General features: G+C 41.3%; 49 protein-coding genes (1 of these 49 cut by a window edge). 29 read left to right on the forward strand and 20 right to left on the reverse strand.

Annotated features, from left to right (window positions below; translation table 11 throughout):
* Positions 1-1,672, forward strand: partial view of a carbamoyl-phosphate synthase large subunit gene (gene carB / locus G6Q48_RS11935; RefSeq protein ID WP_166266659.1) — the 3' portion only. The gene continues 1,550 nt to the left of window position 1, outside the view; the window shows 1,672 of its 3,222 coding nt (coding positions 1,551-3,222); its start codon lies beyond the left edge, outside the window; the stop codon is at positions 1,670-1,672.
* Between the two features lie 166 nt (positions 1,673-1,838).
* On the opposite strand, the gene G6Q48_RS11940 is transcribed toward carB, so the two are convergent.
* The gene (locus tag G6Q48_RS11940; protein WP_102138991.1) at positions 1,839-2,516 is read right to left on the reverse strand and encodes a DedA family protein; all 678 of its coding nucleotides are present in this window, start codon (positions 2,514-2,516) and stop codon (positions 1,839-1,841) included.
* A 158-nt stretch (positions 2,517-2,674) separates the two neighbouring features.
* On the reverse strand, positions 2,675-3,859 hold the full coding sequence (gene metC / locus G6Q48_RS11945) for a cystathionine beta-lyase (RefSeq protein ID WP_166266661.1): 1,185 nt from the start codon (positions 3,857-3,859) through the stop codon (positions 2,675-2,677).
* A 412-nt stretch (positions 3,860-4,271) separates the two neighbouring features.
* Between metC and exbB the strand changes: the two genes are divergently transcribed.
* The 4 genes from exbB (at position 4,272) to yedF (ending at position 8,617) form a co-directional block, all read left to right on the forward strand.
* Positions 4,272-5,213, forward strand: coding sequence for a tonB-system energizer ExbB (gene exbB, locus G6Q48_RS11950; protein ID WP_102138993.1), 942 nt, complete (start codon positions 4,272-4,274; stop codon positions 5,211-5,213).
* Between the two features lie 5 nt (positions 5,214-5,218).
* Positions 5,219-5,644, forward strand: a complete 426-nt coding sequence (gene exbD, locus G6Q48_RS11955) for a TonB system transport protein ExbD (protein WP_102138994.1) — start codon at positions 5,219-5,221, stop codon at positions 5,642-5,644.
* Positions 5,645-7,166: 1,522 nt separating this feature from the next.
* Entirely contained in the window at positions 7,167-8,381 is a 1,215-nt protein-coding gene (yedE, locus tag G6Q48_RS11960; RefSeq protein WP_166266663.1) for a selenium metabolism membrane protein YedE/FdhT, read from the forward strand.
* Complete coding sequence (yedF, locus tag G6Q48_RS11965; protein ID WP_004914660.1) at positions 8,378-8,617, forward strand: sulfurtransferase-like selenium metabolism protein YedF; 240 nt, start codon at positions 8,378-8,380, stop codon at positions 8,615-8,617. Before yedE ends, yedF begins: the two co-directional genes overlap by 4 nt.
* Positions 8,618-8,883: 266 nt before the next feature.
* On the opposite strand, the gene G6Q48_RS11970 is transcribed toward yedF, so the two are convergent.
* Both G6Q48_RS11970 and rdgC read right to left on the reverse strand, forming a co-directional pair.
* Complete coding sequence (locus G6Q48_RS11970) at positions 8,884-9,399, reverse strand: GNAT family N-acetyltransferase (RefSeq protein ID WP_102138998.1); 516 nt, start codon at positions 9,397-9,399, stop codon at positions 8,884-8,886.
* Between the two features lie 237 nt (positions 9,400-9,636).
* Positions 9,637-10,542: a recombination-associated protein RdgC gene (rdgC, locus tag G6Q48_RS11975; RefSeq protein ID WP_166266665.1), complete on the reverse strand. Its 906-nt coding sequence runs from the start codon at positions 10,540-10,542 to the stop codon at positions 9,637-9,639.
* Between the two features lie 203 nt (positions 10,543-10,745).
* Here rdgC and mak point away from each other — a divergent pair, with 203 nt between their 5' ends.
* Together mak and G6Q48_RS11985 are read left to right on the forward strand one after the other, a co-directional pair.
* On the forward strand, positions 10,746-11,651 hold the full coding sequence (mak, locus tag G6Q48_RS11980; RefSeq protein WP_166266667.1) for a fructokinase: 906 nt from the start codon (positions 10,746-10,748) through the stop codon (positions 11,649-11,651).
* A gap of 798 nt (positions 11,652-12,449) precedes the next feature.
* Positions 12,450-14,399, forward strand: a complete 1,950-nt coding sequence (locus G6Q48_RS11985; RefSeq protein ID WP_166266669.1) for a bifunctional 2',3'-cyclic-nucleotide 2'-phosphodiesterase/3'-nucleotidase — start codon at positions 12,450-12,452, stop codon at positions 14,397-14,399.
* A 192-nt stretch (positions 14,400-14,591) separates the two neighbouring features.
* Here G6Q48_RS11985 and G6Q48_RS11990 read toward each other — a convergent pair whose 3' ends face one another.
* From G6Q48_RS11990 to sbcD, 4 genes are all read right to left on the reverse strand, one after another.
* A complete protein-coding gene (locus G6Q48_RS11990) occupies positions 14,592-14,891 on the reverse strand; it encodes a hypothetical protein (protein ID WP_102139002.1) in 300 nt (99 codons plus the stop codon).
* Positions 14,892-15,321: 430 nt separating this feature from the next.
* Positions 15,322-15,921, reverse strand: coding sequence for a nitroreductase family protein (locus tag G6Q48_RS11995; protein WP_102139003.1), 600 nt, complete (start codon positions 15,919-15,921; stop codon positions 15,322-15,324).
* A gap of 487 nt (positions 15,922-16,408) precedes the next feature.
* Positions 16,409-20,092: an AAA family ATPase gene (locus G6Q48_RS12000; protein ID WP_166266671.1), complete on the reverse strand. Its 3,684-nt coding sequence runs from the start codon at positions 20,090-20,092 to the stop codon at positions 16,409-16,411.
* Between the two features lies 1 nt (position 20,093).
* Positions 20,094-21,308, reverse strand: coding sequence for an exonuclease subunit SbcD (gene sbcD, locus G6Q48_RS12005; protein WP_166266673.1), 1,215 nt, complete (start codon positions 21,306-21,308; stop codon positions 20,094-20,096).
* Between the two features lie 286 nt (positions 21,309-21,594).
* On the opposite strand from sbcD, the gene phoB reads away from it, so the two are divergent.
* From phoB to nadS, 5 genes are all read left to right on the forward strand, one after another.
* Positions 21,595-22,284, forward strand: coding sequence for a phosphate regulon transcriptional regulator PhoB (gene phoB / locus G6Q48_RS12010; RefSeq protein WP_102139006.1), 690 nt, complete (start codon positions 21,595-21,597; stop codon positions 22,282-22,284).
* Positions 22,285-22,307: 23 nt separating this feature from the next.
* A complete protein-coding gene (gene phoR, locus G6Q48_RS12015) occupies positions 22,308-23,618 on the forward strand; it encodes a phosphate regulon sensor histidine kinase PhoR (RefSeq protein ID WP_102139007.1) in 1,311 nt (436 codons plus the stop codon).
* Positions 23,619-24,108: 490 nt separating this feature from the next.
* A complete protein-coding gene (brnQ, locus tag G6Q48_RS12020) occupies positions 24,109-25,434 on the forward strand; it encodes a branched-chain amino acid transport system II carrier protein (RefSeq protein WP_166266675.1) in 1,326 nt (441 codons plus the stop codon).
* Positions 25,435-25,596: 162 nt separating this feature from the next.
* A complete protein-coding gene (locus tag G6Q48_RS12025) occupies positions 25,597-25,920 on the forward strand; it encodes a type II toxin-antitoxin system RelE/ParE family toxin (protein ID WP_164454990.1) in 324 nt (107 codons plus the stop codon).
* Between the two features lie 168 nt (positions 25,921-26,088).
* Positions 26,089-26,391 carry a NadS family protein gene (gene nadS, locus G6Q48_RS12030; protein WP_004905562.1) on the forward strand — a complete coding sequence of 101 codons (303 nt, stop codon included), beginning with the start codon at positions 26,089-26,091 and terminating at the stop codon, positions 26,389-26,391.
* Between the two features lie 41 nt (positions 26,392-26,432).
* On the opposite strand, the gene ggt is transcribed toward nadS, so the two are convergent.
* From ggt to G6Q48_RS12045, 3 genes are all read right to left on the reverse strand, one after another.
* Positions 26,433-28,199, reverse strand: a complete 1,767-nt coding sequence (ggt, locus tag G6Q48_RS12035) for a gamma-glutamyltransferase (RefSeq protein WP_166266677.1) — start codon at positions 28,197-28,199, stop codon at positions 26,433-26,435.
* Positions 28,200-28,438: 239 nt separating this feature from the next.
* The gene (locus G6Q48_RS12040) at positions 28,439-29,041 is read right to left on the reverse strand and encodes a peroxiredoxin C (RefSeq protein WP_004905550.1); all 603 of its coding nucleotides are present in this window, start codon (positions 29,039-29,041) and stop codon (positions 28,439-28,441) included.
* A gap of 231 nt (positions 29,042-29,272) precedes the next feature.
* Positions 29,273-29,884, reverse strand: a complete 612-nt coding sequence (locus G6Q48_RS12045) for an acyl carrier protein phosphodiesterase (protein WP_166266679.1) — start codon at positions 29,882-29,884, stop codon at positions 29,273-29,275.
* Positions 29,885-30,253: 369 nt separating this feature from the next.
* Here G6Q48_RS12045 and queA point away from each other — a divergent pair, with 369 nt between their 5' ends.
* The 11 genes from queA (at position 30,254) to pgpA (ending at position 40,468) form a co-directional block, all read left to right on the forward strand.
* Positions 30,254-31,324 (forward strand): tRNA preQ1(34) S-adenosylmethionine ribosyltransferase-isomerase QueA, encoded by a 1,071-nt coding sequence (queA, locus tag G6Q48_RS12050; RefSeq protein WP_102139011.1) that lies wholly within the window; start codon positions 30,254-30,256, stop codon positions 31,322-31,324.
* Between the two features lie 89 nt (positions 31,325-31,413).
* Positions 31,414-32,541 (forward strand): tRNA guanosine(34) transglycosylase Tgt, encoded by a 1,128-nt coding sequence (gene tgt, locus G6Q48_RS12055; RefSeq protein WP_102139012.1) that lies wholly within the window; start codon positions 31,414-31,416, stop codon positions 32,539-32,541.
* A 94-nt stretch (positions 32,542-32,635) separates the two neighbouring features.
* Complete coding sequence (gene yajC / locus G6Q48_RS12060; RefSeq protein WP_004905542.1) at positions 32,636-32,968, forward strand: preprotein translocase subunit YajC; 333 nt, start codon at positions 32,636-32,638, stop codon at positions 32,966-32,968.
* A 26-nt stretch (positions 32,969-32,994) separates the two neighbouring features.
* Positions 32,995-34,842, forward strand: a complete 1,848-nt coding sequence (gene secD, locus G6Q48_RS12065) for a protein translocase subunit SecD (RefSeq protein ID WP_166266681.1) — start codon at positions 32,995-32,997, stop codon at positions 34,840-34,842.
* A 10-nt stretch (positions 34,843-34,852) separates the two neighbouring features.
* Positions 34,853-35,821 (forward strand): protein translocase subunit SecF, encoded by a 969-nt coding sequence (secF, locus tag G6Q48_RS12070; RefSeq protein ID WP_004905538.1) that lies wholly within the window; start codon positions 34,853-34,855, stop codon positions 35,819-35,821.
* Between the two features lie 245 nt (positions 35,822-36,066).
* Complete coding sequence (gene nrdR / locus G6Q48_RS12075) at positions 36,067-36,516, forward strand: transcriptional regulator NrdR (protein WP_102139014.1); 450 nt, start codon at positions 36,067-36,069, stop codon at positions 36,514-36,516.
* A gap of 5 nt (positions 36,517-36,521) precedes the next feature.
* Positions 36,522-37,637: a bifunctional diaminohydroxyphosphoribosylaminopyrimidine deaminase/5-amino-6-(5-phosphoribosylamino)uracil reductase RibD gene (gene ribD, locus G6Q48_RS12080; protein WP_102139015.1), complete on the forward strand. Its 1,116-nt coding sequence runs from the start codon at positions 36,522-36,524 to the stop codon at positions 37,635-37,637.
* A 90-nt stretch (positions 37,638-37,727) separates the two neighbouring features.
* Positions 37,728-38,201, forward strand: coding sequence for a 6,7-dimethyl-8-ribityllumazine synthase (ribH, locus tag G6Q48_RS12085; RefSeq protein WP_004905531.1), 474 nt, complete (start codon positions 37,728-37,730; stop codon positions 38,199-38,201).
* 103 nt (positions 38,202-38,304) lie between these two features.
* A complete protein-coding gene (gene nusB, locus G6Q48_RS12090; RefSeq protein WP_036958557.1) occupies positions 38,305-38,721 on the forward strand; it encodes a transcription antitermination factor NusB in 417 nt (138 codons plus the stop codon).
* A 243-nt stretch (positions 38,722-38,964) separates the two neighbouring features.
* Positions 38,965-39,948 (forward strand): thiamine-phosphate kinase, encoded by a 984-nt coding sequence (gene thiL / locus G6Q48_RS12095; RefSeq protein ID WP_166266683.1) that lies wholly within the window; start codon positions 38,965-38,967, stop codon positions 39,946-39,948.
* Between the two features lies 1 nt (position 39,949).
* On the forward strand, positions 39,950-40,468 hold the full coding sequence (gene pgpA / locus G6Q48_RS12100; RefSeq protein WP_166266685.1) for a phosphatidylglycerophosphatase A: 519 nt from the start codon (positions 39,950-39,952) through the stop codon (positions 40,466-40,468).
* Between the two features lie 314 nt (positions 40,469-40,782).
* Here pgpA and G6Q48_RS12105 read toward each other — a convergent pair whose 3' ends face one another.
* From G6Q48_RS12105 to fixA, 5 genes are all read right to left on the reverse strand, one after another.
* Positions 40,783-42,108: an MFS transporter gene (locus G6Q48_RS12105; protein WP_241098700.1), complete on the reverse strand. Its 1,326-nt coding sequence runs from the start codon at positions 42,106-42,108 to the stop codon at positions 40,783-40,785.
* A gap of 76 nt (positions 42,109-42,184) precedes the next feature.
* Positions 42,185-42,472: a ferredoxin-like protein FixX gene (gene fixX / locus G6Q48_RS12110; RefSeq protein WP_102139020.1), complete on the reverse strand. Its 288-nt coding sequence runs from the start codon at positions 42,470-42,472 to the stop codon at positions 42,185-42,187.
* Positions 42,469-43,755, reverse strand: coding sequence for an FAD-dependent oxidoreductase FixC (gene fixC / locus G6Q48_RS12115; protein ID WP_166266687.1), 1,287 nt, complete (start codon positions 43,753-43,755; stop codon positions 42,469-42,471). The genes fixX and fixC overlap by 4 nt, the downstream gene beginning before the upstream one ends.
* A 53-nt stretch (positions 43,756-43,808) precedes the next feature.
* The gene (locus G6Q48_RS12120; protein ID WP_166266689.1) at positions 43,809-44,750 is read right to left on the reverse strand and encodes an FAD-binding protein; all 942 of its coding nucleotides are present in this window, start codon (positions 44,748-44,750) and stop codon (positions 43,809-43,811) included.
* Positions 44,751-44,761: 11 nt separating this feature from the next.
* Positions 44,762-45,532 (reverse strand): putative electron transfer flavoprotein FixA, encoded by a 771-nt coding sequence (gene fixA, locus G6Q48_RS12125; RefSeq protein ID WP_166266691.1) that lies wholly within the window; start codon positions 45,530-45,532, stop codon positions 44,762-44,764.
* 511 nt (positions 45,533-46,043) lie between these two features.
* Here fixA and caiT point away from each other — a divergent pair.
* The 6 genes from caiT (at position 46,044) to caiE (ending at position 53,142) form a co-directional block, all read left to right on the forward strand.
* A complete protein-coding gene (caiT, locus tag G6Q48_RS12130; RefSeq protein ID WP_102139024.1) occupies positions 46,044-47,561 on the forward strand; it encodes an L-carnitine/gamma-butyrobetaine antiporter in 1,518 nt (505 codons plus the stop codon).
* A 34-nt stretch (positions 47,562-47,595) separates the two neighbouring features.
* On the forward strand, positions 47,596-48,738 hold the full coding sequence (gene caiA, locus G6Q48_RS12135; RefSeq protein ID WP_166266693.1) for a crotonobetainyl-CoA dehydrogenase: 1,143 nt from the start codon (positions 47,596-47,598) through the stop codon (positions 48,736-48,738).
* Between the two features lie 63 nt (positions 48,739-48,801).
* Complete coding sequence (gene caiB, locus G6Q48_RS12140; RefSeq protein ID WP_166266695.1) at positions 48,802-50,022, forward strand: L-carnitine CoA-transferase; 1,221 nt, start codon at positions 48,802-48,804, stop codon at positions 50,020-50,022.
* A 70-nt stretch (positions 50,023-50,092) separates the two neighbouring features.
* Positions 50,093-51,652 (forward strand): crotonobetaine/carnitine-CoA ligase, encoded by a 1,560-nt coding sequence (gene caiC, locus G6Q48_RS12145; RefSeq protein WP_166266697.1) that lies wholly within the window; start codon positions 50,093-50,095, stop codon positions 51,650-51,652.
* An 87-nt stretch (positions 51,653-51,739) separates the two neighbouring features.
* The gene (gene caiD / locus G6Q48_RS12150; RefSeq protein WP_166266699.1) at positions 51,740-52,525 is read left to right on the forward strand and encodes a crotonobetainyl-CoA hydratase; all 786 of its coding nucleotides are present in this window, start codon (positions 51,740-51,742) and stop codon (positions 52,523-52,525) included.
* Positions 52,526-52,548: 23 nt separating this feature from the next.
* Positions 52,549-53,142: a carnitine operon protein CaiE gene (gene caiE / locus G6Q48_RS12155; RefSeq protein ID WP_166266701.1), complete on the forward strand. Its 594-nt coding sequence runs from the start codon at positions 52,549-52,551 to the stop codon at positions 53,140-53,142.
* 79 nt (positions 53,143-53,221) lie between these two features.
* Here caiE and caiF read toward each other — a convergent pair whose 3' ends face one another.
* From caiF to xseB, 4 genes are all read right to left on the reverse strand, one after another.
* On the reverse strand, positions 53,222-53,614 hold the full coding sequence (caiF, locus tag G6Q48_RS12160; protein WP_166266703.1) for a carnitine metabolism transcriptional regulator CaiF: 393 nt from the start codon (positions 53,612-53,614) through the stop codon (positions 53,222-53,224).
* A 565-nt stretch (positions 53,615-54,179) separates the two neighbouring features.
* Positions 54,180-56,045 carry a 1-deoxy-D-xylulose-5-phosphate synthase gene (gene dxs, locus G6Q48_RS12165; RefSeq protein WP_166266705.1) on the reverse strand — a complete coding sequence of 622 codons (1,866 nt, stop codon included), beginning with the start codon at positions 56,043-56,045 and terminating at the stop codon, positions 54,180-54,182.
* Positions 56,046-56,294: 249 nt separating this feature from the next.
* Positions 56,295-57,212: a (2E,6E)-farnesyl diphosphate synthase gene (gene ispA / locus G6Q48_RS12170; protein WP_102139032.1), complete on the reverse strand. Its 918-nt coding sequence runs from the start codon at positions 57,210-57,212 to the stop codon at positions 56,295-56,297.
* A gap of 3 nt (positions 57,213-57,215) precedes the next feature.
* Positions 57,216-57,467, reverse strand: coding sequence for an exodeoxyribonuclease VII small subunit (gene xseB, locus G6Q48_RS12175; protein WP_004914571.1), 252 nt, complete (start codon positions 57,465-57,467; stop codon positions 57,216-57,218).
* Positions 57,468-57,671: the final 204 nt, after the last annotated feature.

Genomic DNA, 57,671 nt, shown 5'->3' on the forward strand with positions numbered 1-57,671 from the left:
TCAAGGTTATGATTTACATCCTGTATATAAACGTGTTGATACCTGTGCGGCAGAATTTGCAACAGATACGGCTTATATGTATTCCACTTATGAAGATGAGTGCGAGTCAAACCCAAATAATGCTAAACCGAAGGTGATGGTATTAGGTGGTGGGCCAAACCGGATTGGGCAAGGGATTGAATTTGACTATTGCTGCGTGCATGCATCTTTAGCGTTACGCGAAGACGGCTATGAAACCATCATGGTCAACTGTAATCCTGAAACCGTTTCAACTGACTATGACACCTCAGACCGTCTCTATTTCGAACCTGTCACCCTTGAAGATGTGCTGGAAATTGTGCGTATTGAGCAGCCAAAAGGTGTGATTGTGCAATATGGTGGCCAAACACCATTAAAATTAGCTAGAGCGTTGGAAGCAGCAGGTGTTCCTGTTATTGGTACGAGCCCAGATGCCATTGACCGCGCAGAAGATCGTGAACGTTTCCAGCAAGCCGTTAATCGCTTGAACTTGAAGCAACCAGAGAACGCAACTGTCACAGCGATTGAGCAAGCTGTTGAAAAAGCGGCAGGAATCGGTTACCCACTGGTGGTTCGCCCATCCTATGTGTTAGGTGGTCGTGCGATGGAAATTGTATATGACGAAATCGATTTACGTCGCTATTTCCAAACTGCGGTAAGTGTCTCTAACGATGCGCCAGTGCTACTTGACCGCTTTTTAGACGATGCCATTGAAGTTGACGTAGATGCGATTTGTGACGGTGAGATGGTGCTGATTGGCGGTATCATGGAGCACATTGAGCAAGCTGGCGTACACTCTGGTGACTCTGCATGTTCACTCCCTGCATATACACTTAGCCAAGAAATCCAAGATGTGATGCGCGAACAAGTTCGCAACCTTGCCTTCGAGTTACGTGTGCGTGGCTTGATGAACGTGCAGTTTGCCGTCAAAAATAACGAAGTTTATTTAATCGAAGTCAATCCACGTGCCGCAAGGACAGTACCTTTCGTGTCTAAAGCAACAGGTGTGCCACTAGCGAAGGTTGCCGCGCGTGTGATGGTGGGGCAAACCTTGACACAGCAAGGGGTGACGGAAGAAGTTATTCCACCATACTACTCTGTGAAAGAGGTGGTACTGCCATTCAATAAATTCCCTGGTGTTGACCCAATTCTTGGGCCTGAAATGCGTTCAACAGGCGAAGTCATGGGTGTCGGCCGGACATTTGCAGAAGCATTCGCTAAAGCGATGTTAGGTAGCAGCTCGACCATGAAAAAATCTGGTCGCGCGCTGTTGTCTGTTCGTGAAGGTGATAAAACAAAAGTTGTCGATTTAGCCGCTAAGTTGTTAAAACATGGCTTTGAGCTAGATGCCACTCACGGTACTGCGATTGTGCTAGGAGAGGCTGGTATTAACCCGCGCCTCGTCAATAAGGTTCATGAAGGTCGTCCACACATTCAAGATAGAATTAAGAATGGTGAATATGATTACATTGTGAATACTACTGCTGGTCGTCAAGCCATTGAGGACTCAAAACTAATTCGCCGCAGTGCATTGCGTTATAAAGTTCATTATGACACGACGTTAAATGGCGGGTTTGCCACTACGATGTCGCTCAGCGCAGACCCAACCGATACGGTGATCTCTGTACAAGAAATGCATGCATTAATTAAGTAATTATTTAAAGTCATCTACATAAGCCTCAGTATTCAATCTACTGGGGCTTTTTTATTGCTATTCTATAAAGCCATCTCCTGACGAGAGGGAAATTGTCTGCTGATATAATGGATAAGATGGAATTTTAGCCAAATGGCCGCTAACTAGCGGCCATTACTCGGTTATATTATGATTTCTCTTTGCTACTCGAGAGCGCCTTGCGGTGTTTCCAATACATTACAATTGAACCAATTAGGCCACTAATCAGTAGGATAACTGGGATTATCATCAGCGCACTAATCACGATTTGCTCGTGTTCTTTCACAAAAGGAATTTGGTTTAGGGCATAGCCTAAGGTGACAATCAAACCAACCCATAGCAAACCACTTAGCCAGTTAAAAAACTGGAAACGGCGATGACTCAACTCAGATAACCCAGCGAGTAAAGGCAATATTGTTCTTACAAATGCGAGGAAGCGTCCTATAAGTAAGGCGTATAAGCCTTGCTTGTTAAACATATTGTTTGCTTTGGTGTGATATTCCTCTGGAATTTGGGCAAGCCAGCGCTTCACAACCTGAGTTTCACTTAGCCATCGGCCTTGTAGAAAACCTATCCAACACCCTAAGCTTGCAGCGACTGTTAGTAACAATATAGTCGGAATAAAGTGTAAGACTCCCTTAGCAATCAATGCACCTGAAAGGATCAGCAAGGTATCACCAGGTAGGAAAGCAGCGGGCAAAACGCCATTTTCTAAGACAATGACGACAAAAAGTACGGTATAAATAACCCAAAGTACTTCAGGGTTGGAGAGTTTAAGGAAATCGTGGTGCCAAAGCGCCAGTACGATTTCGCGTAGGACTTCCATAATTATTCCTGTATCTGCATAAAAGCGAATTTCTTTATCATCTATATTACAGGAAAAAAAGAGCTCAAGTTTGATTTGTTTGAAGAATTAATCATTTAGTGGAAAAATTGCAGGAAACATTTAACGCTGCTCCTGCAATTAATATATTGATTTTTAATTTAAATTCTTTCAAAAGCTAATTGTAAGTCGTGAATTAAATCATCGGTGTGCTCTAAGCCTATATGCACTCGGAAGAAGGTACCTTCTTTTGGTGAAAAATCATATTGCCGCATATTGAGTAAATCTTCTTTTTGGTACCCTAAAATCAGCGACTCAAAACCTCCCCATGAATAACCCATTTTAAAATGGCTAAAATTATCAAGGAAAGCGGTAAATTGTTCCGTGGTTAAGCGTGATTTTAGCTGGAAAGAGAAAAGGCCATTAGACCCGGTAAAATCACGAATAAAGAATTCATGACCTGGAGAATTTTCAAGTGCCGGGTGAAAAACCTGTTCAACTTCAGGGCGCTGCTGTAGCCAATTCGCAACTTGTAAGCTATTAATTTGATGCTGTTTTAATCGAGTCGGCAATGTGTGCAGCCCTCGATTAGCCATATAAACAGTGTCTGGGTCAGCCGTTTGGCCTAAGAGATATGAATTTTCACGTAATGTTTCAATACAGCGTTGGTTTGCCACCGCAAGGCCAAGCATTCCGTCGGAATGGCCATTGATATATTTAGTTGCTGATTGGATTGACACATCCACATCAAATAATAAAGGTTTAAGTAAAACACCTGCTGCCCAAGTGTTATCAATCATAATCACAATTTCAGGTGATTTAGCGCGTATAGCTTTCACCATTGCAGGTAAATCATGGACTTCCATGGTGATAGACCCGGGAGACTCTAAAAATACAATACGCGTATTGGGCTGAATTAAATCAGCAATATTCATTCCGATGAGTGGGTCAAAATACGTGGTTTGGATATTTAGCTTAGTAAGGATATTGTCGCAAAAATTTTGGGTTGGATCATAAGCTGACCCTGTCACAAGGATATGTTCGCCAGCAGAAATAAAGGACAAAATGGCATTGGTAATTGCGGCAGCACCTGATGGGTAAAGGACACACCCTGCACCCGCTTCTAATTCAGTCATTGCTTCTTGAAAAGCGAAATGTGTTTGTGTCCCGCGACGCCCATAAAATAGTACGTTATTTGCGCGATGACGAGTTGCATGACGCTTTTCTTCAAGCGAATCAAAAATAATCGAAGAGGCTCGCTGAATAACAGGGTTTACCCCTTTTTGTGTGTATTTCGGGTTCCGCCCAATATGGACTAATTGTGTTTCAGGTTTTATGTCTGCCATGATTTTTCCCTACACAGAATATGAACTGGTTAAACTTAGAGGTGATTTATACTAAGACGTTAAATGATCCTGATAGAAATGTAACTTGAGTATTCTTCAACTTTCAAACTGTAGGTAAATTTTATTTGTAAGATTGGGAATGAACATTTAATTGAACCGCGAATTATTAAGGAAAATAACCGCATAGTAGAGAAGGTCATGTTTGTCTAAACGCAAAAAAATATAAAAAAATCGCGAATACTAATGATAATTACTATCAATTCGCGCTGTGTTTGATATCATCAGCACCGTCTTTTTGAAAAGAGACGGACAGCGCGAGTCAAATTTCGCTTTTAAAGGTTAGTCGATGAATGGCACAATCATCGATATGAATTTTTTTATACAACACTAAAAAGAGAGTAAAGGCCAACTGATGCGTAAACTAACAGCTTCTATTCTATTGGCGTTCGGCTTGATGGGTACGGCAGTCGCTGAAACCACACCTGCAACAACACCAGCTGCGTCTCAAAATACACCATCAACACAACCAGCAGCAAATCCGGCTGCACCAACAACAACACCAAGTGCTGAAGTTTCATCAGTACCCGCTGAACCTGCACAAGGCGAAGCCGTGAACACAACTGTTGTTAATGAAAATATTGAAATTGCAACAGAAGCACCAACGGGTGGCTTTGACCAAGACTTATCTGTTTGGGGAATGTACCAAGGCGCAGATAACATTGTTAAAACAGTCATGATAGGGCTTGTTATTGCTTCTGTTATTACTTGGGCAATATTTTTCTCAAAAGGTTTAGAGATTTTAGTGGCTCGCCGCCGCTTAAAAGCAGAAGCGAAAGCAATTGCTGAGGTGAAGTCACTTGATGAAGCTGTCAGTATCGCAGAAGGTTTCAAAGCAAATAGCATTACTCGTATGTTATTAAACGAAGCCGTTACTGAGCGAGCGTTATCAGCAAATAGCTCTGATTTATCAGGCACAAAAGAGCGCACATCATTCCGTCTAGAAAGGGCAGTTGCTGCTATTAGTCGTTATATGGGGCGTGGAAATGGTTATTTAGCTACTATTGGTGCGATTTCTCCATTCGTCGGTTTATTTGGAACTGTCTGGGGGATCATGAACAGCTTTATCGGGATTGCTCACTCACAAACGACTAACCTTGCGGTTGTTGCGCCAGGTATTGCAGAAGCGTTATTGGCGACAGCAATTGGTCTTATTGCCGCTATCCCTGCGGTTGTGATTTATAATATTTTTGCTCGAATGATTAACAACTATCGTGGTCAAGTAGGGGATGTCGCTGCTCAGTCTGCGTTGTTGCTGGGGCGTGATCTTGATCTGGCAAATAGCAAAGCAAGGTAATTATTATGGCAATGCGTTTAGGTGACGAACAAGACGATAGCGGTGAAATGCATGAAATTAACGTAACACCTTTTATTGATGTTATGTTGGTTTTATTGATTATCTTTATGGTTGCAGCACCATTGGCAACAGTTGATATTAAAGTCGACTTACCCGCCTCGACAGCGAAGCCGCAACCACGTCCAGAAAAACCTGTATTTTTAACGGTGAAATCGGACAGCCAGCTTTTTATTGGTGACCAAGCTGTGACAAAAGAACAGCTTGCTTCTACACTTGACCAAGCAACAAGTTCTAATAAGGAAACAACAATCTTTTTCCAAGCGGACAAGAGTGTTGATTATGAAACGATGATGGATGTAATGAATGCATTGCGTCAATCAGGGTACTTGAAGATTGGTTTAGTCGGAATGGAAGCAACATCCTCAAAATAAGCTAATTAAATCCTATAAGCGCGTTTTATCATTAAGGGTAAAACGCGTTTTTTATTTATCTAATGGTACCCAAAGTTATATCTGTCGTTTTTTAAACTCTCTTTCGGCACTCTTTTTGGATATTCCATCGCATTTATTTACCTAATTAAATTTTTTTTAAAGAATTTTATTCTTATTTGACGCTCTTTATTCGTTATTTGATAAGATGAGTTGGCTATTGTATTCATTTTTTCACACTATTTTGGATACTTTTGTTTGTATTTCCTATAAATAATGATGAATCATATTAATTTTTATAATCAATAGCTGTGTGTTCTTCATTTTTCACCATGGTTTCTTCTATGGATATTACCTTTTTATTTATGTATATATTAGTTAGATTAATTTATTTCTCTGGTTTTTTCGTTCTAAAATACGAGTTAAATAGCATATAAATACTGATTATTTTATCAATAACGATGCAATGAGATGGGAAACTTAATGAAAAATAAACCATGTTTCTAATAAGGATTTATAAAAAATATCATTTTTAATCGATTTAGTGTATTCCATTATTTATTTTGTGGTTATTTTGTGTGGGAATATTAATCAAAAAGTGATTGTTTATCATAGAGCTGGTTATTTTTGCTTTGATTTTTTAGAATAATAAAATTAAATTAAGTAAATACCACTAATAATTATAATTAAATAATATGTAAGCATTATTAATGTTAAAGTGGTTTTATTATATTCAGAAAATATATTTGTAAAATTACTTAGTATATTCAATTAATATTAAATTTATTTTCAAGATTAAAATGAATTATTTTTTAGGAACAATGTAAATTGTTTGTAATAACTTAATGATAGGTTAAATATTTTGCTGTCTTTTTGTGGTCTAGCCTTATGTTATTGATTTTAATGGGCTTTGTATTTAACCCTGCATTGTTAAGTGAAAATAAAAAAACACTTGCGCAACAAAGGTGTTTCGCTATATTGCAATCAATAACATTTAGAAACACTTTTAAATACTTTATTATATTGAGTTATCTATTTTTATAATTTACTTAGCTAGGGAATCAATAAGGCCAATACTAATTTGGAAATAATACAAAGTTAGTGAATATTTAGGTCTTTGAATTAAAAATAGATATAATTACTTAACAGGTAACTCAGTGAGTGTATTTATACCGTGATATAAGTGTTATTACTGGAGTCAAATGGGCTGACTACAGACTACGCATAGCAAGCGTCGCCGTAATACGGCAATTTCATATTATACTTTTTTATAGATAAAATAAGACTACACTTCCAGCGTTATCATTGAGATAACGCTTTTTTTTTATTCTAATCTACCTCTTTGGATCTTGAGTAGCACAAGGTCAATCTGTCTCTCGTTTTATGATGAAATAACTTCACGAAAAAATTTATCGGAGTATGATGTGCCTCTTCGCTGTGGGGATCGATATAAATACTTATAACGATAATTATACAACGGCGAGCTTCTCTGCCAAGGTCTGGCGTGAATGAATTGGAAGTAACAATGACTTGGTCTGATTTTAAATCTCGCTATCTCATCGGTTTTTGGAAACCATTACCTGCAGTTATTGCCGCAGGTATCTTATCAACCTATTACTTTGGTTTGACTGGCACTTTTTGGGCAGTTACGGGTGAGTTTACGCGTTGGGGCGGGCACATCATGCAATTATTTGGCGCTGAACCAGAGACATGGGGCTATTTCAAAGTTATTGGTTTCGAAGGTACACCACTAGATCGCATTGATGGTGTGATGATTATTGGCATGTTTGCTGGCTGTTTTGCCGCGGCATTATGGGCCAATAATATTAAATTACGAATGCCTCAGCATAGGATCCGGATTTTTCAAGCTATTTTGGGCGGTATTATCGCTGGATTTGGTGCTCGTTTAGCAATGGGGTGTAATTTAGCCGCATTCTTTACTGGGATCCCTCAGTTCTCATTACACGCGTGGTATTTTGCTGTTGCTACTGCGGCAGGGTCATATTTTGGTGCGAAATTCACACTAATGCCAATGTTCCGCATTCCAGTGAAATTGAAAAAAGTTAGCACCGCATCACCATTAACACAAAATCATGATGCGGCAAAAAGACGCTTTAAACTGGGAATGGTGATTTTTACATTAGCGCTGGCTTGGGGCTTTTATACTTTATTAGATTCCCCTGTGATGGGCTTCGCCATTTTATGTGGTATTGGCTTCGGGCTATTAATTGAAAGAGCACAAATTTGTTTTACCTCTGCATTTCGTGACTTGTGGATCACCGGACGCACACATATGGCGAAAGCTATTATTATAGGTATGGCAGTCAGTGCGATTGGTATTTTTAGCTATGTCCAGCTAGGTGCAACGCCAAAAATTTTATGGGCTGGGCCGAATGCGGTCATTGGTGGATTACTGTTTGGCTTTGGTATTGTGCTCGCCGGTGGTTGCGAAACGGGCTGGATGTACCGTGCGGTAGAGGGCCAAGTCCATTATTGGTGGGTCGGTTTTGGTAATATTATTGGCGCTACGGTACTGGCTTATTATTGGGATGATTTAGGCCCTTGGCTAGCGACTGATTTCGACAAAGTCAATCTACTGGAAACCTTTGGGCCAGAAGGTGGGTTACTGGTCACTTATGGATTACTAGCGGTAGCATTCGTGTTGATATTGGTCTGGGAAAAACACTTTTTCCGTAAACGTTCTCAAAAAGCATCTAATGTATCCGTGGAGGTAGTATGAGTAAGAAAGACATTATCCCTGATTATCGTTTAGATATGGTTGGAGAACCGTGCCCATATCCCGCAGTCGCGACACTAGAAGCGATGCCATCGTTGAAAAAAGGCGAAATTTTAGAGGTGGTAAGTGATTGCCCGCAATCGATTAATAATATTCCTCTAGATGCCAAAAACTACGGTTATACGGTGTTGGATATTCAGCAAGATGGGCCGACTATTCGCTATCTTATCCAAAAATAACGGATACGCGTCATATTTTGCACTGTCGCGGTGTTGGCTTCATGCGTTAGCCCTAGTCACATACTTGTGTTTGCTCCTAGGGTCTAACGCATTTGCCGCCTTGCGACAGCACAAACTATTTAGCGTATTGGTATTGGTCATATTTTGCACTGTCGCGGTGTTGGCTTCATGCATTAGCCCTAGTCACATACTTGTGTATGCTCCTAGGGTCTAACGCATTTGTCGCCTTGCGACAGCACAAACTATTTAGCGTATTGGTAATACACTTACTCTTCTTGTTCTTGCCAATTAGTGATATCTAGAACTAGCTCACATTCATCATCCATATAAGCGCCTGTTGGGACAAAACCCAGCTTCTTGTAGAATTCAAATGGGCTCTCTTCCCCTTCACCACAGCTATTATAAAGGCGTGGATAACCTTTTCTTTTTAAATACTGAATGACTTGTACCAAGGCTTCTCGGCCAAATCCTAGCTTTTGGTAGGGCTCTGCAATCATGAAACGCCAAAGCATAATGCCATCATATTCTAATTCATCATCATCTAGCCCTGAATGGAGCATGATGAAACCGACAGGGACATCATCAGCGTAAATGCCTCGGTACCATGCACAATCAGAAAATTGGGCTTCCACCATGGAATAGGCATTGTCAGCCACCATATTACGCTGTGCTTCACTAAGTGTATGACTTAGTAAGCAAATTTCAGAAAAATTATCTGCGGTGACTTTTTGTAGGGTAACCAGTGAATTTTCATCTAATTCGGGTTCGATGAGCTCTTTCATAACATTTCCTTCGACAGAATATTGACCATAATCATCAGTGATGGGCTATTTTTATTATTGTTGTTGAACATAATTAAATATTAGAAATTTGCGATATGGATATAAATCAATCAACCAGAGATTTCACGACCAGTCAATGACTTAATTGTGGCTATGTAAGCGGGGTCTAAAAAGTGATGGCAACTTACTTAAGTGTCAGTTGCCATTGTGAGAGCAATAGGGGATATGAATAAAAATTTAGTGTTCGGCTTCGCCACCTAATACATCAATCAAGCGAGCGATTAATGCACTAAGTTCACCTGTCATTAAGACGTAATCAGCATCAAATTTTTGAGCGTAGTCTTCTTTAGCGATGTCATCATTTTGGTCTTTTAATGTATCACTAAATTTGAGGCGTTTTAGAGAACCATCGTCAGATAACATGAACTGGATACGCTCTTCCCAATCTAAGGCCAGTTTGGTTACGAGTTTACCTGCTTCAATATGGGTGGCGATTTCATCAGAAATTAGCTCTTGCTTCTTACAGCGGATAATACCACCTTCTTCTAAGATAGCTTTTAGCTCCGCTTCATCCATAACTGCAAAACCTTGTGGTAATGAACCAGAACGGATCCACTCCGTGAGTGTTAGCTCAATGGGGTCTTTAAAAGTAAGAGGGACGACGGGTAAAGAACCTAAGCTTTTGCGTAGTAAGGCTAAATTGTCTTCTGCGCGTTTTGCGCTTGCAGCATCAACAATAATTAATTGATTTACAGTATCAATCCAAATGTAGGTTTTGCTAAATTTACTGAATGCGCGAGGAAGGAGAGCATGAACGACTTCATCTTTTAATGAATCTTTTTCAGTTTTCTTCAGCTTACGGCCTTGCTCAGCTTCTAATTTTTCAATTTTATCCTGTAATTCTTGTTTTATTACAGGAGATGGCAGCATTTTTTCTTCTTTTTTGGCACAAATAAGAATTTGGTTACCCGCTGCATGCGTCAGGGCATCTCCCCCATTCATCGGTGAAACCCAACCCGTTTGCATCATATCTTGGCTACCACAAGGGTGATAGGCGAGGGCGGCAAGCTGTTTCTCTAAATCATCTGCGGAGAGTGCCAAATCCCGATTTAGGCGATAGACTAATATATTCTTGAACCACATGAAAAACCTACCTTTGTTGATAAATAGCCAGTTAGAGCAGGGGGCTATGATAGCGAATTGTCTGTTATTAAGCGAAAAAAAATACGTTGTTGTTGAGCGTTGCTATCATTTGATGAGTTAGCTATTGATAATCCGCTTCAAAACAAGCCATCATAACGATAGAAACCCTGATATAAAAACCTTGAATAGTAGAGAGCATCATAATGAGAATCGGTATTGATCTTGGTGGAACCAAAATTGAAGTTATTGCATTGGATGACAGTGGCAATACTTTGTTTCGTAAACGTATTCCAACACCTCGTGGTGACTATGATGCGACACTCAAAGCGATAGCGAGTTTAGTGGCGGATGCAGAAACCGCGACGGGGTTGTCAGGTAGTGTTGGTATTGGGATCCCTGGAACCTTGTCTCCAGTGACAGGAAAAGTTAAAAACGCCAATTCCACATGGCTTAATGGCAAACCGTTCGATGCTGATTTGAGTTATTTATTAAATCGTGAAATAAAAATGGCGAATGACGCTAATTGCCTAGCTGTCTCAGAAGCGGTTGATGGCGCAGGAGCAGGCGAGAAAGTCGTGTTTGCTGTTATTATCGGAACCGGTTGTGGCGCAGGGATTGCGATAAATGGTCAGGTGCATTCAGGGGGAAATGGCGTTGCAGGGGAATGGGGGCATAACCCTTTACCATGGCAAGATGAGCAAGATAGGCAATTTCTAGCATCAGAAAGCTGTTATTGTGGGCTGACGGGGTGTACTGAATTATTTGTCTCAGGCACAGGTTTTATGGCTGACTACACGAAACTGTCAGGGTGCAAAAAAACGGGAATGGAAATCGTTGAATTAGCGCAAATAGGGGATGAACATGCCGTCATCGCACTCGAAAACTACCTTAATCGCCTCGCAAAAGCCCTCGGACAAGCCATTAATATGTTAGACCCAGATGTGATAGTGCTAGGGGGCGGAATGAGTAATGTTGATTACTTATATGAGGCGCTGCCTGAAAGGATCCGTCAATGGGTGTTTGGTGGGGAGTGTGATACACCAATTCGTAAAGCGGTGCATGGCGATTCGAGCGGGGTTCGCGGAGCTGCTTGGTTGTTTTCGTCCTAATTTACGCTGTCGCGGTGTTGGCTTCATTCAGTCACTCTAGTCACATACTTATGTATGCTCCTAGAGATGACCTCATTTTGCCGCCTAGCGACAGCGTAAATTAGTTAGAAAATAGAGCCAATGGGATGGTAGCGGTGTTGGCTTCATTCGGTTACTCGGGTTACATACTTGTGTATGCTCCCCGAGATACCCTCTTTTGCCGCCTCGCCACAACTCGAATTATTTAGAAAAAATACTTAGTTTCTAATCAAATAAAGGTTCTTTAGGAAAAATATTTGGTTTCTAATCAAGTGAGAAATCTTTAGAAAACTAATGATTAAATAATCATCTTTTATTTCTTAAATTAAATTTAGATTAATTGAAAATAATTTGATAGATGGATTTATAAAATAAAAATGGATAAGAAAAATTCCTGTGTTTTATTGGTGAAATAAAACACGGGGATTTAAGTTAAATAAACTTCTGTAATGCTAAGTGATATAAATCACAGTTCTTTTTTTCCTTCGAAAAATATTCATCAATCCTGAATGGAATAATGGGAGTTAATTAAGGTGAATTTGTCATCATTAATTCATTTTTGTGAGCTATATAAAAATCAAGCCCAATAAAAAGATGAAAACCGTGATTTAGTTACAAAAAATGGTTACTGTTTGCAGTGTATTATCATTAAAAATTGACATCATTCACATAGTGTAAAATTTTAATGCTATTTTTGTTGTTTATTTGTTCAATTTTACAAGATAGGTACTCAGATTTGAGAGGCAATTTTCTCTCAATAATGGCAACTAAGGGGATTACATGAATAAAGTATTAAAACTTTCAACACTTGCTATGTTAGTCGCATTTAATGCGAACGCAGCAACGGTTGATTTACGCGTAATGGAAACATCAGATGTTCACAGCAACCTCGTTGACTTTGATTATTATAGAGACAAGCCGACAGAGCAATTTGGTTATGTACGTACTGCAACATTAATTAAAGCCGCTAAACAAGAAGCAACAAACTCAGTATTAGTGGACAACGGAGATTTAATCCAAGGTAGCCCATTAGCAGACTACATAGTAGGTGAAGGTTTAAAAGACGGTGAATCTCACCCAGCACATAAACTTTTAAATACTATGGGTTATACCGTAGGTAACTTCGGTAACCATGAGTTTAACTTTGGATTAGAATTCTTACATAAAGCCATTGATGGCGCAAAATTCCCATACATTAACGCCAATATTATTGATGCAAAAACGGGTGAAAACTACTTTAACCCATACATTATTGTCGATACACCAGTTAAAGATAGAGACGGCAAAACGCACACTATCAAGATTGGTTATATTGGTTTTGTTCCCCCACAAATCCTTATTTGGGATAAACCAAACTTAGAAGGCAAGGTTTTAGTCAACGATATCACTGAAACTGCGAAAAAATTTGTACCGCAAATGAAAAAAGAGGGTGCAGATTTAGTTGTTGCTATCCCTCACTCTGGTTTCTCTCAAGAGCCATATAAAGCAATGGCTGAAAACTCAGTTTATTACCTCAGCGAAGTTCCGGGTATCGACGCTATCATGTTTGGTCACTCACACGGCGTGTTCCCTAGCAAAGATTTCAGTGATATCAAAGGTGTTGATGTTGCAAAAGGGACAGTGAATGGCGTACCAGCTGTCATGCCAGGGCAGTGGGGTGACCATTTAGGTGTGGTTGATTTAGTCGTCAATAATGATGATGGTGCATGGAAAGTAGTTGATGCAACCGCTCACGCACGCCCTGTCTACGATAAGCCAAATAAGAAAGCCTTGGTTGAGCGTGATGGCGAACTGGCGAAAATTATTGAACAAGAACACCAGGATACCCGCAAGTTTGTTGGAAAACATATCGGTAAAGCGTCCGAAAACATGTACAGCTTCTTAGCATTGGTTCAAAGTGACCCAACTGTACAAATCGTGAATGATGCTCAAGTCGATTACACCAAAAACTTTATTCAAGGTGACCCAGATCTGGCTGATTTACCTGTTCTTGCAGCCGCTGCACCATTTAAAGCTGGTGGACGTAAAAACTCACCAACTGAATTTATTGAAGTTGAAAAAGGTGATTTAACTTTCCGTAATGCCGCTGACTTATATTTATATCCAAATACGTTAGTTGTAGTGAAAGCGACAGGCGCCGATGTTGTTGAATGGTTAGAATGTTCTGCGGGAATGTTCAATCAAATCAATCCACAATCAACAGCACCACAAAGCTTATTGAATTGGAATGGTTTCAGAACTTATAACTTCGATACAATTAGTGGTGTAAATTACCAAATCGACCTGACTCAACCCGCGAAATACGATGTTGATTGCCAAACAGTCAACAAAGATGCTAACCGAATCAAAAATGTAACCTACCAAGGTAAGCCGATTGATCCAAAAGCAACCTTCTTAGTGGCAACGAATAACTACCGTGGCTACGGCGGTAAATTTGCGGGAACAGGTGATCATAATGTCGCATTTGCATCTCCAGATGAAAACCGTTCTATTTTAGCGGCTTATATTGCTAAAGAGTCTAAAGATAAAGGACAAATTGCGACTAAAGCTGCGAATAATTGGTCATTCACTCCAATTAAAACAGACAAAAAACTGGATGTTCGCTTTGAAACTGCACCAAGTGAAAAAGCAGCAAAATTCATCAAAGAGAATGCACAGTATCCGATGAAACAAGTCGGTACCGATGAAATTGGTTTCGCTATTTATCAAATAGATTTAACCGAGAAGTAATCTAAACATATTGATATCATTCAAGCCTACCTACGGGTGGGCTTTTTAGTGGCTAAATAATTAGCTTGATAAGTAATTTTAGAGGTGAGAATGCAAAGTAAGAGGGGTGTTAAGGAAATAGCGCTCGGAATATTAAGACAATTTTTACATTAAATATTCCGAGCGGTTATGATTAAGGTAAACATTATGGATCTACTCATAAAAGACATTTAACATAGGTAACTTAGTGTGTTTATCATACTCAACTTTTACATACTCAGACTCTACCTTTTGGCCATTTTTTAAAGAACCTGTTATTGATACATCTTTACCTTTTCGGTAACACGTAATATTAACTCGCTCTTTATGTTCAACTTTGACTGAACATTGTGGCTCATAGATATAACCTGAAAATGAAATTGTACCTCCTGATGAGTTATTACTTGCATAGGTGAAAGAACAACTTGAAATGATTATAGTAACAACAAATGTTAGTAAAGATAAACCTTTCATAGTCCACCTCCTTAATAACACTTTACACGATGGGACGTGTTTTTGTGCTCTCACTTTTAGTGTAGTTCAAATATCTATAATGCAAAACTAAAAATGAAAATATACTTAGAGTTTAGATGGGTGGTTGGTTAATGTATTGATAAATATCAAATTATATGTCTATTGGATTTTTTGTGATCAATTAATAATCAGGCGGTAACACGAGTGTAATAATAATAGTATAATTGTGAATGTTTCTTTTTGTTTCGATGAACTATTTTGAGTAAATATGTTTTATTGTGAGTTCAGGTTAATTTAGAATAAGTGATAATTTTAAATTGGAGGTATCATAAGTGATGATGTTGAATTATTCACTTTGATAATATCAAATAAATGAAATCCTCTCGTAAATATATTACGAAAGGATTATTTAAATTCTTAGTATTTTAGTTTATTTGAAAACTTTGAAACGAACATCGTCGTCCATAAAGTCTTTATCACCCGCTGGCTCATTAATTGAACCAAATACCATTTGAGCGCGTAATATCCAGTTAGCTGGAACATTCCATGCTGTTTGTACGTCATTATCAATCAGTGGATTGTAGTGTTGTAAAGATGCACCGATATTTTCTTGTGACAATGCAGTCCAGACTGCGAATTGTGCGATACCACTGGCTTGTTCAGACCAAATTGGGAAGTTATCTGCATATAAAGGGAATTGCTCTTGCAAACCTTTAACAATATCTTGGTCTTCAAAAAACAGAATAGAACCGGCTCCCGCAGCAAAACTATCAATTTTTTGCTCTGTTGAAGCAAAGGCTTGCTCAGGAACAATTTTACGCAGTGCTTCTTTGGTCATATTCCATAATTTTTGGTGTTCAGCACCAAATAAAATCACGACGCGAGATGTTTGTGAGTTAAATGATGATGGTGAGTGTTTAACTGCTTCTTTAATTAATCTCGTGACGTGTTCTTCTGATACAGGTAAAGCATCGCCGAGGTTATAGATAGTACGACGATTTTTAATCATTTCGATAAATGCGTTAGACATTTTAGTCTCCTAGCTTTTCATTAGCGCACGGCATGTTATTGAATAAATCTTAGAAGCCGTAGTGTGTTTCAATGGTTATTACTATAACTTGGCGAATGGAAAATCATAGAAAAAAAATTTAACGATAAGGTTCAAATTTTTGCGCTAAGTTAATAAGGTGTTTTTATTTGATTAAAATCAATATGTTAACGCTAGTTTTTGTGGCGATTTATGGTGATGAACTGCATTAATAAGCACAAAAGAATAATATGTATAGAAAATAATTGAGGATAAAATAGATGAGAATGAAAGCGCCTAGGTAGAGTATCAAATTAATCAAAAATAGTACGCTGAAGCGGGCTCAACTTTCTCTACCAATGTAGGGAATAATAAAGCGGATGCATTTCGTTTTTTAAACAACTTAGCTATCTTTAAATTAGCAGTTAATTTTAGGGGGGGGAGTTTTCCCCACCCCGAATAGTCACAGAATTGAGTTAAATTATGCGGTTTAAATGATACGAAATTGTGCGGGAAGTTCGCTAAAGCCAAGCCCATTGCCTTTTTTCACGGCAATTTGTACAGGAATACGTTCTTTCATTGCTTCCACATGGCTAATTACGCCAATAGTTTTGCCAGATGCATTCAAGCTTTCTAATGCATCAAGGGCAATATCTAACGTTTCTGCATCTAAAGTACCAAAACCTTCATCTAAAAAGAGTGATTCTAATTGTGTACGATGACTTACCATATCGGATAGCGCTAGGGCCAATGCTAAACTAACTAAAAAGCTTTCCCCACCAGAAAGCGTTTTAATATCTCGAATGCTATCCGCTTGCCAGCCATCAATAACTTGTAACTCAAGGTTTGCTTGGTGGCTACGCTGTAATAAATAACGGCCATGAAGTTTTTCAAGCTGTTGATTAGCTAGAGAAACTAAACAATCTAACGTTAGGCCTTGTGCATAACGTCGGAATTTATCCCCTTCAGCGGAACCGATAAGTAAGCTGAGATAGCTCCAATCATCGTAACTTAACTGACTTTTCTCTATTTCTTGCAGTAAATCTTGTTGCTGGTGGCGCAGTTGCTTATCGGTATTGAGCTGGTTAATTATCTGGCCTTGTCTCTGATTTATTTGCTTAATTTCTTCATCGAGTTGGGCAACAATTGTTTGTAATTGCGTTTCAGTCAGTGTCGCTAAATCAGTAATACGTTGTTGATTTAGCACTTCAATGGCCTGTAACCCCTCTTTATAACGCGTTTCACACTGTATACGTGCTTGGTTAATGCGTTGTTTTAGTGCTTCCAATTGTTGTTTTTCTTCATGGCTTATTAACGCCTTAAGGAAAGTGTGTTGATCACTAAATGGGCTATCGGTAAGTGCTTGAGTAAACAGGGTATTGGCTTGCGTTTGTGCCAGTTTTGTTTTTTCGCTGGCATCTATGAGCGCTTGATAACTTCCATTCATTGACGCGATGGTTTTATCAGTCTCATTGAGTTGTTTACTTAATTGTTCCTGAGCTTGGAAAAGCATGGTTTGTTTGTCATTCAATTTCTGAATGAATTGGTTGATAGTTAGACCTGAAAGCAGTGTTTTTCGTTGTGCTGCTTTTTGCTCTAAATCTAGCTCAATTTGTTTAAGACGATTTCTTTCTTGTTCAATTTGTTGAGTAAGAATATCGAGTTGTTCTAACTCAACTTTTAATGTGGCTTTATTGACTTCAATTTGTTGGCTAAGTGTTTGCGCCATCACTTTTTGGTTGTTGAAGTGCTCACTGCGTTGGCTGATCTCGTTAACCCATTCATCGAATTTATCTTTATCAGGCACATTTAAGTTAAATGGCATAAGAGTGGATTGCCATTTATCTAATTGTATCTGCTTACGCTGTTGAAATTGGTTATATTCTTTTTGGATCTCATCAAGTTGTTGTGTTTGGTTTTTTAAACGCTCTTCAATCAATGACAAATCAGATTGCCATTGGGTAAAGCCTGCTTGTTGCTCGTGTAGTTGATACTTGGTTTGCTGATATTCGCGCTCTAGCGCGGTCATATCGGCCACTATTTTCTGTTGCGTAGCTAATTGCTCCGTTAATTGATTAACAAAGAGCGTAACGGCTTGTTCATTTTGGGCTAACTCAGGTGTGAGTGCTTGCTCACATGTCTTTTGCCATTGATAGTTAAAGGCATCGAGTTGTTCACTGATTTGCTGCTGTTGTTGTAAATTTTCGTTTTGGCGTTGTTTTTGTGTATAAAGTTGTGATTCTAACTGAGTTTGTTGTTGCTTTAATTGGTCGAGTTTATTTGTAAGCTCAATGAGTTGTTGTTGTGTTTCACTGAGGTGAATTGATTGATAATCGTTAACGGCAGGGTGCTCTGTTGCACCGCATAATGGGCAGGGGTTACCCGCTATGAGTTGCTGACGTTCATGCTCTAGGCTAACAATTTTTTGTTCTAATTGTAATTTGTCATTGGTTAGCTTGATGAGTGGCGTCAATTCATTAATGCGTGTTAGGGCAATGCTCAATGTTTTTTGCGTGGTGGTGATATCTTGTTCTAATTCAACATCTTTTTGGATCTGTTTTTGTTTTTGCGTTTGTGCATTAAGGCATTGAGATAATATTAATGGCAATAATTTAGCATGTTGTAAGCGTGCTTGTAGCTGTTCAATGTGTTGGTTGATGGCATTAATGTCATGTTTTTCTTGGTTTTGTTTGTAGCTTTCTTCTTGTTTTTTGAATGTGACGGTGCTGTGTTCTAACTCGAGACGTTTTTGGGATAATTTTTCAGTTTTCTGCTGCTGTTGCCGCTGTAATTGTGTAACTTCATTTGAAATAATTTGTTGTTTTTTATGCAAACTCACTAGTTTATCAGCTAATTCGAATATAAAATGACCTTGTTGTTGCCAGCTGCCGATGTGCGCATTGAGCTCGGCGTCTTTTGGATGTTCTTCTAGAAATAGGTTGTGTTTCTTTAACTCAAGGTGCGCAGTTTGGATCTGACTTTGAGTCTCATTAACTAAGTGTTGCTTTTGCTGAAGAGTTGTGTGTTGTTGTTCAATTTGTTGCGTAATTTCAAACTGTTGTTGTTTCAATTGTGCAATTTGGTTATCCAGAGGCCTGACAGTTTCATCAATCAATTGATGTTGTTGTTTGGCAAAATCAAGATGTTGTTGATACTCGGATTGTGATTTCAACAACTTCTCTTGCAGTGGGGCACGTTCAGCTTGCTGGGTTTGCAAGCTAAGTTTCAGCTGTTGTTGTTTATTTATGTATTCAGTGAGTTGTTGTTGCTGGCGCTCAACGTCCTGCCATAACGGGCGAAGCGACTCCGCAGGGGCGCTATCAGCCAATCTTTTCAACTGAGGCTGTGCGGATTGGAACTCAAGCTCACTTTTTTTGAGTTCATCATCAAGTGATTGCATGCGCTGGGTGAGTTGGTGATATTGTTGCCACCAATTGACGCCTTGTTGGTGGCGAGCCCGCTGTTGCTTGGTTTGAGTCTCTTGTTCAAGTAAATGGTTTTGCTGTACTAATAACTCTTGGTGTTCTGCTTCAGTGAGTAAATTAATGCTTTGTGCCTTTGCCTTTAGCAAATCTAAGTCAATTTTGGCTTGCTTGTGTTGATTAAAAACATAAATTGAAATCTGGCTATAAATTTCGGTGCCTGTAATTTCTTCAAGTAAATCAGCGCGTTCTTTCTCTGAAGCATTTAAAAACGCAGCGAAATCACCTTGGGAGAGTAAAATTGATTTAGTAAAACGCTCATAATCAAGCCCAGTTATTTGTGCTATTAATTCTTTTATCTCTGTGATTTTTACGGTCAATATTTTACCATCAGTAACCGTTGCAAGCTCCGCCTTAGGCTGTTGTAAATTGCCATCAGGCTTTCCTCCTGCTCGTCGTTGGCTCCAAAAGGCGCGATAAGCTTTGCCTTTGACCTCAAACTCCACCTCAGCAAGGCATTCCCCAGTGTGGCGAGTCATCAGTTCATTTTGTGCGTTAGAAATGGTTTTTAAACGCGGTGTTCGATGATAAAGCGCAAGGCAAATCGCATCCAATAAAGTGGTTTTTCCTGCACCAGTGGCACCTGTAATGGCAAATAAGCCATTGCTAACAAATGGCTCCGCAGTGAAATCAATTTTCCACTCACCTCGAAGAGAGTTAATATTTTTTAAACGTAAACTTAGAATCTTCATATTAACTTTCCTTGCTCATTTGTAATGCGTCATAAGATTGTTGAAATAGCTGCACTAGGCGCTGTTCACGCTCAGGATCCTCTAAAGACTCTTGGGCAAGGCGACGTAAAAAAACGTCTTCTACGGTGAGTTCACTTAATGTTTCATTGGCCAAGGTTTGGCTTTGTCCCTGTATTTGCTTACGTGCACGGCGCAGTATCACGACTTCAACAGGGAGATCTTGTGTCAACGCTTCAATACGCTGTTGGATATCAGCGAGGTAATCTTGTGAAGCAACTTCAATATCTAACCAAACAGGTTTATCTCCTAGGTAATCTTTCCATGCTTCTAATTGCTGTTCTATTTGGCTTAAGGAGCCTTTAATGCTTTGCAATGGCTGAATAATAGGGATGTCCAATGGGGTGATTTGAGTCAATTCGCTTCCGGTGAATTCAACAAGGCAGACACTTTTTTGTTGTGCTGTTTCGTCAAAACTCAATGCAATAGGTGAGCCACAGTAGCGAATATTTTCTTGCCCTCCAATCACTTGGGGACGGTGAATATGGCCAAGGGCAATATAGTCAGCAGGGGGAAAAGCCCCAGAAGGAAACGCATCTAACGTACCAATATAAATATCTCGAACGGAGTCCGTTAAGGCTGCACCGACAACCGTTAAATGGCCAGTGGCAATAATTGGAATATCTAGCCCCAATGCGGTTCGCTGTTCTAGCGCGAGTTGGTAGCTGGCTTGGTAATGATCATGAATAGCGGTTTGTAGTGAGCGTTGTTTATCTTCAATATTTTGCCCTGCAATACTGAGCTGGATATCTCGAGGACGTAAAAAAGGGATGGCACAGACGAGACCAATAGGTTGTTCCTGTTTATTTACTAAAGTAATGACATGCGGTTCACTTCCAGACGTAATAACCTGTGTATTCAAATAACTAAGTAGAGCGCTTGATTCATTGAGTACAGAAACCGAGTCGTGATTACCACTTAAAATTACTAGCTGGCAGCCTGTTTTTTGTAAATCAACAATAAATTTATTATACAGTTCACGTGCATAGCTCGGTGGCGAACCGGTATCGAAGATATCACCTGCAACGATGACAGCATCAACTTGGTGTAATTCCACTTGTTCCACAAGCCAGTTTAAGAAATGTTGGTGCTCAGGCGCACGGCTTTTGGTAAAAAAATACTGACCAAGGTGCCAGTCTGAGGTATGAATAATGCGCATGAGTTATCAATTCCTATCATCAATAATGTGCATGAACGTTCGATAATTAAGTATACCCGATCCATATCACTCGTTGAGGGATGTTTGCGACTTTATTACCCATTACTATGTTGCGGAACTATGTCGTCGCGGAACTATGTTGCGGAAATATTTCACTTAAATGACATTTAACCGTTAAAATAAAGATTAATATGAGTTTCACCCATTGATATTCATAATTCTGTCATAAAAGTGACGCATAATGCTTTCACATTTTAAATGTCTTCTTAATTTTACAGGAACAATCATGGCAAGACGCATTCTAGTTGTTGAAGATGAAGCGCCCATCCGAGAAATGGTTTGTTTTGTATTAGAACAGAATGGTTTTCAGCCTATTGAAGCTGATGATTATGACAGTGCGATTGCACAACTCGTTGACCCGCTACCTGACCTCGTACTACTGGATTGGATGATCCCCGGTGGCTCTGGGATCCAAGTCATTAAACATATGAAACGTGATAGCGCAACACGTGACGTTCCTGTCATGATGTTAACTGCACGAGGAGAAGAAGAAGACCGCGTAAAAGGTTTGGAAGTTGGCGCGGATGACTATCTTATTAAACCATTTTCACCGAAGGAATTAATTGCTCGGGTAAAAGCAATCTTACGTCGTATCTCCCCAATGGCGACGGAAGACATTATTGAAATGAATGGGTTAATGTTAGACCCTACCTCTCATCGTGTCACCAGCAATGAAATCCCTATCGATATGGGCCCAACTGAATATAAATTACTCCATTTCTTTATGACTCACCCTGAACGCGTATATAGTAGAGAACAGCTATTGAATTATGTATGGGGTGCCAATGTGTATGTGGAGGATAGAACTGTTGACGTGCATATTCGGCGGCTAAGAAAGGCACTAGAGACGGAAGGCCATGATAAAATGGTACAAACTGTACGTGGTACAGGTTATCGTTTTTCTGTCCGTTACTAAAAACCACAAAGGGAGAGCCATGCGTGCTTGAACGTTTATCGATTAAGCAGCTGATTTGGGGGCTGTTTTTATTTATCTTACCCGCCCTTATCTTATCGGTTTTTATTGGCCACCTAGCGTGGCTATTAGTGATCTCGCTACTTGCTGCACTGATATGGCATGGGTATAACTTGCTCAAGCTTTCTTACTGGTTATGGTTAGATAGAAGTATGCTCCCCCCCGAAGGGCGAGGTGGGTGGGAACCGATATTTTATGGTATCTACCAGATGCAGCAACGTAATCGAAAACGCCGTCGTGAATTAGGCCAGTTAATTAAACGGTTTCGTAGTGGTGCAGAATCACTACCTGATGCCGTCGTAATGATGACAACCGAAGGGAATATCTTTTGGTGTAATCGCCATGCTCAGGCTTTACTCGGCTTCCGTTGGCCTGAAGATAACGGACAGCATATTTTTAATTTATTACGTTACCCAGACTTTAGCCGCTACTTCACCATTAAGCGTTATGACCAAGCGCTAACTATTGAGCTCAATAGTGGTGAAATCGTTGAGTTTCGTATCTTGCCGTATACCGAAGGGCAGTTATTGATGGTTGCGCGGGATGTGACAGAAAAACGTCGTTTGGAAAAGGCGCGTAGGGACTTCTTTGCAAATGTGAGCCACGAATTACGGACGCCTCTTACGGTTATTCAAGGTTATCTTGAGGTGATGGACGACCAAGAAAACGTGACTGCGGTTAATAAGAAAGCACTGCATGTCATGCAAGAACAAACGCACCGTATGGATAACTTAGTTAAACAGCTTTTGCAGTTGTCACGTATCGAAGTTGCTCCTCAAATTAACCTTGATGAGCAAGTGAATATCCCTGTTACTCTCAAAATGATTGAACAAGAAGCACTCAGTTTAAGCCAAGGGCGCCACCAGTTTGAATTTCATGTTGATGAAAAATTGCGTGTCCATGGTAATGAAGAACAATTACGAAGTGCAGTGGCAAATTTAGTCTATAACGCGATTAGCCATACGCCTGAGGGCACAAAAATTTGGGTTGATTGGCAAAGAAGTGGGCAAGGGGCTCGCTTTAGTGTGAGAGATAACGGGCAAGGGATACCTGCAGAGCATATCCCTCGTTTAACGGAACGTTTTTATCGGGTAGATAAAGCGCGCTCTCGCCAAGGCGGTGGAGGTACTGGCCTTGGGTTAGCTATTGTTAAACATGCATTACAACATCATAGCAGCCAATTGGTGGTGACAAGCCAATTAGGTAAAGGTAGTGAGTTTTCATTTACTTTACCGCCAGTGCTAATTGTTGATGATAAAAAACTTAAAAGTGAGTAAATGAATCCACTTTATTAATATAATCAAGGTATTAATGAAGTGGATTATTTCTATTTATCAATGCATTTATGTGTTTCATTCAAAATATATATATTTAATGCTGATAATTGCCATCATGTTAATTATATGCTCTGTTAAATAATCAATTATAATCACCAGAAAAAGATGAGTTGTTCATTTTTCGAGCAAAGCATATAACGAGTATTGGGATTTTACTGAAAGTAATCACTAGTTCTGAAAATTAGTTTAGTTATTTATTCTTGTTTTTCGGTTTGCTATTGCCTTTTTGCCCTATAAAAGTTCTACTTGTTGTCAGTTATTGGCGAATTTTTCTGTTTTTTGACTTTTCATTTCGTATGATGCAAGCAAATATACTTTTTTATATTGTTAACAGTATGTTTATCAGAATTCTATCTCGCTATATATATTTCAAAGGGTTGCTAAGTGTAAACCCATAATTTTCTATTTTGTCACTTAAAAATAACATAATATGGCTCATCGTTTATCATCAAGAGATATCATCGCATTAGGCTTTATGACTTTTGCGTTATTCGTCGGGGCAGGGAACATTATCTTTCCCCCTATGGTTGGTTTGCAGGCAGGGGAACAAGTTTGGACTGCCGCACTAGGTTTTTTGGTTACTGGTGTGGGTCTACCTGTTTTAACGGTTATTGCGCTGGCTAAAGTAGGTGGGGGCATTGAAGCGCTCAGCACGCCTGTCGGCAAAACAGCAGGGTTACTACTAGCGGTTGTTGCTTATTTGTCTGTAGGGCCGCTATTTGCCACACCAAGAACGGCAACTGTGTCCTATAAAGTCGGCATCGCACCTTTATTCGGTGGTGAGTCCGATTTGCTGTTACTGATCTACAGCGTGGTTTACTTCGTTCTCGTTATCGGTATTTCATTATACCCAGGAAAATTGCTCGATAGCGTTGGGCACATTTTAGCGCCTGTAAAAATGTTAGCTCTGGCTATTTTGGGTATTGCGGCTGTTATGTGGCCAGCGGGGGACCCGATCCCTTCTACAATAGAATACCGTGAGATGGCTTTCTCGAACGGCTTTATCAATGGTTACCTGACAATGGATACCCTCGGTGCGATGGTATTTGGTATCGTTATTGTTAATGCTGCGCGTTCAAGGGGTATCGAAAATTCTTCATTATTAACCCGTTATACTATGTGGGCAGGGTTAATTGCAGGGGTATTATTAACGCTGGTCTATTTGTCACTGTTTAAGTTAGGTGAGAATAGTGGTTCGTTAATTCCAAACCCTGCGGATGGCGCTGATATTTTACATACCTATGTCCAATATACTTTTGGTAATTATGGTAGCTTCTTCCTTGCGGTATTAATCTTTGTTGCTTGTATGGTAACGGCTGTAGGCTTAACGTGTGCTTGTGCAGAGTTCTTTAGCCGCTATGTACCGATCTCTTACCGTAAACTGGTGCTGATCCTGGGTGTGTTCTCTATGGTGATCTCAAACTTAGGTTTAAGTAAGCTAATCGCCTTCTCATTACCGGTGCTAGTTTCAATTTATCCACCTTGTATCGTATTAATTTTATTAAGCTTTACTTTGAAGTGGTGGAAAAACCCTACGATAGTGATTGCACCGACAATGTTAGTCAGTTTTGTGGTTGGTTTAATTGGTGCGGTAAAAGCGTCAGATCATCTTAAAGGTTATATCCCTGAATGGATGACCGCAATGCCACTGTATAAACAAGATTTAGTCTGGGTATTACCCACTATTGTTGTGATGGTTATTGCGATTTTATGCGATAAGTTTGTGGCACCCGCTGCGCAGCATAAACAAGTATAGTAATTTCAATTATTGAATCGAAGGGCCGCTAATGTTAGCGGCCTTTTTTTGTGTAACCAGAGCGGTTACATAACTCGTTTTGAATGGGGCTAATGATATTTTTTTGTTGAAGTTAGTACGGAGTACTAGTAGATTGGATAGGAAATGCGCAAGGAGGTGCAAATGAATTATTTAGAGTTTGTTGAAACTAGAATTTTTAGTCAGCAACGTAAACTAATTATGGAAGATAATGAATTTCAATTATTTCAGGCCTTCTTATTAGAAAACTATGAGTATGGTGACGTAATAAGCCGCTCTGGAGGATGTAGAAAAATACGTTGGAGAGCCTTAAATAAAGGAAAACGTGGTGGTGTTAGGGTTATCTATTATAACAGAACCATGAGCGGTAGGTTGTATTTGCTTACGATTTATACTAAGAACGCAAAGGAAGATTTGAATGAACAAGAAAAAGCGATTTTACGAGCAATCATTCAAAAGCTTGCTTAATGGTTAAATATACTCGTAATCTTTCAAGTTGCAGCGGTGTTGATTACGCTCAGATAGCCGAGTCACATAGTTTATCTATGCTTTCCGTCTATCTTCCTTTATCACCTAACTGCCGCTCGAATTATTTAAAATATAGAATTGAATGAGTTATGTAATAAGGATAATGGTATGGGAAAAAAGCTTTTTGACGATTTAGTGAGTAGCTTAGAAGAGATGGTTGCTATCGAGAAAGGTGAATTAGTTCCTGCTAGTGAAAATATTCATCGCTTCGAACTACCAGATGTTAAAGCTATTCGTAAACACTCTGGTATGAAACAACAAGAGTTTGCAGAAGCGATAGGTTCTAGTGTTGATTTGGTCCGTAGCTGGGAACAACAACGTCGGTTTCCATCAGGAATAGCCCTCAAATTGTTGTATCTTTTAGAAAAGAAACCAAGCCTGATTAATGAGTTGAGGGCCATTCATATTTAATCCAACCCCATCAGTGAAGGGGTTGGATCCTTCGACAGCGATTAATCAACCCCAACTGCACTACCTGCTGGACGGCGTACATCGTTAGAGCCATAAATAAAGCCTTCGCGTACTTTTCCAGATACAGCTGAATCATTACCAGATGATTTAGCACTGACGCCCGCGCCTTCTGGGATCGCGACCATAATCAATTCAGCGGCACCCCATGGTGTTTGTTCAACCATCTTGTATCCCATTTTGTCCAGCAGCGCTAAGGTGTCTTTAGAAACGCCTCTTTGCTCATAATAAACCTCATCAGGGAGCCACTGGTGGTGAATGCGTGGTGCATTAACCGCTTCTTGTGGCGGCATACCATGGTCGATAATATTTAAAGCGGTTTGCAGCGTAATTGAAATAATCCGTGAGCCTCCCGGTGAACCGAGAACTAAAAATACCTTGCCATCTTTCGTCACGATAGTCGGGCTCATGGAGGATAATGGGCGTTTACCCGGTGCAATAGAGTTGCGTTCCCCTTGTACTAAGCCATATAAATTCTTCTCGCCGACTTTCGTGGTGAAATCATCCATTTCATCGTTTAAGAAGAACCCTGTCCCCGGAGGGATAACGACGGAACCAAACCGGCCATTAATCGTGTAAGTCGTTGAAACAGCATTTCCTTTTTCATCTACTACAGAGTAATGCGTTGTCTCTGGTTTTTCGTGTGGCCCTATTCCCGGTTGAACTTGGGTTGATGGCGTTGCTTGATTGGGTTTGATTTCTTTACGTAACTCTTCCGCATAGGCTTTACTCAGTAATTTTTCCGTCGGGTTATTGACAAATTTAGGGTCACCTAAGAAGGTATTTCTATCCATGTAAGCATGGCGCATTGCTTCTGTAAGAGTATGAATATAGTCCGCAGAGTTAAAGCCCATTTCTTTGAGGTCATACCCTTCTAAGATATTAAGCGTTTGGCAGATAGTTACCCCGCCTGAACTAGGAGGTGGCGCTGAAATAAATTGATATCCTCTATAGGTGCAGCTCACTGGCGCTGTATCTGTGATGGTAAAATCCGCAAAATCTTTTGCTGTCAAAATCCCGCCATTTTTCTTGGACGCTTCTTCAACAATTTTGGGGATTTCTCCTTCATAAAAGGCAGATGGGCCATTTTTGGCAATTTTTTCTAGTGTGTTAGCTAAATCGGTTTGGACTAATAAGTCGCCTGGTTGGAAGGCACTGCCATCTGGTTTTAAGAAGATACGCGCGACTTCTGGGTCTTGTTTAAAACGTTCTGTTGTGGTGTCGAGAACATCGGTATCTGCACGGGTTAGAGTAAAACCTTCCCTTGCTAATTTGATAGCAGGAGCCATCACCTGCTGGCGGCTCATCGTACCATATTTTTCTAAGGCATAATCGAGGCCTTTGACTGTTCCGGGTACGCCAGATGCGAGGTAGCCATACAAGCTGGCATCTTTGATAAGCTGACCATCTTTATCTAGATACATATCTGCGCTAGCGGCACCGGGGGCAGTTTCTCTAAAGTTGATGAATAAATCTTTGCCATCGGCTAGGTGAATGGTCATAAAGCCACCACCACCGATATTGCCACAACAAGGGTTAACAACCGCTTGTGCATACCCTACCGCAACCGCTGCATCAATGGCATTGCCGCCTGACTTTAGAATATCCGCTCCAATTTGTGATGCTAAGTGTTGGGAAGAAACAACCATGCCTTTTTTCGCTTCAACCGCAGGTTCGGAGGCGGCATATAGTTGACTGGTAAGGAATAAGGAAAGAAGTAGAACCGCAGGGCGTAATGATGTTTTTATCATTCGTATCTCCCAGTTAAAGTTAATTGAGGTGTTCTATTGCACAAATATTCAATGTGAATAATTTGTTAATTATTTGTGTTTTTAATGTATAGCACACAATAATACAAAACATTGAGTATTTGAGTTAAGAATTGTTAACTGAGTGGAATAATTGCGAGTAGGAAGAGAAAAGATAGACTTGGTTCACAAAAAGTAAAAAGCGGGCTTAATGCCCGCTTTTCAAAAACTCGCGTAACGAATTACAGTTTTGCAGAGTTTTTAGTCAGGTAGTCAGCAACGCCTTTTGGAGATGCATTCATACCTTCTTGGCCTTTTTCCCACTGAGCTGGGCAAACATCACCGTGCTCTTCGTGGAATTGCAGCGCGTCAACCATACGCAGCATTTCGTCAATGTTACGGCCTAATGGCAGGTCATTAACGACTTGGTGACGGACAACGCCGTTTTTGTCAACGAGGAAAGAACCACGCAGTGCAACGCCTGCATCTGGGTGTTCGATACCGTAAGCTTTGATGATTTCACGTTTGATATCAGCAACCATTGGGTATTTAACTTCACCAATACCGCCGTTATCGACAGGTGTTTTACGCCATGCGTTATGAACAAACTCAGAGTCAAAAGAAACACCAACAACTTCTACGCCACGTTTTTTGAATTCTTCGTAGCGGTGGTCGAATGCGATCAGTTCTGACGGACAAACGAAAGTAAAGTCCATTGGCCAGAAGAAGATCACAGCTGGACGGCCGTTCAGGTGGGTTTTCAGGTTGAAGTTATCAACAATTTCACCATTACCTAAAACAGCTGCAGCAGTAAAGTCAGGGGCTTGACGTGTTACCAGAACCATAATTTACTCCTATGAGTTTGAATTAAAGTTTTTTGTCCTGTCTATTTATCACCGATGATTTAATCACTGATAAATAATGTGGACATAGACTTCTAAAAGAATAGAAAAATATCTTTTGATAATAAAGACATTTAAACCGATTATTGTGATAGGTTTTGACTATCAATAATACTGGTTTATCAAATTAATATCAATAAGATAGTTTTATTCCACTAAAGTGCAAGCTTTAATTTATTCCTTTGTGTTAATTGTGACACTCTGTACAAAAAAATGTTGCAGCGCATTGGCCATCATTTGTGGGTAAAATTGAAAAAAAATATTTTCCAACGCATCATACTGCAATAAAAAGTCGTTAAATGAACCACTTAACGCACTGAGCTTGGGGCGCCGTTTTGCCATTCCATTGAGTGATTTTCCAATATAATTCTTATCTGCGTAGTGTATCAGCCACTGTTGGGGCCAAAGATATTCATTTAGCTCCTGAAACTTTTCAGGGGTATGACAAAGCTGAGGCTCAATTATTTTTCGGCAGTCCCGTACAAAGTCCGCTAGCGGTATTGATGGCTCAATAGTTGACCAATGCAAAGATAAAAAATGGTCCCAAACTAAATCTAATGTAATAGGAGCGACCCGACGGTATTCCTCGCGAAACAGTAGTTTAGCTTCTTTGACTAAAGGGTGGGTATCTGTAATGCGGTCGACGGCTCGATGCATAAAGATACCAGAGACAATGTCGGATGAATAAAGGCCCGTAGGGTTACCGCGGACGTAGTCAGCCATGATGTTGCCGAGCAAGGAGCTGTCAGCGAGGTGGGCCAGGTGGAGGTGAGCTAGGTAATTCATCCTTCTATGATATACCCGATGCCTTTCAAATTATAGCCGTGTTAGCTGCACAAACCGACCCTAGTCACATACTGATGTATGCTCCTAGGGATCAATTTGCTTGCTGCCTTGCTCTAATTCGAAATTCATGGGGTATATTTATTTAGTAGAAAAAGAAAAAGAAAAAAGACGGAAGTTAATGTGTCATAAAAGTTGAGTAAAATTGAAATAATTCATTCTTTGAATGGATAAATAGCGTACAGAATTTTTTACTAACAAAATATTTGTTAAATAATGGTGTTTTTTTGTGCGATTTTGCGCTTATTTCTTGCGCCAAAGTCGGTGCGGCACTAGACTAGTCGCCTGTTTTTTTAGATTGATGTCAATACAATGCGTGTTTCTGATTTTACTTTTGAATTACCTGAAGAACTAATTGCCCATTATCCACAGGCTGAGCGTAGCGCTTGCCGCTTATTAAGCTTAGATGGTGGCTCAGGGCAGCTCACGCATGGTGTTTTTACCGATATTCTAGAAAAATTGGAGCGCGGTGACTTGCTGGTGTTCAATAACACTCGCGTGATCCCTGCACGGTTATTTGGGCGTAAAGTTAGCGGCGGTAAAATTGAAGTTTTGATTGAGCGTATGTTGGATGAACACCGCGTACTTGCTCATGTTAGGGCATCAAAAGCACCAAAAGAAGGGGCTGAATTACTGCTAGGCGAAGATGAAAGCGTGAAGGCAACGATGGTTGCACGTCATGGTGCATTGTTTGAACTACGTTTCGACGATGAACGTGATGTATTAAGCATTCTAAACCAAATTGGTCATATGCCTCTGCCGCCTTATATCGATCGCCCTGATGAAGAGTCAGATAAAGAACTTTATCAAACCGTGTATAGCGAAAAACCGGGTGCTGTGGCAGCACCAACGGCAGGCTTGCACTTTGATGAACCGTTACTTGAAGCATTGCGCCAAAAAGGCGTAGAAATGGCGTTTGTGACATTGCATGTGGGAGCCGGTACTTTTCAACCTGTGCGTGTTGATACTATCGAAGATCACATTATGCATTCGGAATATGCAGAAGTGCCACAAGAGGTCGTAGACGCTGTTTTAGCCTGTAAAGCACGAGGCAATCGCGTTATTGCTGTTGGAACGACGTCTGTTCGGTCGCTAGAAAGTGCCGCAAAAGTGAGCCAAGGTGCTTTAATTGCTCCATTTTTTGATGATACCCAAATCTTTATTTACCCTGGGTATGAATATCAGGTGATAGATGCGCTAATCACCAACTTCCACTTACCTGAATCTACATTAATTATGTTGGTTTCTGCGTTTGCTGGATACAAAAACACCATGAATGCGTATAAAGAAGCGGTGGAACAAAAATACCGTTTCTTTAGTTACGGTGATGCGATGTTCATCACGCCGAATGCGCATGCCAGTTCCGAGAAAATTGGTGAGTAATCAGTTTTAAGCGGTGGCAGCAGCTGCTTGCTTAGCAAATTAATATTATCGATAGCAACAGACTGTTTTTCTGCTGCTAGGAGGCAAATGTGAAATACGAATTACAGACGACCGATGGCAATGCACGCCGTGGTCGCTTAGTGTTTGAGCGCGGCGTGGTGGAAACCCCTGCATTTATGCCAGTAGGAACCTACGGTACGGTTAAAGGCATGACTCCCGAAGAAGTCAAAGAGACTGGCGCGCAAATCTTATTGGGGAATACTTTCCACCTGTGGTTACGCCCAGGTCAAGAAATCATGAAGTTACATGGCGACCTCCATGACTTTATGCAATGGCAAGGCCCAATTTTGACCGACTCAGGTGGTTTTCAGGTCTTTAGCCTTGGTGCGATGCGCAAAATTAAAGAAGAAGGTGTGCACTTCCGTAACCCTATCAACGGTGAAAAGGTCTTCTTAAGCCCTGAAAAGTCGATGGAAATCCAGTATGACCTCGGCTCAGACATTGTCATGATTTTTGACGAATGTACGCCATACCCTGCGGATTGGGACTATGCAAAGACATCAATGGAAATGTCGCTGCGTTGGGCTGCACGTAGCCGTCAACGTTTTGACGAACTGAACAACAAAAATGCACTGTTTGGTATCATTCAAGGCAGTGTTTACGAAGATTTACGTGATATTTCAGTTAAGGGGCTGGTGGAAATCGGCTTTGATGGGTACGCTGTAGGCGGCTTAGCCGTAGGCGAACCGAAAGAAGATATGCACCGTATTTTAGAACATGTTTGCCCGCAAATTCCGGCAGAAAAACCACGCTATTTAATGGGCGTAGGAAAACCGGAAGACTTAGTGGAAGGTGTTCGCCGCGGTATTGATATGTTCGATTGCGTGATGCCAACGCGAAATGCACGAAATGGACATTTATTTGTGACAAATGGCGTGGTAAAAATTCGTAATGCTAAGTATAAATCAGACACATCAACACTGGATGCTGATTGTGACTGCTATACTTGTCGTCATTATAGCCGTGCTTACCTGCATCACCTTGATAGATGTAATGAAATTCTTGGTGCAAGGCTCAATACCATTCATAATTTACGTTATTACCAACGCTTGATGGCCGGTATTCGCCAAGCCATTGAAAATGGGAATTTTGAAGAGTTTGCTAAAGATTTTTACCAAAAGATTGGTAAACCCGAACCTTCATTAAATATCGAGTGAATTTAAGTGCGAAATGCCACTAATCTGTGTAGCATATCAAACTTAGCTTTTTTGTATGTAAAATTGCTTTCAATAAAACAATGAGGAAAGTTGAATGAGTTTTTTTATTTCTGAAGCAGCGGCATCAGCAGGTGCACCAGCGCAAGGTAGTCCATACACGATGGTTATCATGCTTGTTGTTTTCGCGCTGATCTTCTATTTCATGATTTTGCGTCCACAGCAAAAACGTGCGAAAGAACACCGTAAATTGATGGAATCTATCACTAAAGGTGATGAAGTTTTAACAACTGGTGGTTTAATCGGACGTGTAACTAAAGTGTCTGAAACCGGTTATGTGGTTCTTGAGCTGAGTGAGAACACAGAAGTAACCATCAAACGTGATTTCGTTGCTGCTGTTTTACCTAAAGGCACAATGAAAGCAATTTAATTCTGATTCTCCCGAAGGGAACTGCCGTGCTAAACCGTTATCCTTTGTGGAAGTATCTGATGTTGATCTGTGCGATCCTCATCGGTTTGCTTTATGCGCTTCCAAACCTATATGGTGAGGATCCGGCTGTTCAGATCACTGGCGTGCGGGGAACCGCCGCCAATGAACAAACGCTGATCCAAGTCCAAAAATCGTTAAAAGACGATAAAATTGAGAGTAAATCTATCTCTCTAGAAAATGGGGCGATTTTAGCCCGATTCAACAACTCTGATGTTCAGTTACGTGCGCGTGAAGTGATCATGAATGCACTGGGTGACCAGTATGTTGTTGCATTAAACCTTGCACCTGCAACGCCTAAGTGGCTTGAAGCTGTCGGTGGTGAACCGATGAAGCTTGGTCTTGATCTGCGTGGTGGGGTTCACTTCCTGATGGAAGTTGATATGGACACTGCATTAGGTAAATTGCAGGAACAAAACATGGATGGTTTGCGTAATGACCTGCGTCAAGAAGGCATTGCGTACTCTTCTATTCGTAAAGGCAATGATTACAGCGTGGAAGTTCGCTTCCGTAACGCGGATGATCGTAGCCAAGCTGAAAAAGCATTGTCTCGTAAATACCCAGACTTAGTCTTTAGTGATGGCAGCGATAACACTATGATTGCTGTTATGACCGACGAGCGCTTACGTGAAGCACGTAACTATGCTGTTTCTCAGAACATTACTATTATTCGCAACCGTGTAAACCAATTAGGTGTTGCGGAGCCACTTGTTCAACGCCAAGGTGCTGACCGAATTGTCGTTGAATTACCGGGTATTCAAGATACCGCTCGCGCAAAAGAAATTTTAGGTGCGACAGCGACATTAGAATTCCGTTTGGTGAATACTTCAGTCGATTCTTCAGCAGCAGAAAGTGGCCGTGTACCAGGTGACTCAGAAGTTAAATATGACCGTGAAGGCATGCCTTACGTGTTATATAAGCGTGTGATCTTAACGGGTGACCATATTACCGATTCAACCTCTGAAGCGGATGAAAATGGTCAACCACAAGTGAGTATCAGCCTAGATAGTGCTGGTGGCTCTATCATGTCTGACTTTACGCGTGATAACCAAGACAAGCTGATGGCAACGCTGTTTGTTGAATACAAAGACAGTGGCAAAAAAGACGCAACAGGCCGTTCAATTTTGGTGAAAGATGAAAAAGTCATCAATGCGGCACGTATTTCTGCGCGTTTTGGTAGTAAATTCCGTATTACCGGTATTACTAACGGCACTGAAGCTCGCCAGCTTTCATTACTGTTACGTGCGGGTGCGTTGATTGCACCAATCCAAATTGTTGAAGAACGAACCATTGGTCCAACACTGGGTATGCAAAATATCGAGCAAGGGCTAAAAGCTTGTATCGCAGGTCTGTTAGCTTCTATCCTATTTATGATTATTTACTATCGTAAATTTGGTTTGATTGCGAGTAGTGCGCTGTTGGCAAACTTGGTGTTAATTGTTGGTGTAATGTCCTTATTACCGGGCGCGACACTCACCATGCCAGGTATAGCCGGTATCGTGTTAACCCTTGCGGTTGCCGTCGATGCGAACGTTCTTATCAATGAACGGATAAAAGAAGAGCTGCGAAATGGGCGGTCTGTCCAGCAAGCGATTCATGAAGGCTATAAAGGCGCCTTCTCAAGTATTACAGACGCAAACTTAACGACACTTATCACTGCGATTATTCTTTATGCAGTGGGTACTGGGTCGATTAAAGGCTTTGCGATTACGACAGCGATTGGTGTCGCAACCTCTATGTTTACAGCTATCGTCGGTACACGTGCTATCGTGAACCTGCTTTACGGCGGTAAACGTATTAACAAGCTGTCAATTTAAGGAGCACGTTGTGGCACAGGATTATACTGTTGAACAATTGAACTATGGTCGTAAAGTCTATGACTTTATGCGCTGGGACAACGTTGCCTTTAGTATTTCTATCGTATTACTGATTGCTTCTTTTGTGATTATTGGCGTCAAAGGTTTTAACTGGGGCTTAGATTTCACTGGTGGTACGGTCATTGAAATCAACTTAAGTCAGCCAGCTGATTTGGATAAAATTCGTGATAGCTTGTCTAACTCGAACCATAAAGATCCATTAATCCAAAACTTTGGTAGCAGCCGCGACATCATGATCCGCATTCCGCCAATTGAAGGCACTGCGGGTCAAGAAGTTGGGAAAGAAATTATCACAATCATCAACCAGAGTGTAGATGATAAAGCAACCGTTAAGCGTATTGAATTCGTTGGGCCGAGTGTCGGTGCTGAGTTGGCGCAAACAGGGGCTTTGGCTCTGTTAACTGCGTTGATTTGTATCTTGATTTATGTCGGCTTCCGTTTTGAATGGCGCTTAGCTGCGGGTGCGGTATTGTCACTCGCGCATGACGTGGTAATTACTTTAGGAATTCTGTCTCTGTTCCATATTGAGATAGATATGACTATCGTGGCATCATTGATGTCGGTTATCGGTTACTCACTGAACGACAGTATCGTTGTATCAGACCGTATCCGTGAGAACTTCCGTAAAATTCGCCGTGGTACACCATATGAAATCATGAACGTCTCTTTGACGCAAACATTGAGCCGTACCATCATGACATCAGCCACCACATTATTAGTGGTTCTGATGCTGTACCTATTTGGCGGTGCAATGCTGGAAGGCTTCTCATTGGTTATGTTAATCGGTGTAACTATCGGTACTATCTCATCTATTTATGTGGCTTCTGCATTAGCACTGAAGATGGGTATGAAACGTGAACACTTGATGCAAGCGAAAGTCGAAAAAGAAGGCGCAGACCAAGAGTCATTACTGCCTTAGTTTTAAAAACGATGAATAACTAAGTCAATTAGCACTCAAAATAGTTCGTGTTGTGAGTAGGCAGCAAGTGAACGATATCCCTAGGAGCATACAAAAGTATGTGACTAGGGTTAATAAGCGATGCCAACACCCCTACAACGCGAAATATGAAGAGCAGCAAGAGCACCCTAGGAGACATCTTCTAGGGTGTTTTTTCTTGCATAGTAGGGTAAACTACCTCCCCCTAAATAGATTCAGGAAACGCTATGCACTGCCCATTCTGCTCAGCTGTAGATACGAAAGTTATTGACTCGCGTCTGGTCGGTGAAGGGTCCCAAGTCCGTAGACGCCGCCAATGTTTACTTTGTCATGAGCGCTTCACAACCTTTGAAGTTGCTGAACTGGTCATGCCTAGGGTCATTAAAAGCGATGATATCCGCGAACCTTTTGATGAAGAAAAGCTTAATCGGGGTATGCAAAAGGCATTAGAAAAACGACCTGTAAGTTCTGATGCCATTGAACAAGCTATTATTTCGATTAAATCCCAGCTTCGGGCAACCGGGGAACGTGAAGTTCCGTCGAAATTAATTGGCAGTTTGGTTATGGATGAGCTGAAAAAGCTCGATAAAGTTGCCTATATCCGTTTTGCTTCTGTTTATCGCAGTTTTGAAGATGTGCGTGAGTTTGGCGAAGAAATCGCTAAATTACAGGATTAACGCCAATGATTGAACAAGACAACATTTATATGGCTCGTGCCTTTGAATTGGCACGAAAAGGGCGTTTTACCACATCACCTAATCCAAATGTTGGGTGCGTGATTGTGCGTGATGGTGTCATTGTTGGTGAGGGGTATCACCAAAAAGCAGGTGAACCCCATGCTGAGGTTCACGCATTAAGAATGGCCGGTGATAAAGCGCAAGGGGCAACAGCTTATGTCACCCTTGAGCCTTGTAGCCATCACGGCCGTACCCCGCCTTGCGCAGAAGCGCTGATCAATGCAGGTGTAAGCCGAGTCGTCGCTGCCATGCAAGACCCAAACCCTCAAGTTGCGGGCCGCGGTTTGTATATGTTGTCGCAAGCAGGAATTGAAACGCGCAGTAATGTTTTATTAGATGATGCAGAAGCGGCTAACCGCGGCTTCTTAAAACGTATGCGTACTGGCTTTCCCTATATTCAATTAAAACTCGCCGCTTCACTAGATGGCAAAACCGCCCTTGGAACTGGGGAAAGTAAATGGATCACCAGCCCCGCAGCTCGCAAAGATGTGCAAGCTCTTCGAGCCGAGGCTAGTGCTATCTTAAGTACCAGCAGCACCGTGGTTGCCGATGACCCTTCTTTAACGGTACGTTGGAAAGAATTACCTAGTAATATTCAGCAAATTTACCCTGAAGAACAAGTCCGTCAACCCATCCGTATTGTGCTAGATAACCACAATCGAGTGACTTCTGAGCATCGTGTCACTCAATTAGATGGCGAATGTTGGTTAGTGCGTTCAAACCCAGATGAAAATGCAGTATGGCAGGGGCAAGTTGAGCAAATCGCTATTCCTGCAGATGAAAACGGCACTGACCTCGTCATTTTGATGATGCAACTGGCTAAACGTAATGTGAATAGCATTTGGGTTGAGGCAGGGGCAAAACTTGCAGGCTCATTGCTTAAGTTAGGTTTAGTGGATGAGCTGATTGTCTATATTGCGCCTAAATTATTAGGAAATAGCGCTCGAGGCCTAGTGGACTTCCCACCGCTTAATGCCCTTATTGATGCGCCAAAGTTTGAATTTACAGAAGTGACGCAAGTTGGGCCAGACCTACGTGTCAGGCTTCGTCCCGTATGGTAAGTGGTTTTTTTGAAAATCATACGTACGATACACGAAAGAATGTGATAAAATCCGCGCCCCGCGGGTTATAATTAATATTAGAGGAAGGCTATGAACGTAATTAAAGGTGTTGTTGCTGCGCCACAAGCGCGTGTTGCTATCGCTATCGCTCGTTTTAACAACTTTATTAATGATAGTCTGCTGGAAGGTGCTGTTGATGCGTTAGAACGCATTGGTCAGGTTTCAAATGACAACATTACAATTGTGTGGGTTCCAGGCGCTTATGAGCTGCCGTTGACCACAAAAGCATTAGTTGAAACGAATAAATACGATGCAGTCATTGCATTAGGTACGGTTATTCGTGGCGGTACCGCTCACTTTGAATATGTTGCAGGTGAATGTAGCTCCGGCCTATCCCATGTCGCGATGAACAGTGAAGTGCCAGTGACTTTTGGTGTGTTAACCACTGAAAATATCGAACAAGCCATTGAACGTGCGGGTACTAAAGCAGGTAATAAAGGTGCTGAAGCTGCACTGACAGCACTGGAAATGATTAATGTAATTAAGGCCATCAAAGGCAAATAATACACAATTAGCTCTATGTTGCCGTTTTTTCGCCACAATGGTGTAGATAACGCAATGCAACAAGTGTTTTTTGTGTACAGTTTTTAAATTTAAGGGGAATCTTGTGAAACCTGCTGCTCGTCGCCGCGCTCGTGAGTGTGCTGTACAGGCCATTTATTCATGGCAATTATCTGGCAATCCAATTGCTGAAGTCGAATATGAGTTTATTGCTGAACAGGACATGTCAGACGTTGACGTAAACTATTTTCGTGAACTGTTATCAGGTGTTGCGACCAACGCGACAAAACTTGATCAACTGATGGCGCCTTATTTATCTCGTCAGCTCGAAGAGTTAGGGCAGGTAGAAAAAGCGATTTTACGTGTCTCCATGTTTGAATTAAGTTTCCGTGAAGATGTACCTTATAAAGTTGCAATCAATGAAGGTATTGAATTAGCGAAAGTTTTTGGCGCAGAAGATAGCCATAAATTCGTTAACGGTGTATTAGATAAAGCTGCACCTGCGGTTCGCCGTAAAAAATAATAATACCAGGGTTCCCTCCTGTTGCACTACGGTAATGAATAGGTAGGCTGGGTTCCAGTCTACCTTTGTGTTTATATGCTCGCGATATTTCAATGATAGGTGAGCGAAAAATAATTGTGGCCAATTAGATACGTTATTTAGGTTAGCAATTATGCATTATTTACCTATTATTGAATTATTAGGGTGTAAATTATTTGCTTCGTCTCAAACGAAAATAGATATAGCGAAAACGGAAAATCTACCATGTCATATGGCGAATTTGACCTCATCGCGCGTTATTTTAACCGTCAAACCACTAACCGACGTGATGTTAATATCGGTATTGGGGATGACTGTGCGTTGATGACCATTCCAGAAAAACAGCAACTTGCTGTAAGCACTGACACTCTTGTTTCTGGTATTCACTTCCTACCAACCATTTCACCAGCTGATCTTGCTTATAAATCATTAGCCTCTAATTTAAGTGACCTTGCGGCGATGGGGGCGGATCCTGCATGGGTTTCTTTAGCAATTACATTGCCTTGCGTTGATTGTGATTGGTTGCAATCCTTTAGTGATAGTTTGTTTGAACAGCTTAACTATTATGGAATGCAATTGATTGGTGGTGATACAACACGCGGACCAATGAGTTTAACCTACACGGTTCATGGCTTAGTACCGAATGGTAAGGCGATGTCTCGCGCAGGGGCGCGCAATGGTGATTGGATTTATGTCACGGGTACTCTAGGTGATAGCGCAGCTGGCTTAGCTATTTTGCAAGATAAGCTGAATGTTAAAAATGTAGAACATCAAGAATGGCTAATTGCGCGTCATTTACGTCCGCAGCCACGTATTTTACAAGGCCAAGCGTTGAGAAACCTTGCTTCTTCAGCAATTGATATTTCGGATGGTTTAGTTTCTGATCTTAACCATATCTTGAAAGCGAGTGGTTGTAGCGCACGCATTAATTTAGATGCATTGCCTCAATCAGAAGCGTTGAAACAAAGTTGTAGTATTGAGCAAGGGCGTTTATGGTCTTTGAGTGGTGGTGAAGATTACGAACTCTGTTTTACCGTTCCTGAAATTAATCGTGGGGCGTTAGAGATGGCATTAGCGCATACGGGATCAGGCTTTACGTGTATCGGGCAAATTAAGCCGCAGTCTGAAGGAATTAGCTACTTTTGCAATAACCAAGAAGTTGATGTAAACCTAAAAGGTTTCGATCATTTTGTTTCGGAAGGTGCATAGAATGGCAAGTCGCCAAGAAAAAGCAGAAGCAAAAAAACGGCTAAATATGCATAATCCTTGGCACTTATTGGCTACGGGGTTTGGTAGTGGCCTTTCGCCTATTGTGCCTGGCACAATGGGCTCTCTTGCTGCGATACCTTTTTGGTTATTAATGGCAAATATGCCAATTTGGAGTGTGTGGGTACTCATTGTTGTGGGTTTTTGGATTGGTTGCCTAATTTGCCAGCGCACTTCCGACGATATGAAAATTCATGACCATGGCAGTATTGTTTGGGATGAATTTATCGGGATGTGGATTACGCTAATGGCGATCCCTGTTGTTGATTATGAGTGGGTCATCACCGCATTCTTTATTTTCCGCATTTATGACATGTGGAAGCCATGGCCGATACGGTTTTTTGACCGAAAAGTCAGCGGCGGTTTTGGTATTATGATTGATGATATTATTGCCGCGATTTTTGCCTATGTGACTATTTGGTTGCTGGTTTGGTATGAGATCATGCCATTCTCAACCAACTAAATACGCGTCATATTTTGCGCTGTGGCGTTGTTGGCCGCGTTCATTCGCCCTAGTCACATACTTTTGTATGCTCCTAGGGTCTTATTCACTTGCCGCCTAGCCACAACCCAAACTATTTAGCGTATTGGTATTTATCGTATTTCAAACTAAATACGCGTCATATTTTGGCTGTGGCGTTGTTGGCCGCGTTCATTCGCCCTAGCCACATACTTTTGTATGCTCCTAGGGTCTTATTCACTTGCCACCTAGCCACAACTCAAACTATTTAGCGTATTGGATATAATTGCTCATCGTAGTAACTTCTCTTGCTTCTCTTACTTCTTTCCACGCCGAATACCCATCACTGAGGTTTGCGCTAAGGTTAAGCCTTTGGTTTCGGGGGCAAATAGAACTGAGACAATCAACCCTATAAGTGAAACACCCGCTCCCATCAGCACTACCGAACTGACGCCGTATTTAGTGATAAATAGCGGTAGTGCCCATGTTGAAAAAATGGTTCCAATCCTGCTGATGGACATAATTACCCCAACGGCAGAGGCACGGATATCTGTTGGGAATAGTTCATTAGGATAGAGCCATTGTAAAATACCGGGGCCGCCTGAAAAGAATGCGTAAATGCCAAACATAATAATCACAAGGCAAATACCGAGGTTTGAGAATAGCCCAAGTATCGCCAGTGCAAGAGTCATAATGGCAAAACTACCAATCAATAGTGGCCGCCGTCCCATTTTATTTAGCCAATACATCGCGGGTAAGCAGCCTAACATAAAGAATAGGCTGATAACCACGTTACCCAGTGCGGCATTTTTCCCTTGATCCCAACCGAGCTGGCCAACAATTTGTGGGCCAAAGGTGTAAATTGCAAACATCGGGATCACTTGGCAGGTCCAAATAATGGCAGTGAATAGAACGAAAGAAAAATGGCGCTTAGTGAATAACTGGAGGAAATGTGTTTTTTGTTGTTCTTCAGCTTCGAATACCACGGGCTGGCCAAACAGCTTTTCCATCATTTTTTCGCACTCTTTGACCCGGCCTTTACGAATAAGCCAAAGAGGGGACTCCGGTAAATCAAAACGGCCTATTAAAATGACGATGCAGGGGATAACTGCACTGCCAAGCATCCAGCGCCAGCCATCTTGAACGTCATACAGCATATAACCGACGAGATTGGCACAGGTTGCGCCCACATACCACATTGCCGCAATAAAACCGACAGCAAATGCGCGTTGTTTGGTATTAGAGAATTCGGTGATCATTGACGTTGCAATCGGGTAATCTGCACCAATTACTATCCCGATTAAGAACCGCATGATGAGCAGCTCCATCGGTGTTGAGACAAACATGGTCGCAACAGAAATAGCACCAATGGCAACAATATCAATTAAGAACATTTTGCGGCGACCGACTTGGTCACAAATATAGCCGAATAGGGAGGTTCCTATGAAGAGACCCGCAAGTGTTGCTGCTCCGAGTAAGCCAATCCATTCGCTACTTAAGCTTAATACAGGGGTAAGTTGTTCTAAAGCAACGCCAATCAGGACTAACACATAACCATCCAGAAAAGGCCCACCGCTACCCCACAGCATGATCCGCCGGTGAACGGAAGAAAATTGAATGTCATCAAAACTTTTTGGTTTCATTATGCATCCCTGTATCAGCGCAAATAACCGCTCAAAAGCTCTCGAAGCATGTTACTTCGAGAGTAATGCGAAATAATCAGCCGTAACGAAATTCAATACCAAATGTGCCGCGTGGGTATTCCCATTTTTCTAATGCACTATCTAGGCCTAGAATACGGCAAGTGCCACATTCAAGGCAGCCTGCATAGTCGAAACGAACTGAACCATCTTCTTGTTTTTTATACAAACCTGCTGGGCAGGCTTTGGTTAATGTTTCAAGCACCTGCATGTCTGGATGCTCTTTCACAACAATATGTGGGTTTTCTTCATCGACATTAAATTTATTAATACCGAGTTTGATATCAACGTTGACTGGATTACTCATATTGCTCTGACTCCTTTGATTCCATCCTTGAGCAAATTCATAAAGCCCACTTTTTTCGCGTGTTGTAACATGGTCTTACGCAGCGGGATAGGAGCTTCATCTGAAATAGTGAATAGCTTTTTCGCAATACCGACAGCCATTTCTGGATAGGCAGAGAACATGCGTGGATTATCCAAAAATTCAGGCATTTTTTGGTACATGTTCATATCTCGAAGAGGGCCTTCGTTGAGTAATTTGAGGTACTCACAGAGTCCTTGTTTACTAAAGTCCTCTTTTTTCATCGCGTTGAGTACTGCATTTGCCGCGGCTTCACCTGAAGCGACCGCTAAGTCCATTCCGCGAATGGTAAAGCCTAAGTTCATACACATACCCGCAGCATCACCAGCAATTAAAACACCATCGCGTACCAATTCGGATTGCATTTTTAGACCCGCTTCAGGGACGACGTGTGCGGCATATTCGAGCATTTTCCCGCCTTCAATTAGGGGGGCGACGGCAGGGTGATTCTTAAAGTCTTCTAACATTTGAGGAACAGACTTTTTGGCGTCTTTTATGTGGTGTAAACCACAAACTAGACCTAAAGAAACCGTATCTTCGTTGGTATATAGGAAGCCGCCTCCCATTAGGCCATCAGTAGGAGCCCCTGCAAATAACCATGCAACACCTTCTTTTTCTTTAAGATTAAAACGGTTAGCCAGGATATCTTTCGGTAGTTCAATAAGCTCTTTTACTCCAACCGCGACATGTTCCGCACTGACGCGTTTTGTCATACCAAGTTGTTCGGCAAGCAGTGAATTGACGCCATCCGCTAAAATGACCACTTTAGCTTCAAGTACGTCTCCATCAGCCTCAACACCAACTACCTTGCCATCGCGTTCAACTAACTTATCAACTCGAATCCCCGTAATACACTGTGCACCAGCATTTTCAGCTTGTTCAACTAGCCATGGGTCGAGTTTGCCACGTAGCACAGACCAAGAGGTTTCCTCTGGTTTTTGTTCAGCTGCATTTTGGAAATCGACGGTTACAGCGCCAGTTTCTGTCATGAATGACAGCTTTTCTCGGGTGATCATGCGTTCGATAGGTGCGTCTTGGGTAAACCCAGGAATGATCCGTTCTAAACTATGGGCATACATTCGCCCACCCGTTACGTTTTTACCGCCCGCGTAGTTTCCTCGTTCAATTAGGAGAACTTGAGCACCTTCACGGGCAAGTACCAGTGCAGCAACCGAACCAGCTAGGCCAGCGCCTACAATGATCGCATCAAAAATATCGTCGGACATAGTTTCTCCAAAGGTCACTAAACAGCGAGGCTAAAGCCCCACTGTTATTTGGTTTATTTAGCCAGTTGTTGAGTGAGTACCGGGAGGATTTTGAATAAATCCCCAACGATCCCATAGTCTGCGAATTGGAAAATAGGGGCATTTTTGTCTTTGTTAATGGCCACAATAATTTGGGCTCCATTTGCACCAACCATGTGCTGGATTTGACCTGAAATCCCTACTGCGAGATAAAGCTCTGGTTTGAGCATCAAATTGGAGATCCCAACGTAGCGCTCATGTTCCATCCATTTTTCATTTTCTGCGACTGGGCGTGAACAGGCAATTTCAGCACCAATGGTATCTGCTAATGTTTTGGCTATTGCAATGTTCTCTTGGCTACCAATCCCACGACCCACACTGACTACCAGACGCGCTTTGTCTAGTTCAACGGAGTTACCTGCTTTTTTCTGAACCGAGGTACGTACAATAGATTGTTTTGGTTCGACCCATTGCACAGCTTGAGCCGTACCGCTACGTGATGCATCATTTTGTGCAGCTTCAAATGTACCTGTCGCGAGGGTGGCAATCGAAAATGAGCTCTCTAAGGTTTCTTGACCAAAGGCTAGACCGCCGTAAACCATATGTTTAATAACGGGTTTTCCTGATTCGACTGTAATTGCTGCCGCATCGTTAGAAACGGCTGCTTGCAGTCTAGCGCCTAAACGTGCCGCTAATAATTTACCCCTACGGGTGTTAGGTAATAGCAATAAACCGTTATCGCCATACTGTTTGATGGTTGAAACGATAGTGTCCGCATAATCTTCAATAATGCGATCGTCAGGTTTACCTGCCAGTTGAAAAACTTGCGTTGCACCGAGTTGGAAAGCTTGTGAGCTTTGTGTGTCATCAAGTGCGAATACATTGACTTGCTCTCCTAGAGCAAGGGCGCCACCGATAAGTTCAGGTAAGCGAGAAGTCATGTCACTAAATACCCAAACGGTTGATAATTTGCTCATAACGCCTCCGATTAAATAATTTTTCTTAAATGTTCAGCAAATTGTGCAATTTGGTCTTCGCCATCACCTTCAATGATGATGCGCTGGCGGACTTTTTGCTTAGGTGCCGCAATAGATTGCGCAGAAAGAGCTGCAACGTTATCTAAACCAATATCAGCCATCGTCCAAGCTTGAACGGGTCTTTTAGCAGCGCCTAAAATTGCTTTCATTGATGGAATAACGGGAACGTTAATATCGGAGGTAACAGCGACAATGGCTGGTAATGGTATGGATAGCGTTTCAATTTCATCTTCTAGCTCACGCTCTATAACCACCGTGTCAGCGGTGATTGAAACGACTTTCTTCACACCGTTGATGGCAGGAACTTGCAGTGTTTCGCCCATCAAGATACTAACTTGTTGTGCATTTAAATCAGCGGAACCATCACCACAAATAATTAAATCAAAACCGACTTTTTGAGCTGCAGAGCTCAAGGCCAGAGCCGTTTGATGTGGTAAGGCTTGTTCCAGTTGGTCATCAATAACAACCACAAGTTCATCTGGGCCACGAGATAAAACGTCTTTACGTGCTTTCATGTTGGTCAGTGCTTTACCACCGACACTTAACGCAATCACTTTACTGTCAGCTTGCTGCGCTTTTATTTGATTAGCGGTTTCAATTGCATTTAAATCATATTGACTGATTTTGGTATCAGCACGTGAAAAATCTAAAGAACCATCTGCGCTATTTACAATAATATCTTGTTCATCAGGAACAGATTTATAGCATGTAATAATATTCATTACATCTCCTAAAATAATATTAATAAATATGATCCGTTTCGGTTTCGGATTATATAATTATCATGAACTGGATATTTAAAAATAAAACCTAGGTCACCAATATTGAAAACCTTAAAATAAAGTCGGTTTAAATATTCATACTGATACCCTACTCACCAATACTGTAAAAATCATCAACTTATCAACGAAATGTTCAATATTGCTACCCTAATCACCAATACTGAAGGTATTTAATAACATTAATGTTACACAATATTTTATCTCTATGTATTTATTGGTATTTAAAATCATTTCAAATGGAATAAATAATAACAATTATTTATCACGAATAATATTGTGACCTTAATAACAGAATTGTTAATGACGAGTCGACATGATTTGAATAGTGATTGAATTAATGCGGAATTAAATTTTTAGGGGTTTATGGGATTTAATAATAAATAAGTAATGAGGTGTTAAATAATATCTATTCTTAAAGCTTATATATTAAATAATAAATTGGGAACGAACTATGAGCAAAGAAAATAAAAAGGGTGGAATAGAACCAAAAGTTTTTTTTCCACCGTTGATCATTGTTGGACTATTGTGTTGGCTAACTGTCCGTGACCTTGATGCTTCAAATGAAGTGATCAACCAAGTCTTCAGCTATGTCACTAATGTGTGGGGCTGGGCATTTGAGTGGTACATGGTTGTGATGTTTGGTGGATGGTTCTGGTTGATTCTAGGGCCTTATGCCAAAAAACGTTTAGGAGAAGAGAAGCCGGAATTTAGCCGTGCGAGCTGGATTTTCATGATGTTCGCATCTTGTACCTCTGCAGCGGTACTTTTTTGGGGGTCGATTGAAATCTATTATTATGTTTCTACACCGCCTTTTGGCTTTGAATCTTATTCAAACGAGGCCAAAAATATCGGGCTTGCATACAGCTTGTTCCATTGGGGGCCATTACCATGGGCGACCTATAGCTTCTTATCTGTCGCATTCGGTTATTTCTTCTTTGTCCGCAAAATGGATGTTATTCGTCCGAGTAGTACGCTAGTTCCTCTGGTAGGGGAAAAACGTGTCAATGGTTGGTTTGGGACTCTTGTTGATAACTTCTATCTCGTTGCTTTGATATTAGCAATGGGAACCAGTCTAGGGTTAGCAACACCGTTGGTTACTGAATGTATTCAATATTTATTTGGTATTCCACATACCTTACAACTTGATGCCATCATCATTTTCTGCTGGATCATTCTAAATGCAATTTGTGTGGCTTTCGGCCTGCAAAAAGGGGTGAAGATTGCCAGTGACGTACGTAGTTATCTCAGTTTCTTGATGTTGGGATGGGTATTTATCGTTGGTGGTGCTAGCTTTATTGTTAACTACTTTACCGATTCTATCGGTGTCCTAATGATGTATATGCCACGTATGCTGTTCTATACAGATGCGGTTGGTAAAAGTGGTTTCCCACAGGGCTGGACAGTATTTTACTGGGCATGGTGGGTTATCTATGCCATTCAAATGTGTATCTTCCTCGCACGTATATCGAAAGGCCGTACTGTCCGTGAATTGTGTATTGGTATGGTTGCGGGTTTAACCGCAGGATCGACATTAATTTGGACTATTTTAGGAAGTAATACTCTACAACTGATTGATAAAGACATTATCAACATTCCAAAACTGATTGAAGAATTCGGCGTTGCACGCGCCATCATTGAGACATGGGCTGCCTTACCTTTGAGCACTGTAACAATTTGGGGCTTCTTCATCCTCTGCTTTATCGCCACGGTCACATTGATTAATGCTTGTTCATACACTCTCGCTATGTCGACTTGTCGCGCAGTGAAAGAGGGTGATGAGCCACCATTATTAGTGCGTATCGGTTGGTCTGTCTTAGTCGGTGTTATCGGCATTGTATTGCTGGCTCTAGGCGGATTAAAACCAATACAAACCGCGATAATTGCTGGAGGATGCCCACTTTTTTTCGTCAACATCATGGTAACGCTTTCCTTTATTAAAGATGCCAAAGTGCATTGGAAAAATGACTAATTTATTCAAAAACAACATGTAAGAGGTTATTGATATGGATTTTAGATTGAATGATGAGCAGGAGCTGTTTGTCGCAGGGATCCGTGAACTCATGGCCAGTGAAAACTGGGAGAGCTATTTCGCACAGTGCGACCGCGACAGCCAATATCCTGAACGTTTTGTAAAAGCCTTAGCGGACATGGAAATCGATAACCTGCTGATCCCAGAAGAATATGGCGGCTTAGATGCAGGGTTTATTACGGTAGCTGCAGTATGGATGGAATTAGGTCGCCTAGGTGCACCAACCTATGTGCTGTACCAATTACCGGGCGGTTTTAACACCGTACTGAGGGAAGGGACTCAAGAGCAAATTGATAAAATCATGGCGTTTCGCGGCACAGGTAAACAAATGTGGAACTCTGCGATCACTGAGCCGGGTGCCGGTTCTGACGTCGGTAGCCTGCAAACCACTTATCAACGTCGTAACGGCAAAGTTTATCTTAACGGTAGCAAATGCTTTATCACCAGTAGTGCCTACACACCGTATATCGTGGTGATGAGCCGTGATGCAGATTCGCCGGATAAACCTGTCTTTACTGAGTGGTTCTTGGATATGAGCAAACCGGGTATCAAGGTGAATAAACTTGAGAAACTGGGTTTACGCATGGATAGCTGCTGTGAAATTACGTTCGATAACGTTGAACTTGATGAAAAAGATATGTTCGGCCGTGAAGGTAATGGTTTTAACCGTGTGAAAGAAGAGTTTGACCACGAGCGTTTCCTTGTGGCTCTGACTAACTACGGTACAGCAATGTGTGCGTTCGAAGACGCGGCTCGCTATGCAAATCAGCGTGTTCAATTCGGTGAAGCAATTGGTCGTTACCAATTAATTCAAGAAAAATTTGCACATATGGCGATCAAGCTCAATTCAATGCGCAACATGTTATATGAAACTGCATGGAAGAGTGACAACGGATTGATCACCTCGGGTGATGCAGCGATGTGTAAATACTTCTGTGCAAATGCGGCGTTTGAAGTTGTGGATTCTGCGATGCAAGTACTCGGCGGTGTCGGAATTGCAGGTGAGCATCGAATTGCACGTTTCTGGCGTGACTTACGTGTGGATCGTGTATCTGGTGGTTCAGATGAAATGCAAATACTAACACTAGGCCGCAGTGTACTGAAACAGTACCGCTAATAACTGAATGCTTATAGGTTGGCTTTTTTAGCGAGCCAACCAAGTTTCACAGGAGACGAGAACATGGCAGAGCATCTACCTATGCCAGAGTTTGGCCCATTAGCTGGGGTCAGAGTGGTATTTTCAGGGATTGAAATAGCCGGCCCATTTGCAGGACAAATGTTTGCAGAGTGGGGCGCAGAAGTGATTTGGATAGAGAACGTAGCGTGGGCGGATACCATTCGTGTTCAGCCTAATTACCCTCAGTTATCAAGGCGTAACCTGCGTGCATTATCACTGAATATCTTTAAAGATGAAGGGCGAGAAGCATTCCTGAAGCTAATGGAAACAACGGATATATTCATTGAGGCTAGTAAAGGACCCGCATTTGCCCGTAGAGGGATCACCGATGAGGTACTTTGGGAACACAACCCAAAATTGGTTATCGCTCATTTATCAGGCTTCGGACAATATGGCGACCCTCAATACACTAACCTAGCGGCCTACAATACCATTGCACAGGCTTTCAGTGGTTATCTTATCCAAAATGGTGATAAAGACCAGCCAATGCCAGCCTTCCCTTATACCGCAGATTATTTTTCTGGCATGACTGCCACAACAGCAGCTCTCGCAGCACTGTATAAAGCGCGTGAAACGGGTAAAGGGGAAAGCATTGATATCGCCATGTACGAAGTGATGTTGCGTATGGGGCAATACTTCATGATGGATTACTTCAATGGTGGCGAAATTTGCCCACGTATGACCAAAGGGAAAGACCCGTACTACGCGGGTTGTGGGCTCTATAGCTGTAATGATGGCTATATTGTGATGGAAGTCGTTGGTATCACTCAAGTACAAGAAATATTTAAAGATATTGGTCTTGGTCATTTACTAGGAACGCCAGAAATACCTGAAGGGACTCAGCTCATTCATCGAATTGAATGTCCTTATGGACCTTTAATGGAAGAAAAACTCGATGAATGGCTAGGCGCACGCTCGATTGATGAGGTGTTAGCAAGGTTGGCTGAGCTGAACATTGCAAGTGCGAAAGTATTAACTATTCCTGAGCTAGATACTAACCCTCAATACATAGCTCGGGAGTCGATTACCAGTTGGCAGACCATGGATGGGCGCACATGTCGTGGTCCAAACGTTATGCCAAAATTCAAAAATAATCCGGGCCAAATATGGCGCGGTATGCCATCACATGGCATGGATACCACTGATATATTGAAAAATATTGGATATAGCGAAACAGATATTCGGGGGTTAGTCGACAAAGGACTGGCCAAAATAGTGGATTAATTGAATGAATATTCAGGTCAATTAATCCATTGGCCTGAATATTCATCAGGGAAATGATGGGAAGCAATTAATGGATGTAATCGGTAAACAAAATTTGCGTCAAATGTGGGATGATTTAGCGTTAACCCACGGTAATAATAAGGCGCTTATCTTTGAATCCTGCGATGGAAATGTTCGTGAATTCAGTTATAGAGAGATGAATGAACACATTAATCGCACAGCAAACCTCTTTTTAGCTTATGGCATTCAAAAAGGGGATAAGGTTGCTTTACATTTAGATAATTGCCCAGAGTTTTTCTTTTGCTGGTTTGGCTTGGCAAAAATTGGGGCGATTATGGTCCCTGTTAATGCACGTTATAAATACAATGAAGCCGCTTGGATTATGCAAAATTGCCAGCCACGGATGGTCGTGACTTGTGCGACTTTTTTAGATATTTATCAACGTGTACTTGATGATGAAAGTACCAGCCTTGAACATATTTTTTTAATTTCAGATACCCCCGTTAAACAACAAAACGGCGTTTCAGACTTTTTGCTTGAACACGCACAAAAACCCATTGAATTGACACAACTCATTGCGCTAAGTGTTGATGATACCGCGGAAATTTTATTTACCTCGGGTACGACCTCAAAACCCAAAGGGGTGATCATTACCCACTATAACTTACGTTTTGCGGGTTACTACTCTTCTTGGCAGAACACCCTGCGCTCAGATGATATTTATCTGACTGTCATGCCTGTTTTTCATATCGATTGCCAGTGCACCGTGTCCATGGCCGCTTTTTCGGTGGGGGCCACTTTTGTGTTACTCGAAAGGTACAGTGCACGACGTTTTTGGCAACAAGTCGTGAAACATCGAGCGACAGTGGTTGAGTTGATCCCAATGATGATCCGCACGTTATTAAGTCAACCTCTGGCGGATAACGAAAAAGACCATTGTTTACGTGAAGCGATGTTCTATCTCAATTTGAGTAATGAGGAAAAAGAACAATTTATGGCGCGTTTTGCGGTGAAGAGTTTTCTGACCTCATATGGCATGACGGAAACCATCGTGGGGTTGATTGGCGATAGGCCCGGTGATATTCGTCGCTGGCCATCTATTGGCCGCCCCGGTTTTTGCTATAAAGCACAAATCAGGGATGAAAATAACCAACCTGTTGCAGCAGGGGTGGTAGGCGAGCTCTGTGTTAAAGGTGAACGTGGAAAAACCTTATTTAAAGAGTACTACAACAACCCAGAAGCAACGGAGAAAGCTTTCGATAAACAAGGCTGGATGCATACCGGAGACTTTGCTTATCAAGATGACGATGGCTTTTTCTATTTTGTGGATAGAAGCATGAACATGATCAAACGGTGCGGCGAAAACGTTTCGTGCAGTGAGATTGAAAATATCATTGCTTCACATCCTGCTATCGTTGACGTGGCCGTGATAGGTGTTGCTGATGAAATTCGTGATGAAGCAATTAAAGCCTTTATTGTGCTAGAAGAGGGTGAAACCTTAACGCAGGAAGAGTTTTTCGCTTTCTGTGAAAAGCAAATGGCGAAATTTAAAGTGCCGTCATGGGTTGAGGTACGTAAGGATTTACCGCGTAACTGTTCTGGGAAAGTACTGAAAAAACACCTGAAATAATCGAATAATTCTATTAATTACGCGAACGTTTTGGTTGTAATCATTTATAGCCAAAATGCCAACGCATGATCACTAAAGGATTGCACTATGAGCGAATCATTAAAAATTACCCGTAATGGCTCCATTTTAGAAATCGTACTTGATAGACCTAAAGCGAATGCAATTGATGCGAAAACCAGTTTCAAAATGGGGGAAGTTTTTCTCAATTTCCGTGATGACCCATCATTACGCGTTGCGATTATCACCGGTGCTGGCGAGCGGTTCTTCTCCGCGGGTTGGGATTTAAAATCTGCTGCAGAAGGTGAAGCCCCAGATGCTGATTTTGGTCCTGGTGGTTTTGCAGGGCTTACTGAAATTTTCAATTTGAATAAGCCTGTCATTGCAGCTGTAAATGGTTATGCGTTTGGTGGAGGTTTCGAACTGGCTTTAGCAGCAGATATGATTATTTGTTCTGAAAATGCCAGCTTTGCATTACCAGAAGCACAACTTGGCATTGTACCTGATAGCGGCGGTGTCTTACGCTTACCCAAAATTCTTCCGGCACCCATTGTGAACGAAATGGTAATGACGGGTAGGCGAATGGATGCGAAGGAAGCATTACGTTGGGGAATTGCTAACGATGTTGTACCAATTGAAAACTTAATGGACAAAGCGCGTCAGTTAGCGGAGCAAATCACCCAAAGTGCGCCACTTGCTGTCGCTGCACTGAAAGAAATTTTCCGTGCGACAGGGGAGCTCACTGTTGAAGAGGGGTATAAACTCATGCGCAGCGGTGTACTGACAAACTACCCTGCGGTTTTACATTCCGAAGATGCAACAGAAGGCCCACTCGCATTTGCCGAAAAACGTTCACCAAGTTGGAAAGGGCGCTAGTTAAGCTAGCAGCGAGGTGAATTTTGAGCTTTTACGCTTTTGAAGGGGTGATCCCAGTTGTTCACCCTACCGCATATGTACACCCATCAGCGGTAGTGATTGGTGATGTTATTATCGGTGAAGGAGTTTTTATTGGGCCTAACGCCTCTTTACGTGGGGATTATGGACGATTGATCATAGAAAAAGGCGCGAATATTCAGGACTGCTGCATCATGCATGGCTACAGTGATGTAGAAACCATTGTCCATGAATGCGGACATATAGGCCACGGAGCTATTCTACATGGATGCATTATTGGCCGTGATGCTTTGGTTGGAATGAACAGTGTTGTTATGGATGGTGCTGTGATTGGTGAGGAAAGCATTGTTGCTGCGATGAGTTTTGTTAAAGCCGGTTTTCAAGGAGAAAGCCGTCAGATGTTAGTCGGAAGTCCAGCACGTTTTTTACGCTCAGTGACTGATGAAGAACTGCATTGGAAGCGGTTAAACACTAAAGAATATCAAGACTTAGCCGGTCGGTATCAGCAATACCTACAAGAAACTCAGCCCTTAACAGAGCTTGAAGTTAATCGACACCAATTATTTGGTACAACGGATGTAAAACCTAAGGGGCAGTGATTCACAAAAAGGCCGTAAAATAAAAAAACGCAGCTGGTGAAGTCTGCGTTTTTTATTGGTGTGAAGCTAAGAAATAGGTTTAGCGACGTTGTGATTTTGATAGCATCCATTGCCATTTTTGCTCTCGATTTAATTCACTTGGCGGCATAGAAGCTGCTTTTATAGGAGAATCGATAGTGACTTTTTCAGCTTGATGATTTCTTAAACGTGCATAAAGCTGGTTATCAATTTTCTTAACTTTAATAAGCCGCTGACATTGGCAACCTCGTCCCGATAATTTATTTGGGATCATTTTTACTTCACACTGAATTTCAGCAACATCAGATAAAATATAAGAAACAATATTGACGGCATTAGGATGCGGGATACCAAAGTTGTTAGATATCTCTCTAGCTGTTGTCCAGCGGCCTTGTTTCATTACCCAGTTCGCAATAGATAAATACAAGGGTTCATTAATAAATTGTCCACACATAAGCGCTCCCAAATCTATTTATTAAAATTGATTAAATAAAAATAAACTATATGAAAATTGTAGTTGGAATAGCGTTTATTTGTTTCCTGGTTTGTTAATTAAGAAAACAAAATAATTACTTATTAATTTTCGGTTAAAATTGTTAAAATAATATATTCGTTATAGAAATTAGTTGTCATTTTCAAAATGATATTTTACGAATATAACTCAGAGACTAAATTACTCAGTCCTATAGTGACAAAGTTCATATTAATAGATTTTAAAATAATTTGCATGTCTTTATTGTAAAAACTCACATTCAAGATAAAAGCTTTGTTTATATTCTTATTTCAGGTAAATAGCTGAATATTGTTGTAGATAAACTGATTGTATTTAGTTTTATATTTTATTTTAATGATCTTCAAATATAATAAAAATGTGACATATTTTTTTAATGAACATGAATGAGTCAGTAATAACAGGGAGATAAATACTTTTTTAGTGTATTAAGAAAAGGAATAAGAGTGATTGGCTTTGTGATTGAATAGGGCATTGTATTGTTAATGCAATGCCCTAAAGATAAAAATTATTTGGCTAAGTAGTTATTAATAGAATTAACAATACCAGTGGAATCTAAGCCCAATTCAGCAATAAGTTCCTCTTGGGTACCTTGAGAAATAAAATAATCAGGTAAACCAAGGTTTAAGGTTGGAATGATTTTTTTCTCATGCATTAAGAATTCATTCACGCCGCTACCTGCACCACCCATGATGGCATTTTCTTCGAGAGTGACAAGAACATCATGAGTCTCGGCTATTTCAAGGATCAGGGCTTCGTCTAAAGGCTTCACAAAGCGCATATCAATGACAGTTGCATTGAGTTGCTCGGCAGCGACTAATGCGTGGCTTAATAATGTGCCAAAGCATAAGATAGCGACTTTTTCACCTTGGCGACGAATAATACCTTTACCAATAGGTAGTGGTGATAATGGCTGTAATTCAGCGCCTGTTCCTGTGCCTCGAGGGTAACGCACTGCACATGGGCCATCTTGGTAATGGTAGCCAGTATGTAGCATTTGGCGGCACTCATTTTCATCACTTGGGGCCATAATAACCATTGTTGGTATACAGCGTAGAAATGAAATATCAAAAGAACCTTGGTGAGTTTGCCCATCTGCCCCGACAACACCAGCTCGGTCAATCGCAAACATGACAGGAACCTTCTGGATAGCCACATCATGAATGACTTGGTCGTAACCGCGTTGCAAGAACGTGGAATAGATGGCAACGATAGGCTTATAGCCACCAATGGCAAGGCCGGCTGCAAATGTGACCGCATGTTGTTCAGCGATCGCGACATCGAAGTATTGGTCTGGGAATTCTTTAGAGAAGCGAACCATACCAGACCCTTCACGCATAGCAGGGGTGATAGCCATCAATTTGCTATCATTTTTAGCCTCTTCACATAGCCAATCACCAAAAATTTTAGAGAAAGTCGGCCCTGTCTCTTTGCTTTTAGGTAAAGTGAATGTGCTTGGGTCAAATTTAGGAACCGCGTGCCAGCTAATAGGGTCTTTTTCTGCCGGCTCATAACCTCGGCCTTTCTTGGTCATGATATGTAAAAATTGCGGGCCTTTTAAATCACGCATATTTTTTAACGTTTGAACTAAGGCAACAACATCATGGCCGTCAACAGGGCCAATATAGTTAAAACCTAATTCTTCAAACATGGTTCCCGGTACAACCATGCCTTTAATGTGTTCTTCTGTCTTTTTCAGTAGCTCTTTAATCGGTGGCATGTTAGAAAAAACTTTTTTGCCACCTTCACGCAATGTTGTGTAGAGCTTTCCAGAAAGCAAGTGAGCTAAGTGGTTGTTGAGTGCGCCAACATTTTCTGAAATAGACATTTCGTTATCGTTTAAGATAACCAACATATCAGGTGCGGCATCCCCTGCATGGTTCATCGCTTCAAATGCCATTCCTGCAGTGATCGCGCCATCACCAATCACACAAACCGTCTTACGGCTTTGTTGCTCTTTTTCTGCGGCAATGGCCATACCTAAACCGGCACTAATGGATGTTGAGGAATGGCCAACGCTTAAAATGTCATATTCACTTTCTTCACGCCATGGAAAGGGATGCAAACCATTTTTTTGACGGATGGTATCAATACGGTCACGGCGACCCGTCAATATTTTATGTGGGTAGGCTTGGTGGCCGACATCCCAAACAAGGTTATCAAATGGGGTTTTATAGACATAATGCAATGCGACGGTGAGTTCAACAGCACCGAGACCAGAAGCAAAGTGACCGCTAGAGCGACCCACGCTACTCAGTAAAAATTGTCTGAGTTCATCACAAAGCTTAGGCAAACTCTCTTTAGGCAACAGACGAAGCTCATCTGGTGTCTCTGCCAAGGCTAGCGTTGGATATTTAGCGATATCAATACTCATTAGTTGCTCACTTATAATTAATAAAAAACCCAACTTACTTAGCCACAATAAAATGACTATTCTCAGTATTTAGCGACATAAGGCTTCTATGTGCTGTTGGGTTGCCTTCGTTTATCGTCTGCCTATAACTCTATTGATTAAGAAGTCATCCATCTATTTTTTGGGGCTATAGGTATGATTCGAAGATGCATTAAGGTAATAATTGCCGTAATTATCGATCTTCTTGTAGCTAAAAGGCAAAGCATATTGTCAGCTTTTACGCTCAATAATGAAATTAGCTAAAGCACTTAGCATTTCTATATTATATCCATGGGACTGGAGAGTCTCTAAAGCATCTATCGCATCATGATATAGCTCACGTGCTTTTTTTTGTGCTGCTTCAAGGCCTAATAGCGATGGGTAGGTGCTTTTTTCATGTTCGGCATCCGTTCCTTGGCGTTTACCCGTAACTTCACTATCACCGATAACATCTAGGATATCGTCCTGTACTTGAAAGGCAAGGCCGATGGATTGTGCATATTTGTCTAAAACAGGCAGTAATTGTTGGCCTTTTTCACCGGCTGCAAAAGCACCAAGACGGATTGCTGCACGAATCAATGCACCTGTTTTATGTTGATGAATGCGCTCGAGGGATTCAAGGTTAACTTGCTTTCCTTCCGCATCTAAATCAAGAGCTTGTCCACCACACATACCAGCTAAACCGCTTGCGTATGATAACTCTGCAATCATCGCTATGCGGTCTTTATCAGTAACATCTGGCATAGGTGCCGATGACAGCAGTTGGAATGCCAATGTTTGCAATGCATCTCCAGCAAGTACCGCATTACCTTCACCATATTTAATGTGGCAAGTCGGTTGGCCGCGACGCAAATCATCATCATCCATTGCAGGTAAATCATCATGGATTAATGAATAAGCATGAATACATTCGACGGCGGCTGCAGGGGCATCAAGATTTTCTTGGCTAACACCAAACATAGAGCCGATGGCATAAGTTAAAAATGGGCGTAAACGTTTTCCACCTAATAATGTGCCATAACGCATTGCTTGTGCAAGTGGAAGGTCTGTAAATGGCAGTGCGTTTAAGGCATCTAATAGGTATTGATTGACTCTGTCGTAGGCCTGTTTTTGTTGCTGCGTAAAGCTATCTAAATGTTGTTCAGACATAATTTATTCAGTATCAGGTGAAAAATCGGCTAGTGGTTTATTTTCGTCATCACTCAGCAAAATTTGTACACGTTGCTCAGCTTGCTGTAGTACTTTTTGACCTTGTTTAGCAATTTGAACACCACGTTCAAACTCATTAAGGGCATCTTCTAAGGGAAGCTCACCAGATTCTAGGCGAGCGACGATCTGCTCTAGCTCTTGAAGCGAGTTTTCAAAACTAACAGTTGGAACTTGCTGAGTTTTTTCTTTAGCCATAATATTTAGCCACTAATGTGAAATCAGTTAATTCGAGGGATTTTAAATATTCAGCAGACTAACGCAGTCTTGCTACGGTTACAATTTATTATTGGGGTTTTTAGATTCAACCCGCAAGATAGTGTTATAATACGCCTCATTATTGACAATTGGTAACGTGTCATGTGTCTCTGTTAAGGCACATTCGTTTGCCCCCAACCACCA

It is taken from the genome of Providencia sp. M-27 (assembly GCF_011077905.1).
Taxonomy (GTDB): domain Bacteria; phylum Pseudomonadota; class Gammaproteobacteria; order Enterobacterales; family Enterobacteriaceae; genus Providencia; species Providencia huaxiensis.

Excerpts from the sequence above, each read along its gene's own strand:
- G6Q48_RS11940 (WP_102138991.1), bottom strand. The coding sequence starts at position 2,516 with ATGGAAGTCCTACGCGAAATCGTACTGGCGCTTTGGCACCACGATTTC.
- metC (WP_166266661.1), bottom strand. The coding sequence starts at position 3,859 with ATGGCAGACATAAAACCTGAAACACAATTAGTCCATATTGGGCGGAAC.
- exbB (WP_102138993.1), top strand. The coding sequence starts at position 4,272 with ATGCGTAAACTAACAGCTTCTATTCTATTGGCGTTCGGCTTGATGGGT.
- exbD (WP_102138994.1), top strand. The coding sequence starts at position 5,219 with ATGGCAATGCGTTTAGGTGACGAACAAGACGATAGCGGTGAAATGCAT.
- yedE (WP_166266663.1), top strand. The coding sequence starts at position 7,167 with ATGACTTGGTCTGATTTTAAATCTCGCTATCTCATCGGTTTTTGGAAA.
- yedF (WP_004914660.1), top strand. The coding sequence starts at position 8,378 with ATGAGTAAGAAAGACATTATCCCTGATTATCGTTTAGATATGGTTGGA.
- G6Q48_RS11970 (WP_102138998.1), bottom strand. The coding sequence starts at position 9,399 with ATGAAAGAGCTCATCGAACCCGAATTAGATGAAAATTCACTGGTTACC.
- rdgC (WP_166266665.1), bottom strand. The coding sequence starts at position 10,542 with ATGTGGTTCAAGAATATATTAGTCTATCGCCTAAATCGGGATTTGGCA.
- mak (WP_166266667.1), top strand. The coding sequence starts at position 10,746 with ATGAGAATCGGTATTGATCTTGGTGGAACCAAAATTGAAGTTATTGCA.
- G6Q48_RS11985 (WP_166266669.1), top strand. The coding sequence starts at position 12,450 with ATGAATAAAGTATTAAAACTTTCAACACTTGCTATGTTAGTCGCATTT.
- G6Q48_RS11990 (WP_102139002.1), bottom strand. The coding sequence starts at position 14,891 with ATGAAAGGTTTATCTTTACTAACATTTGTTGTTACTATAATCATTTCA.
- G6Q48_RS11995 (WP_102139003.1), bottom strand. The coding sequence starts at position 15,921 with ATGTCTAACGCATTTATCGAAATGATTAAAAATCGTCGTACTATCTAT.
- G6Q48_RS12000 (WP_166266671.1), bottom strand. The coding sequence starts at position 20,092 with ATGAAGATTCTAAGTTTACGTTTAAAAAATATTAACTCTCTTCGAGGT.
- sbcD (WP_166266673.1), bottom strand. The coding sequence starts at position 21,308 with ATGCGCATTATTCATACCTCAGACTGGCACCTTGGTCAGTATTTTTTT.
- phoB (WP_102139006.1), top strand. The coding sequence starts at position 21,595 with ATGGCAAGACGCATTCTAGTTGTTGAAGATGAAGCGCCCATCCGAGAA.
- brnQ (WP_166266675.1), top strand. The coding sequence starts at position 24,109 with ATGGCTCATCGTTTATCATCAAGAGATATCATCGCATTAGGCTTTATG.
- G6Q48_RS12025 (WP_164454990.1), top strand. The coding sequence starts at position 25,597 with ATGAATTATTTAGAGTTTGTTGAAACTAGAATTTTTAGTCAGCAACGT.
- nadS (WP_004905562.1), top strand. The coding sequence starts at position 26,089 with ATGGGAAAAAAGCTTTTTGACGATTTAGTGAGTAGCTTAGAAGAGATG.
- ggt (WP_166266677.1), bottom strand. The coding sequence starts at position 28,199 with ATGATAAAAACATCATTACGCCCTGCGGTTCTACTTCTTTCCTTATTC.
- G6Q48_RS12040 (WP_004905550.1), bottom strand. The coding sequence starts at position 29,041 with ATGGTTCTGGTAACACGTCAAGCCCCTGACTTTACTGCTGCAGCTGTT.
- G6Q48_RS12045 (WP_166266679.1), bottom strand. The coding sequence starts at position 29,884 with ATGAATTACCTAGCTCACCTCCACCTGGCCCACCTCGCTGACAGCTCC.
- queA (WP_102139011.1), top strand. The coding sequence starts at position 30,254 with ATGCGTGTTTCTGATTTTACTTTTGAATTACCTGAAGAACTAATTGCC.
- yajC (WP_004905542.1), top strand. The coding sequence starts at position 32,636 with ATGAGTTTTTTTATTTCTGAAGCAGCGGCATCAGCAGGTGCACCAGCG.
- nrdR (WP_102139014.1), top strand. The coding sequence starts at position 36,067 with ATGCACTGCCCATTCTGCTCAGCTGTAGATACGAAAGTTATTGACTCG.
- ribD (WP_102139015.1), top strand. The coding sequence starts at position 36,522 with ATGATTGAACAAGACAACATTTATATGGCTCGTGCCTTTGAATTGGCA.
- ribH (WP_004905531.1), top strand. The coding sequence starts at position 37,728 with ATGAACGTAATTAAAGGTGTTGTTGCTGCGCCACAAGCGCGTGTTGCT.
- thiL (WP_166266683.1), top strand. The coding sequence starts at position 38,965 with ATGTCATATGGCGAATTTGACCTCATCGCGCGTTATTTTAACCGTCAA.
- pgpA (WP_166266685.1), top strand. The coding sequence starts at position 39,950 with ATGGCAAGTCGCCAAGAAAAAGCAGAAGCAAAAAAACGGCTAAATATG.
- G6Q48_RS12105 (WP_241098700.1), bottom strand. The coding sequence starts at position 42,108 with ATGAAACCAAAAAGTTTTGATGACATTCAATTTTCTTCCGTTCACCGG.
- fixX (WP_102139020.1), bottom strand. The coding sequence starts at position 42,472 with ATGAGTAATCCAGTCAACGTTGATATCAAACTCGGTATTAATAAATTT.
- fixC (WP_166266687.1), bottom strand. The coding sequence starts at position 43,755 with ATGTCCGACGATATTTTTGATGCGATCATTGTAGGCGCTGGCCTAGCT.
- G6Q48_RS12120 (WP_166266689.1), bottom strand. The coding sequence starts at position 44,750 with ATGAGCAAATTATCAACCGTTTGGGTATTTAGTGACATGACTTCTCGC.
- fixA (WP_166266691.1), bottom strand. The coding sequence starts at position 45,532 with ATGAATATTATTACATGCTATAAATCTGTTCCTGATGAACAAGATATT.
- caiT (WP_102139024.1), top strand. The coding sequence starts at position 46,044 with ATGAGCAAAGAAAATAAAAAGGGTGGAATAGAACCAAAAGTTTTTTTT.
- caiA (WP_166266693.1), top strand. The coding sequence starts at position 47,596 with ATGGATTTTAGATTGAATGATGAGCAGGAGCTGTTTGTCGCAGGGATC.
- caiB (WP_166266695.1), top strand. The coding sequence starts at position 48,802 with ATGGCAGAGCATCTACCTATGCCAGAGTTTGGCCCATTAGCTGGGGTC.
- caiC (WP_166266697.1), top strand. The coding sequence starts at position 50,093 with ATGGATGTAATCGGTAAACAAAATTTGCGTCAAATGTGGGATGATTTA.
- caiD (WP_166266699.1), top strand. The coding sequence starts at position 51,740 with ATGAGCGAATCATTAAAAATTACCCGTAATGGCTCCATTTTAGAAATC.
- caiF (WP_166266703.1), bottom strand. The coding sequence starts at position 53,614 with ATGTGTGGACAATTTATTAATGAACCCTTGTATTTATCTATTGCGAAC.
- dxs (WP_166266705.1), bottom strand. The coding sequence starts at position 56,045 with ATGAGTATTGATATCGCTAAATATCCAACGCTAGCCTTGGCAGAGACA.
- ispA (WP_102139032.1), bottom strand. The coding sequence starts at position 57,212 with ATGTCTGAACAACATTTAGATAGCTTTACGCAGCAACAAAAACAGGCC.
- xseB (WP_004914571.1), bottom strand. The coding sequence starts at position 57,467 with ATGGCTAAAGAAAAAACTCAGCAAGTTCCAACTGTTAGTTTTGAAAAC.